The following is a 57,671-nucleotide window of genomic DNA, read 5'->3' on the forward strand; positions in this document are numbered from 1 at the left end:
CGTTTTCACGCTCGAAGGAGTAACGCGCACCGAGATCGACCCGCGTCCAGTCCGAGACCTTCTGCGTGTTCCTCTGGTCGTAGTAGGTGCTGCCGGTATAAACGAGGCGACCGGTGAGCGTCAGGTCCTCGACCCAGGGTGTGTCGTATTCACCATAGAGGCTGATCGCGGTCGTCGGGACGCCGGGCACACGGTTGCCATCGAACCGCTCTCCTGTTCTCGAGTTCTCTGCCTTATCGAGCTTGGCGTCCATGAAGGTGATGCCACCAAGCAAGCGAACGCCGTCAACCGGTTCGCCATAGGCTGAAAGCTCGATGCCACGGTTCACCTGCAGGCCGTCGACGGCGAAGACGCCGCCGGTTGTCAAACCGTTTGGCTGCCTGATCTCGAACAGCGCTGCGCCGAGCATTACTTCGCCGAGGTCGTATTTGAAGCCGATTTCCTTCTGCTTGCTGACAACAGGAGGGAAAATCTGGTCGCTGTTCAGAGCGTTGGACGGCGCTGACGGCCCTTCGGTCAGAGCTTCCACGTAGTTGCCGTAGACAGAGAAGCTGTCGGTGACGTTTACGAGTGCCGCGACGGCAGGGCTGAACCGGCCTTCCTCGTAATAGTAGGTCTGTTGACCGAGCGGCACGGCGCCGGGACGCGTATTGTACCCTCGTACACGCATTTCCTGATAGCGCCCGCCGACCGTCAGCTGGAAACGGTCTTCGGCAAAGGAAAGCGTATCGGAGATCGCGACGCTGGTCGCGAGCAGGTCCGAAAACGCATGCAGGTCGTTCGAGCGCGGAAGCCCGCCCGTATTGACCCAATCGCTCGGCACATAGATCGGATTGTAGATGTTGGTCATGTAGCTTCTGAAGCCGAGCCTGCCCGGATGGAAGTAGCCGCGGTTATTCTCGTTGAGCGCTCGGCTCACAGAAACGCTGAGCTGATGACTGACGGGTCCGGTATCGAACTCCGAGCGGAGACCAACCTCACCCGAGACCCCCTGGATCTCCTGCGGATTGTAGCCGAACTCGGCCAGCGCATCGCCATTGGGATTTTGAATGGTGTAGGACGTGCTCAGGAAGTCCTCGCGGTAGCGGCTGATGCCGCCGGCGGCGTAAACAGTGGTGTTCTCCAGCACGTCGAACTCGACGCGGCCAGCGACCATATTGTGTTCGCTGTCATGGTATTCGAACGGGTTGGACGTGTTGATCCGGCCGTCCGGCGCTTCCGGGATCTTGATGCCCGGCGCTGCCGCGTTGAACAGAGAGGCCGGCGCATTGATGTTCTGCTTGGAATGATTGAGGTCGAGCGAGGCACGCACCCGATCGCCGCGATAGTCGAGCCCGAGCGACAGCACGCCGATCTCGTTTTCGTTGTGGTCAAGCGCCGTGTCGCCGCCACGATAGGAACCGTTGAAACGGACGCCCCATTCGCCCTCGGGCCCGAAACGGCGACCGACATCGAGGTGCGACCACAATTGCGAGTCCGACATATAGGTGGTCGTCAGTCGCGTCAGCGGCTCGTCGGTGGCGCGCTTGGGCACCAGATTGATAGTCCCACCGACGCGGTCGACGCCGCCGTTGACCAGCGCGCTCGGGCCTTTCAGGACCTCGACGCGCTCGATACCCTCAAGGGGGCTGCGGCGCGGGTTGGTGATGTAGAAGAGGCCGTCATAGGCCGTATCCAGATTGGTGACCGAGAAGCCGCGAATGAAGAACGAATCACGCTCGCTGAACGCCGGCGCATCCATGCGTACCGAGGGATCGTTGAGGGTGACATCGGCGACCGTTCGCGCCTGCTGATCGCGGATCAGCTTATCCGTGTAGCTGGTGACGCTGAACGGGGTTTCCTTGACAGGACGGTTGCCGAGCGCGCCAAGCCGCGCACCGGTCGCCATCTGACCGCCCGCATAGGGAGCTGACGGCTGGCCGATGGTGCCGGTCTCAGGCGGCTGACCGCCCGCTTGCCCGACGGCCACGATGGGGGCCAGCTGCGTCGCGCCGCCCGAACTGCGTTCAGCCTGGGCCAGGCTTTCGACCCGGTTGGTCTTGCGTGCCTCCTGGGCCGACGCCGCCACGGCGGACATTGCCAGCAGCGACACGCCCGCCAGCACGACTTTGGCTCGCCGACGCGAAACCGAATTGAACCTGCCCCTTGCCATTCTCTTACCCCTGTAACTTCGATTAAGGTGAATTCCGTATCCGCCACTGTCGCCGGCCGAACCCAGCCGCTCAGAACGCGACGCACGCGCCTTGCCCGTTGAACAACGGTGCAGGGCGAGCCCCGGACATTGCGTTCAGTTGCGGCTATTTCGACCGACAGACGGGTCTCGTGCGCAGCAGCTCGCTTCGGCAAAGCGGGTGCGTAACCGGCCCTTCGGTCACGGCGCGTTCGGTTGCGCCCATGCAGACTGGCTGCCAGACAAAGTGTCGGCGATCGCGGGTCATCCCACGCTTGGGAGCACTCTCAAAACTGGACGAGATTGCGAACATCGACATTGAAACATCAACTATAACAATAGCATAAAACTTGAATTTCTAAGTCAAGTCTGCGCACGTATAGTCGGATTCGGTCGGGCGTCCACGCTTTTTGTGCGTGAATTCAGCGGTTAACGGTAAACCGGGCGTTGTTTGCCAGATGTGGAAAGACAGGCAAATCGGGGCGTAGCGGGCCGTCAGCCCGCGTCCGGCGCAGGACAGCCTCAGCCTGGCGCCTGCGCTACGATCGGTGGGCCGCGTCATGCAAAGATCGGCGGGAAAAGGATGTTTTAATCGAGCGACGCCCGCGTCACCGAAGGGCTTGCCCTGTCGGCCGCAGCGGCTCGTTCGCGTGTCAGGCCCGGAAGCGGTCGAAAGCGGTCAAGCGCTTGATCGGCGGATCGGCTTCCTTCCAGCGATAGATCTCCGAGCGGAGGTAGCCGAGTTCGTCTTCAAGTGCGGTTTCGGCGACTTCGACCCACCAGGATTTCGGACGGCCGTCACTTCCGTCAGACCAGCGGTAGCCGCGAGCTTTCAGATGATCCTTCATGTCGAAGGGGCTGTTTTCCGCAAAAATGCGGACGCGTGATCGCTGGCTCGCCTCGTAGAGTTCGGCAAAGGGCGTGCTGCCGGAGCCGCCATCCTTGGCAAGGACTTCGAGCAAAGCGAAACAGTCGTCGACCGCCCGGTGGCCGTCGTGGAAGTAACCGGCCTGCCCGATCAGGTAACCGAGCTTGGTGCCTTCGAAGCCGCGGGAAGACCAATCGATCTCGGAGACGGAACAGGCCCATGCCTTTCCTGCAAAAACGGGCGAGAAGGCCTCGCAGAAGGGACGGTCGAAGCCGGCATTGTGGGCGATGACAAGGTCGGCCTTTTCCATCAGCGCCCGCACTTCGTCGAGGTCGATCGTCTTTCCCGCGACCATCTCGTTGGTGATGCCGGTAAGACGAGTGATTTCCGCAGGGATCGGATTGGACGGCTGGCGCAAGCCGCCGAAAACGCCAGTCACGTCTCCCAGGTTTCCCTTCTCATCGAAGGTAAAGGCGATCAGGCCGATCTCGATGATCTCATCCTTGCGATGGTTGAGCCCTGTGGTTTCGGTATCGAGAATGACGCCATGCAGGGGGAAGCCGGGACGCGCAACAGGCACCACAGCGCGCGGCACAAGCCGCTGCAACAGGCGATAGCGACCCGTCGCCTGAAGGTGACGGACCATATCGTCCTCGGTCAGCGATGCCCGCTTGACCGCCGGTCCACCGCCCGCCTTTTTGGAAGTTGCCTCGTCCGAAACAAAGAGGTCGAACTGCTGCGTCATTCGGTTGTCCCGCAAATTAACGACTCACACGTCTGCGTTCCAGAATAGCGGCTAACAGGCATGCTTCCCAGCAAATCGGGAAGAAGGCGCAGGAGCGCCTGGATTTTCAGGCGCAAAAGATGGGGAAACGGTCTCGCGCTTCAATATGCTCGGCGGCACTGTTGTCCCCGTCCCCGTCAACACGGGGTGCAGAAACGACAGTGCCGCCGCAGCAAGAACTTCACTTGAAGTCGTGGCGATTACGCCGCTCGATCAGGCGGCGCGGCTCCAGCCTTCGCGGGCTGCAGCACCTTCCAGCTTGAACTTCGCCAGCATCGTGCGCAACTGACGGCTCTCTTCGGCGAGCGTGCCGCTGGCGGCTGTCGTCTCTTCCACCATCGCCGCGTTCTGCTGGGTCATCTGGTCCATGTGGTTGACGGAGGTGTTGATCTCCTGCAGTGCGGTCGCCTGCTCGCGCGCCGCCGTCGCGATCGTGTTGACGTGGCCGCTGACATTGTTGACCAGTGTCTCGATCTCCAGCAGCGCCTCGCCGGTCGAGCGCACCAGCGCCACGCCGTTTTCGACTTCCGACGCCGAGCTGTGGATCAGCGTCTTGATTTCCTTGGCCGCGTTGGCCGAGCGTTGCGCCAGCTCGCGCACTTCCTGGGCGACGACGGCAAAACCGCGGCCGGCTTCGCCCGCGCGTGCCGCTTCGACGCCGGCATTGAGCGCCAGCAGGTTCGTCTGGAAGGCGATTTCGTCGATGACCGAGATGATCTGGTTGATGCGGTTGGACGAACCCTCGATGCGGCCCATGGCATCGACGGCGCTGCGCACGATCGCGCCGGAACGGCCGGCGCTTTCCTTGGTGGCGCGCACCATCTCATGCGCCTCATTCGCCCGCTCCGAGGCGGTGCGCACGGTCGAGGTGATTTCGTCGAGCGCCGCTGCGGTTTCCTCAAGCGCTGCCGCCTGCTGTTCCGTGCGCTTCGACAGATCATTGGCAGCCGAGCTCAGTTCGGCGGAGTTGTCGTTGATGGTGCTGGCCGCGGTGCGCACGTTCTGCATGGTCGACCGCAGCGTCACCATCGTCTGGTTGACGTTCGTCTGCAGCTCGGCGAAGGCACCGTGGAATTCGCCGCGCATGTTCTGCGTCAGGTCGGCGTCGGCAAGCGCCGCAATCACGCGGCGGACTTCGGTGACGGTCTGGTCGACGCTGGAGACGAGCTCGTTGACGCTCCATGCGAAGCGGTTGAGGTCGTCGTTTTCATAGTCCTTGTTGATGCGGCCGGTGAAATCGCCGGCAACGGCAGAGGCGACGACGACGCTGATGTTGGACTGCAGGTCGCTGCTGCGCGCATGGAGGGCCGCTTCCTGCGCCTTCATCGCGCGCATGGCGATGCCGTTCTTGCGGAAGACTTCGACGGCACGGGCCATCTCGCCGATCTCGTCCTGGCGGGAAACGTCCGTCGCATCTCCATCCAGTTTTCCGTCGGCAAGTTCGCTCATGGTCGAGGTCAGGTCACGGACCGGCATGACGATGCCGCGGCGGGCAACGACGAGGCTGACGCCGACGCCGAAGAGCACGCAGGCCGCAGCGGCCGCGGCGAGGATTGTCATGGCGACGGACGAGGAATTCAGCGCCTCTTCACGAGCGGCGGAAAGCGCTTCGCCGGAATAGGTGCTGTAGGTCTTGACTGTTGCCGTCACGGTCTTTTGCGCTTCGAGCGCCTTGTCGAGTGCGGCCTTGACGGCACCGGCATCTCCGCCCTTCTCGGCGGCGACGGCGACCATGGCGCGGATCTCGTCGAAGTAGCTGTTGAGCGTCAGGCGGATGTCATTCAGCAGCTTGTCTTCGGCATCGTCGGCGACCGCCTCGATCTTGGTCAGGCGGCCGAGCATTTCGGTCGCACGCTTTTCGGTTTCCGCGCCGAAGTCGGCGGCGTTCTCCGGGGCGGCGGCGAGCTGATAGGTCATGCGGCTGATGGCGATGATGTCGACGCGCAGGTCCATTGCCTCGCGCGCTGCTTCCTCACGCGCGCCGACATCGACGATCGTCGCACCGAGCGAGGAAAGACCACGCGCACCGGCAAGCGCGATCAGAATGGAGGATATGCCCATGACCACGACCACAAGGCCGACCTTGGTCAAAATCGAAAGGTTCTTGAACGTCACTGCCGTGACTCCTGTGATGTCGCAATCGCGCTGATGGGAGGGGACATGGTCAGCCAAACCGGCGGGAGGAGGACCGGATGTTTGCGGCCCCGCAAGGGGAGGAACTGGGGCGCGCACTGACCAATAAGTACTTAGTAATTTCGAATTTAAATTCGGGTTAAAAAAGCGATCGCGTCTTTTCGCATATGCAGCAATAGTTGTTGTGCATATGCCGGAACGAAAAACGGGCGGACGATCGCTCGCCCGCCCGCAGACCACCGCAGCAGTCTTGGGAGATTTCAGTCTTTCCGGCCTATGACCGGCCGTATCCACCGCCGGTCGGCGTCACGACGGTAAAGGCTTCGCCAGCTTCGAGAACCGTATGGGCGCAGCCCGACAGTTCCTCCGTCCGGCCGTCATTGCGGCGCACGAGGTTGCGGCCGAGTTCACCCGGGCTGCCGCCCTTGATGCCGAAGGGTGCGACGCGGCGATGGCCGGAGAGGATCGCGAAGTCGAGCGTTTCCCGCGCCCGGATCGTGCGCTTCGTGCCGTTTCCGGCGTGCCACTGGCCGCGGCCACCGGAACCGACGCGAATGTGGAAGTCTTCGAGCACCACCGGGAAGCGGGTTTCGAGGATTTCCGGATCGGTGAGCCGCGAGTTGGTCATGTGCGTATGAACCGCATCGGCACCGTTGTAGCCGGGACCCGCCGGCGCGCCGGAGCAGATCGTCTCGTAATACTGATAATTGTCGTTGCCGAAGGTCAGGTTGTTCATCGTCCCTTGCGCGCCGGCCTGGCTCTGGACCGCGCCGAACAGGCAGTTCGTCACGGCCTGGCTGACCTCGACGTTGCCGGCAACGACGGCCGCCGGATAGCGCGGCGTCAGCATCGTACCCTCGGGGATGACGATGTGGATCGGCCGCAGGCACCCGGCATTCATCGGAATGTCGGCCTCGACCAGCACGCGGAAGACATAGAGTACGGCGGCGCGGGTGACAGGCGCCGGCGCATTGAAGTTGTCGCCGCGCTGCTCCGACGTGCCGGTGAAATCGACGGTCGCCTCGCGCTTGTCGCGGTCGACCGTGATCTTGACGACGATGCTGCAGCCCTGGTCCATCTCGTAGGAGAATTCGCCGTCTGGCAACTGGTCAAGCACACGGCGCACGCTCTCAGCAGCATTGTCCTGGACGTGGCCCATATAGGCCTCGACCACGTCTTCGCCGAACTGGGCGATCATCTTCTTGAGTTCGGCGACGCCCTTTTCGTTGGCCGCCACTTGAGCCTTCAGGTCGTTGACGTTCTGAAGGATGTTGCGCACCGGATAGCGCGCGCCATTCAGAAGCGCTTCAAGCTCGGCCTCGCAGAAGCGACCTGCATCGATGAGCTTGAAGTTGTCGATGTAGACGCCCTCCTCCTCGATGTTGGTGGCAAGCGGTGACATCGAGCCCGGCGAAATGCCGCCGATATCCGCATGGTGGCCGCGGCTGGCGACCCAGAAGCGGATCTCGCGTCCGGCGTCGTCGAAGACGGGCGTGCAGACGGTGAGGTCAGGCAGGTGCGTGCCGCCGTTATAGGGCGCGTTGATCAGGAACACGTCGCCGGGCTTGATCACCGGGTTCTCGCGGATCGCGGTTGCGACCGAGGCGTCCATGGAACCCAGATGCACCGGCATGTGCGGCGCATTGGCGACGAGGTTGCCGCGGTTGTCGAAGACGGCGCAGGAGAAGTCGAGCCGCTCCTTGATGTTGACCGAATAGGCGGTGTTCTGCAGCGTCACGCCCATCTGCTCGGCGATCGACATGAAGAGATTGTTGAAGATCTCCAGCATGACCGGATCGGCATGGGTACCGATCGCGCTCTGCTGCTGCAGCGCCTTCACGCGGCGCAGCACGATATGGTCTTTCGCCGTCAGTTCCGCCTGCCAGCCGTCCTCGACGACGACGGTCTGGTTCGGTTCGATGATGATCGCCGGACCGTCGAGCCGCTGGCCGGGGCTGAGTTCGGCGCGCAGCAGGACCGGCGCATCGTGGAACTGGCCTTGCGAATAGAACTGAGTGCGGCGTGAAACGTCGGGCGTGCCCGAGGTGACGGATGCGCCTTCGCGCTCCATCTGGGCAGCACCGCCGCCGACCGTCTCGACTTCGACGGCGTCGATCACCAGCGCCTTGTTGTCGGCGACGAAGCCGAAGCGGCGCTTGTGCAGCTCTTCGAACTCGGCGCGCAGGCGGGCGATGTCGTCATGCGCCGGGAAGGTCGCGTCGACCGCAAGCACCGTGTCGGTGCCGGCATAGCGGATATGGGCGCGCAGATGGGTGCGAATCTCGTCGCGGGCAATTCCTTGTGCTTCCAGTTCGCCGAGGCAATCGACTTCCAGCTCGGCGCCCAGCGTGCTGAGGGCTGCCGGCGCCTTGTCGTCGAGCGCGACGCCGAGCGCCTTCTGGCGAGTCGAGCGGATATCGGCAAGTCCCATGCCATAGGCCGAAAGCAGGCCGGACATCGGATGCACGAGAATGCTCTTCATGCCGAGCTGGTCGGCAACGAGGCACGCGTGCTGGCCGCCGGCGCCGCCGAAGCAGCTCAGCGCATAGCGCGTCACGTCATAACCGCGCTGCACGGAAATCTTCTTGATCGCCTCGACCATGTTGGCAACGGCGATGCGGATGAAGCCGTCGGCCACATCCTCGGGGCTGCGGCCATCGCCGATCTCGGTCGCCATGGCAACAAAACGGCCGCGCACGGTCTCGACGTCGAGACGTTCGTCCTGGTTCGGACCGAACAGCGCCGGGAAGAAATCCGGCATCAGCTTGCCGAGCATGACATTCGCATCGGTGACAGCAAGCGGACCGCCATTGCGGTAGCAGGCGGGGCCCGGGTTGGCGCCGGCCGAATCCGGGCCGACGCGGAAACGTTCGCCGTCGAAGTGCAGGATCGATCCGCCGCCGGCGGCAACCGTGTGGATCAGCATCATCGGTGCGCGCACGCGCACGCCTGCAACTTCGGTCTCGAACGCCCGCTCATATTCACCATCGAAATGGGCGACGTCGGTCGAGGTACCACCCATGTCAAAGCCGATGACGCGATCGAAGCCCGCGGCTTCGCCGGTCTTGGCGAGGCCGACGACACCGCCGGCCGGGCCGGAGAGGATCGCATCCTTGCCCTGGAACATTTCAGCCGCCGTCAGGCCGCCGGAGGACATCATGAACATGACGCGTGCGCCGGTACGGGCAATATCGAGTTCGCCGGAGACCTGGGCGACGTAGCGGCGCAGAACCGGGGAGAGATAGGCGTCGATGACGGTGGTATCACCGCGGCCGACATATTTGATCAGCGGCGAGACTTCGTGGCTGACGGAGACCTGCTCGAAGCCGAGTTCGCGGGCGATGCGGGCAACGGCCGCCTCGTGCTCCGGATACTTGTAGGCATGCATGAAGACGATGGCGACGGCCTTGTAGCCCTTGCCCTTCAGGTCTTCGAGGGCAAAGCGCGCCTTCGCCTCGTCGAGCGGCTGCTCGACAATACCGTCGGCCAGCACGCGCTCGTCGAGTTCGACGATATCCTGGTAGAGCGCTTCCGGCTTGATGATTTCGGTCGCGAAGATCTTCTTGCGTTCCTGGTAGCCGATCTTCAGCGCATCGCGAAAGCCCTTGGTCGTCACGAGAGCCAGGGGCTCGCCCTTGCGCTCGAGCAGCGCGTTGGTGGCGACCGTCGTGCCCATGCGCACTTCGCCGATGAGGCCGGTCGGGATCGGTGCACCGGTCGCAAGGCCGAGATGCAGGCGGATGCCTTGCACAGCGGCGTCGCGATAGGCTTCCGGATTTTCGGACAGCACCTTGCGGGCATGCAGGTTCCCGCGCGGGTCGCGACCGATGACATCGGTGAAGGTGCCGCCACGGTCGATCCAGAAGTCCCAGCTGCCGGTTTCGCGTGCGCTCATTGTCCATCCCTCTCATTCGCGAGCCGCTTCATTGTGCAAGCCCGGAAATTCATCAAAGCAGTTCGTTGACAAAATGTCGATAAAATGATGACATAAAATCGTCAAGATGAGGAAGAGCTGAATGACGAAGAAGTCGGAGGATAGCTTCGAAGGACGGGAATGGGCCGAAAATGCCCTGCCCGAACATCTAAAGCCGGTCGCGGCCATCGGCCCGATCGTTTCCTCCGCGCACCTTGCTGAAGGCGGCTCTCCCGGCCTCTCCGAGGTCGAATACGGGTTGATCCTCGCGTCGCATGCCTTTCACCGCTGGATGATGCGCTGCATGGCGGCCGCCGGCGTACCCGGTCTTTCCCCGATCGAGATCCTGATCCTGCACACGATCCGCCACCGCGATCGCGGCAAGAAACTCGCCGACATCTGTCTCGTGCTCGACATCGAGGACACCCATGTCGCGACCTATGCCATCCGCAAGCTCGAAGCCGCAGGCCTCGTGACGACGGGCAAGGAAGGCAAGGAAAAGACCATCCTCATCACCGACAAGGGGTCGGACGCCTGCACGCGCTACGCAAAAATTCGCGAGCGGCTGCTGGTCTCCTCCACCGCCAAAGCGCGTCCTTCCGAGGAGACGCTTTCCGAGATCGCCGCCGTCCTGCGTTTCATGTCGGGCGCCTATGAACAGTCCGCGCGCGCCGCGACCACATTGTAACAAGGAAGACCGCGTGACCGTCGATACGCCTGCGCCCCTGCTCGCCGTTGAGAAGCTTTCCGTCGCCTTCAACGGCAATCCTGTCGTCGAAGACCTGAGCTTCACGGTGACGCCCGGCCGGACGCTCGCAATCGTCGGCGAATCCGGCTCCGGCAAATCGGTGACGTCGCTGTCGATCATGCGGCTCTCGGACATGATGGGCGGCCAGTTTCCGACCGGCCGCATCCTGTTTCGCGGCAAGGACGGCGAAATCGATCTGACGAGCGCCCCGCAGAAGACCATGCGCGCGATCCGCGGCAAGGAGATCGCCATGATCTTCCAGGAGCCGATGACGTCCTTGAACCCGGTCTTTACCATCGGCGACCAGGTCGCCGAAGTGTTGATGCTGCACGAGAAGATGACCAAGGCCGAAGCGCTCGTCGAGACGCGCCGCCTGCTCGACATGGTGCGCCTTCCTGATTCTGCAGAACTGATCGGCCGCTATCCGCACCAGCTTTCCGGCGGCATGCGCCAGCGCGTCATGATCGCCATGGCGCTTGCCTGCCGGCCGAAACTGCTGATCGCCGACGAGCCGACGACGGCGCTCGACGTCACCATCCAGGCGCAGATCCTGACGATCATCCGCGACCTCCAGAAAGAACTCGGCATGGCGGTGATCTTCATCACCCATGACATGGGTGTCGTCGCCGAAATGGCCGACGACGTCGTCGTCATGTGGAAGGGCCGCAAGGTCGAGGAAGGTCCGGTCGGCGAGATCTTCGCAAGCCCCAAGCACCCCTATACCCAGACGCTGCTTTCCGCCGTGCCGAAACTCGGCAGCATGACCGGCGAGGAATTCCCGAAGCGCCTGCCTCTGACCATGATGATCGACGGCGAACCGAAGCGCGTCGGCGAAACCCATATCCAGCGCACCGCCCGCTACGACGCGGCACCGATCCTTTCGGTGCGTGATCTCGTCACCCGCTTCGACGTGCGCAAGAACCTTTTCGGCAAGGCGACGCACCGCGTGCACGCCATCGAAAACGTCAGCTTCGACATTTTCCCGGGTGAAACGCTGGCGCTGGTCGGCGAGAGCGGCTCGGGCAAGTCGACGATCGGTCGCACGATCCAGCAACTGCAGAACGCAACCTCGGGCGAGATCCTCTTTGGCGGTCGCCCGGTCTCGGCCATGAGCTATGCCGAGCGGCAGCGGCTGAAGCAGGAAATCCAGTACATCTTCCAGGATCCCTTCGCCTCGCTCGACCCGCGCAAGACCGTGGGCTTCTCGATCGCCGAACCTATCCGCACCCACGGCCTGATCCTCGGTGAAAAGGACATCGAAAAGCGCGTGCATGAATTGCTGGAGCGCGTCGGACTGACGCCCGCGCACGCCAAGCGTTACCCGCACGAATTCTCCGGCGGCCAGCGCCAGCGCGTCTGCATTGCGCGTGCGCTCGCCTCCCGTCCCAAGCTGATCATCGCCGACGAGGCGCTCTCGGCTCTCGACGTCTCGATCCAGGCGCAGATCATCAACCTGTTCATGGAGCTGCAGGAACAGGAGGGTCTCGCCTATCTCTTCATCAGCCATGACATGGCGGTGGTCGAACGCATGAGCCACCGCGTCGCCGTGCTCTATCTCGGCCAGGTCATGGAGTTCGGCAGCCGCCAGCAGGTCTTCGAGACGCCGTCCCATCCCTATACTCGCCGGCTGCTTTCCGCGGTGCCCGTCGCCGAGCCCGGCAAGGGTCGCGAGCGCGCCATGCTGGAGGGCGAGATCCCGAGCCCGATCCGCCGCGTCGGCGACGAACCCGCGGTGCTGCCGCGCAAAGAAATCGCCCCTGGCCATTACGTGGCCAAGGGTGCGTGAGCCGCTTTCTCTTCTCAGGAAGGCTGTCGAAACAGGAGTGAGTAAATGATCAACAAAAAGGGGATCCACGCCGCTTTCATCGCCCTTGCGATGGCGGGTAGTTTCATGACCGCAGCCCCGGCCTTTGCCGCCGGCACGCTGACGGTATCTTCGCCGCAGGATCCGGGAAGCTGGGACCCGGTCGACACCTTCCTCGTCAACTGGGCGTCGGTTGCCACCAACATCTATGACGGCCTGACCTATCGCGGTCCGGATCTGAAGCTCGTGCCCGGCCTTGCTACTGCTTGGGAAGAGCTCGACGGCGGCAAGCGCCTGCGCTTCACGCTGCGCGAGGGCGTCAAGTTCCACAACGGTGAGCCCTTCAATGCAGAAGCAGTGAAGTTCACCTTCGACCGCCTGCTCGGCGAAGAAGGCTCCAAGGGTCCGCAGAAGTCCAACTATGCCGTGATCGAAAAGGTCGAGATCGTCGACGAAAAGACAGTCGACCTCGTCCTGAAGACGCCGGATCCGGTGCTTCTCACCAAGCTCGCCGGCTATGGCGCGATGATCGTGCCGCCGAAGTACATCCAGGAAAAGGGTGAGGACTACTTCAACGCCCATCCTGTTGGCACCGGCCCGTTCAAGTTCGTCTCCTACGAGCCGAAGGTCGGCATCAAGCTCGAAGCCTTCGCAGATCATTGGGGCGGCGCGCCGAAGCTTTCCAACCTCAACTACCGCTTCATTTCGGAGCCGGCGACCGCCGTTGCCGAGCTGCAGGCCGGCCGCGTCGATCTCGTCATCCCGCCGACCATTCCGATCGGCATGATCCCGACGATCCAGGGCGATAGCAATCTGGAGATCGTCTCCAGCGCCGGCCCGACGGTCTACGCGCTGCGATTCAACACGCGCGACGGCATCACCAAGGATCCGAAGGTCCGCAAGGCGCTGATCCTCGGCGTCGACCGCGACACCATCATCCAGTCGATCCTCGCCGGCCAGGCGGATCCGATCGCCAGTTTCCAGGGCAAGCTCTCCTTCGGCTTCGACCCGGCGATGAAGCCGCTGCCGTACGATCCGGAACAGGCAAAAGCGCTTCTGAAGGAAGCCGGCGTTGCGCCGGGCGCTTCCGTGCAGATCGACGTTCGCGGTAACGACGCGACCTTCAACGAGGTCGTGCAGGCTATCGCAAGCTACCTGCAGCTGATCGGCATCAACGCGACGATCAAGCCCTATGAAACCAACGTTCTCTTGAACGACATCATCCCGGCCGGCAAGACCGGCGCGCTGTTCCAGCAGTCCTGGGGCGGCTGGACGCTCGACTACGACAACACCGCCTACTCGATGTACCACTCGGGCGAAAAGTGGAACCCGTACGACAAGGACGCGGAACTCGACAAGCTGCTCGAATCGCAGCGTTCGATCACCGACCAGGCAAAGCGCGAGGAGATCCTCAAGCAGATCGCCAACTACGCCGCAGACCGTTCGCTCGAAATGCCGCTCTATAACCTCAACGCCATCTTCGGCGTGAGCAAGCGCGTCAAGAACTTCACGCCGGTGCCGGATAGCCGCCTGCGGCTGACGGACGTGACGGTCGAGTAATACAGGCCGGTCCGTCGCCTCACGCTTGAGGCGGCGGACCATTTTTCCAAAAGGGCGGGTCACTTGGCCGGATTTCTGATCAAACGTTTTCTGCAGGCGGTCTTCGTCGTGTTCGTCGTGACACTGACCGTCTCCTATGCCATCCGGTTCACCGGTGACCCCGCGCTAATGCTGGCGCAGGGCGCTGGCAGCGTCACCGAGGCCGACCTCGTGCGCATCCGCGAGGGGCTCGGCCTCAACCAGCCGTTCCTGGCGCAATATGCCGATTTCATCACGGGCATGTTCAGGCTCGATTTCGGCCGCTCCTTCATGGGCGGTACGCCTGTTTCGCAGCTGATCGCCTCTGCGCTGCCGGCGACCATGCTGCTCGCCTTCGCCTCGCTGATGGTCTCGATCGCGATTTCCATTCCGCTCGGCATCCGCGCCGCCGTCGCCCGCGGCAAGTGGGCCGACCAGACAATCCGCATTCTGTCGCTCGTTGGGCTTTCCTTCCCGAACTTCTGGCTTGCGATCATGCTGGTCCTGTTGTTCTCGATCGTCCTCAAATGGCTGCCGCCAAGCGGCATGGACGGTTTTGCAAGCTTCATCATGCCGGCGCTGACCATGGGCATCATCCTGACGGCGACCAATGTGCGCCTGGTGCGCACCGCGATGCTGGAAACCTTGCAGTCGCAATACATCATGGTCGCGCGCGCCAAGGGCCTCAGCGAAAGCAAAGTGCTCTACAAGCACGCACTTCGTAACTGCGCGATCCCGCTGATCACCTATTTCGGCCTGCAGTTCGGCGGCCTGCTCGGCGGCATCGTCGTCGTCGAGCTGGTGTTCAACTGGCCGGGCATGGGCACGCTCGCCTTCGACGCGGTCGCCTCACGCGATTACCCCGTGCTTCAGGCGGTCATAACCGTGCTTTCGCTAATGATCGTGTTCGTCAATCTTCTGGTCGACATCGCCTATGGCCTCGTCGATCCGCGCATCCGGACGGAGTGAGCCGATGTCGTCAAAGGCTTCCAGCACCCGCTTCGCCCGCTTCCGCAACCTCGAATTCATCCTCGGAGCGCTGCTCACCGGGGGCATCTGCCTCGCCGTTCTCTTCTCTGGCGTGCTCTTTCCCGGCGGCGTCGACAAGATCGACCTGATGGCGCGGCTGACGCCGCCCTTCGTCAATTGGGCCCATCCGCTCGGCACCGACCCGCTTGGCCGCGACGTGCTGGCTCGCGTGGTTGCCGGCGGCAAGATCTCGCTGCTCGTCGGCCTGACGTCGGTTGCCGGCGCCGTCGTCGTCGGCGTGGTCATGGGGCTTGTCTCCGGCTACTATCGCGGCTTCTGGGACATGCTCGTCATGCGCTTTGCCGATGTGCAGCTGGCGCTCCCCTTCATCCTGCTGGCGATCACCTTCATCGCCATCGTCGGCGGCGGGCTCGGCAATACCATCATCCTGCTGATCGTCTCGCAGTGGGTGCAATATGCGCGTCTCGTGCGCGGCTCGGTCCTGTCTCTGCGCGAGCGCGAGTTCATCCAGTCGGCCCGAGCCATCGGCGTTCGCGATTACAGGATCCTGTTCCAGCACCTGTTGCCGAACCTGATCGGCCCGGTGATCGTGCTGATGACGCTCAACGTCGCCAACAACATCCTGCTCGAAAGCAGCCTCACCTTCCTCGGCCTCGGCGTCGATCCGCTGATCCCGAGCTGGGGCGGCATGCTGGCCGACGGCCGCACCTACCTGCAGAACGCCTGGTGGGTCAGCGTCTTCCCGGGCCTTGCGATCCTGCTCACCGTTCTCGGCCTCAATCTTCTCGGCGACTGGCTGCGTGACAGCCTCGACCCAACCGGTAGAACTTCACGATGACGACGATTTTCGAAGGCGCCTTCGAGCGCACCCTCGACACGCTTCTGACCACCTACGGCAAGGAGGCCGCCCGCGGAACCAAGCTCGAAGCCTGGCTGTTCGACGATGCCGCCAGCCGTAAGGCCGCCGAACAGAAACTGGCAAGCTTCGGCGTCAAGGCGGCGCTCAGGAGCGCCTACAAGCCGCTGCTGCATTTCTTCCTGGAAGAAGTGGATCGCGCAGCCCTCGCAAGCGTCGTCGTCCGCTATCCCCAGCATGAGGGCGCGCCTCAGAACCGTTTCCTGCTCGAAGCCTATCCGCTCGCAGCCCTCGTCGGCGATGCCGAGATCCGCTTCGAGGCCGGCAGCGCCAAGGCATTCACCTATGATGTCGCGCTGACCTTCCGTGACGGGCGCCAGGAAAACCACGCCGTATTCGCACCGAACCGCATCCACACCGATTTCATCGGCGAGACGCTTTTGTCGCCGACCGGCTGGATCCGCCTCGACGAGGGCTGCGACAAGCATCGCGAATGCCACCTCGATACCGACTATGAGCGGCTTTTTGCCGGCACGATGCAGGCGATCTCCGATCATGCCTGGGGTGACAGCGAGCCCTATTTCGAAGAGCTCAACATCCGCGTGACCCTGCCGATCACCGACTTCCGCCTGCCCGTCGGCGAGGAAGTCATCAGCCTTCGCGAAGCGCTGCACGAGGACTTCTATTTCTCGCTGCTCGAAGTCTTCCAGAAGAAGTCCGGTCGCCCGCTCGGCGACCGCGGCCTGAAGCCCGGCCAGATCGTGCCGGAGATCGTCTTCGGCGTCGGCAAGCCCACCGTCGTCGTCAAGGCGCGGCCGCTGCAGGCGACGGATGTCGAAGGCGAAACCCTGCCGCTCGACACCGCCGAGGCACCGCTGGCGGTGGCGCAGATCCATGCCGAACTCGCCGCGATCGACGGCCAGCCCTTCGAGGCCAGGTCGCGTGCCGGCCGGCCGGTGAAGGCCCGCTATCACAAGGGAAGCGATGCGCCGGTCATGATCAGCGGCGGACAGCATCCGAACGAGACGACCGGCATCGTCGGCGTGCTCCGCGCCGCCCAGGCGCTCGCCGCCCGCACCGGTAGCCACTTCACCATCTCGCCGCTCGAAAACCCCGACGGCTATGCCGTGCACCAGCGGCTGCGCGTCGACAACCCGCTGCACATGCACCATGCCGCCCGCTACACCGCCCTTGGCGACGATCTCGAATACCGCACCGGTGCAGCACTCAACGAGCGCGAGATCCGTAAGGAGGCCGAGCGGCTGACCGGCGCGCAGCTGCACGTCAACCTGCACGGCTATCCCTCGCATGAGTGGACGCGGCCGCTTTCGGGCTACGTGCCGCGCGGTTTTGCCATGTGGACCCTGCCCAAGGGCTTCTTCCTGATCATGCGCCACCACGCCGAATGGGAAGCGCGCGCCGAACAGCTGATCGCGGAAGTCACCGAGCGGCTTGCGGCCGTTCCGGGCCTGCTCGCCTACAACGACGCCCAGATCGCGCTTTACGAGACGCATGCCGGCGAGACCGGTTTCCGCATCATCAACGGCTTCCCCTGCATGATCTCCGTCGACGACCGCCACACGGCACCGCTGACGCTGATCACCGAGTACCCGGATGAGACAATCTACGGCGATGCCTTCATTGCCGGCCATGAGGCTCAGAAGGAAACGGTGCTTGCGGCCTATGATGCGTTCCAGCGGATCATGGCCGTCGCCTGACCTCCGTCATTTGGCCGGTCCGTGCCGCTGCGTACCCTTGCGCAGCGACACATCGTTTGACGGTCTGCGCCTTGCGCGGCAGCGCCCGCCCGGCGCTGCCGCGCAAGGCGATTTTTGAAGGCTCTTGTCCGATCGCTCGCCCCGCAAATGCGCGGCTATTCTCTCCGTCCCATCCGAATACGGTAAGCCCCGGCCGCTCTGCATTGCCGGGCTCCCGTTCTCGCCGCTAGAAAGGCAGCGAAAGGCCGCAACGTTGTTGCAATCCTCGTCCACCAGACGTGAACGAGACACGCCTATCGGATTCGGAGATATTCAATGCGCCTGCTCCTTGTCGAGGATGAGCTGGAAATGGCGGCAGCACTCAGTGCCGCACTCAGCCGCTATGACATGATCCTCGACCATGCACCGTCGATCGACCATGCGATGGCGGCGCTGGCCAACCAGGTTCACGACGGCATCATCCTCGACCGGCAACTGCCCGACGGCGATGGCCTGTCGCTGATCCCGCGGGTGCGTGCGCTACGATCGGGAATCCCGGTAATCGTGCTGACGGCGCGCAGCGCCATCGACGAACGGGTCAGGGGGCTCGACATGGGCGCCGACGACTATCTCGCCAAGCCGTTCGCCGTGGAGGAATTGCTGGCGCGCATCCGTGCCCTGATGCGACGTTCACCTGATATTGCGCCGATCACCGCCCGCATCGGCCAGCTGATCTTCGATTTCGAGGGCAGGCAGGCTCGTGTCGACGGCCGGGTGCTGGACCTGCCGCGGCGGGAGCTGCTGGTGCTGGAGGCTTTGGCGCGCCGGCAGGGGCGCACGGTGCAGCGTTCGACTCTGGAGGAATCCGTCTATGGCTATGACGACGAGATCCAGTCCAATTCTCTCGACGCGCATGTTTCGCGGTTGCGCCGCAAGCTCTCGGAAACCGGTGCCGGCGTTGAAATTCACAGCATCCGCGGCGTTGGCTACCTTCTGAGACCCTCTCCATGACGAACGCTTCCACCAACTCGCTGAAGAAGCGTCTGATCTGGCAGATCCTGACCTTTCAGGTGCTGCTGTTGATGGCGGTCATCGCCGGCTTCATGGCCTTGCTGACGCGCGCCGATCTCGGCGGCAAGTTCCTCGACGCCGACGCCGCGTCGATCGCGGCCGGGGCAATCCGGCCGGATCCCGCCGGTGGACTGACGCTGGTTGAGACGCCGCAACTGCTTGCCATGCGGGCCGAGTCCGCCGATTTCTGGTTCGTCGCACGCAACGAACGCGGTGACATGATCCGCAGCGGACCGGTGCCGGACGCCTATCGCAGCATTGGCGAGCACCTCGACCGCATCGCCTTTGGCGATATGCGTGACAGCGTCGAGCCCTATACTCTCTCGTCGATCGTGCGCTCGGTAACCACGGACAACGGCACCTATACGGTGCTTGCCGGCGGAGGGCGGCTCTGGAGCGCGTCCTTCGCGGTGTTCATCCTGGCAAACCTTCTGCTTTTGCCGATCGTCTTGATCGTGGTGCTGATCCCGGCCTTCGCGATCCCGATCATCGTAAGGCGCGCCTTTGCCGGTCTTGCCGAAGTTGTCGACCAGGCAAAGACGATCGATGTCGAGCGCCGCGGTGCCCGGCTGCCCGATCATCGCATCCCCGGCGAAGTGCGACCGCTCGTTGAGGCGTTCAACGGCGCACTGCAGCGGCTCGATGAGGGGTACGAGCGCCGCCAGCGCTTTATCCTCGACGCGGCACACGAGCTTCGAACCCCGGTTGCGATCCTGCACACGCGCCTGGAAAGCATGGAGGCCGGCCCGCTCAGGAACCGCCTGCTGATCGATTCCAATCGCATTGCCGGGCTTGCCGAACAGTTGCTCGACCTCGAACGCATCGATCGCGACGGCACGGATTTCGGGCAGCTCGACCTGGTTTCGCTCTGCCGCGACGTGACGGCCGACCTCGCCCCGCTTGCGCTTTCGGCCGGCTGCGACCTTTCCTTCGCTCCGGGCACGGAGCGCGTCGTCGTGCGCGGCGATACCGGCGCCATCGAGCGGGCGGTCACCAACCTCGTGCGCAACGCCATCGAACACGCCGGCGGCCTGATCACGATCCGGGTGGAGCGCGGTGGCGTGATCGAGGTTACCGACGAAGGTCCCGGCATACCGGAGCGGGAACGGGCCCGGATCTTCGAGCCCTTCCATCGCCTGCAGCCGCGGGACCATGGCGCCGGCCTCGGCTTGCATCTGGTCAGCGAGATCATCGGCCGCCACAAGGGTCACATCTCGGTGGTCGATGATCCCAAGGGCGGCGCCTGCTTCCGCATCACCTTACCTGCCGGCTAGGATTTTCCTCAGTCGGCGTATGGTTAACAGTTAACTAACAACAAAATCAGCAACTTAGATAAGTTGCGCAATGTTGATGCAATCCGTGGGGCCGACAAAGGCCGTGTACCGTCCAAACATCGCCATCCCACCCCAAAGGTGAAGCGCGCATGGGAGGACGCAAGCGCCATCAAGGCGCGTTTCCTATGCACGGAGCAAGAAAATGCGGCAGTCCAGCAAGTTTTCCATCTGGTCGGGTCTTACCCTTCTCGCCCTCTGCGGCGCACAGCCGTCCCAGGCGGCTGATTTCTCCGCCCCCACCTATCAGGACCCGCCGGCCTTCAGCTGGAGCGGCGCCTATGTCGGTGCCCATGGCGGCCTTGGCTTTACCGGCAGCCCCAACCCGTTCGCCGACCGCAACGGCGTCGCGCTCGGCGTCCAGGCCGGCTACAACATGCAGGCCGGCCCCGGCATCGTCGGGGCGGAAATCGAAGGCTCCTATCTCGGCGACACCGAGCACAAGGTCAACGGCGGCAAGCTCAAGGAGAAATGGCGCGGCGCCATCAAGGCGAAGGCGGGTCTCACCTTCGACCAGACGCTCGTCTACGGCACGGCCGGTTACGCCATGACCAGCTACAAGAAGGGCGGCGACGTGCGTAACGACGTCGGCTTCAAGGGCGGCTATCTGCTCGGCGCCGGCGTGGAACAGGCCTTTGCCGGCGGCCTCTCCGCCAAGCTCGAATACAACTACATCACGACGCCCGATGTCCGCACCCACACGAGCTCAGGCTCCAGCGAGAAAGACATCAACAGCCACGTCATCAAGGCCGGCATCAACATGCGTTTCTGACGGGTCCGACGGTTTGCGGCGGCGCGGCAACGTTCCTCCCAGCAGCGCCCCGACAGACCGATGCCCCTGCCCTGATCACTCCGCCGCTTCCCGCGCCGATCGCTAGGGCGTTGCAAGCCGGCGCCAGATCGGCGCCATGGCAGCGGCGATCTCGCCGTAAAGCGCAAAGCGCCTGTCATAATGCGCGGCAAGTGCAGGGTTTGGACGGTAGTGGCGCTCGGTCTTGACCATCGCCGCAGCACCGGCGGAGATATCGGCGAAAAGGCCGATGCCGGCGCCAGCCGTAATCGCGGCGCCGAGCGCGCCGGTCTCGCGTGAACGGGCGACCGTCACCGGCACGTCAAGCACGTCAGCGAAGATCTGCGGCCAGATCAGGCTGCGCGATCCGCCACCCGAAAGCACCGCCTCCTCGAAGCGAGCCCCAGCCGCGCGCAACGCCGCGATATGTTGGCGATGGCCGAAGGCGACGCCTTCAAGCACGGCGCGGACCAGATGGCCCTTGCCGTGCCAGCCGGCGACGCCGTAGAAGCCGGCGCGCGCGTTGCCGTCCTGCTGAGCGCCATAGAGAAACGGATGGTAGAGCGGGTCATCAGAGGCCGGCGTGACCTCGGCTGCCAGCTGGCAGCAGAGATCGAAGGGCGACCGGCCATCCTTGCCGTCGTGCGGGAAGAGCTCGCGCACCAGCCATTCCAGATTGGCCGCCGACGTGGCACTCGCCTCGATCGCCATGTAGCGCTTGCGATCGAAGGTCGAGGACATGAAGAGCGGGCGTGAGAGATCAGGCTGGTCGATGATCACCTGGTTGATGCTCCAGGTGCCGGCGATGATCGAGGCAGCACCGGTGCGGGTGACGCCCGAGCCGATTGCCGAAGCGACCACGTCGAAGAGCCCACCGACAACGGGTGTGCCGGCAGCCAGACCCGTCTGCGCCGCCGCTTCCTCGGTAACGCGTCCGACGATATCGGCGCTTTCGGCGAGATCGGGCAGCAGGTCCATGTCTTCGCCGAGGCCATAGGCCTTCATTAATGCCGCATCGTAACGCCTACCGGCGACATCGAGCAGGCCCGCGCCGCTCATGTCCGAGACGTCGCTGACGCGCGCGCCGGTCAGGCGATTGATCACGAAGTCCTTGCAGAGAAACACCGTGCCGACTTTTTCAAACTGCTCAGGCCGATGGCGCTTCAGCCAGGCAAGCAGGGTCGGCGTTTGTGATGGCCAGGGCTTCTGCCCGGCGATCGGATAGGTTCGCTCGCCGACGCCTGCGGCCTGCCACTCCTCGACGAGGCCGGCGGCGCGAGTGTCGAGCGACTGTATGCCGACAAGCGGTTCTCCGTCTCGATCGAGCGCGTAGAGACCGTTGCCGTGCCCGGCGCAACCGATCGCCGCGATCTCGCTGGCATCGATGCCGGCGCGCTCGATGCAGGCGCGGATCACCACCTTGGCATGGCTCCACAGTTCGCCAAGCCCACGCTCGACATGGCCGGGCATCGGCACATGGCTGTGCCCTTCTTCCGCGGCCATCGCGATCTCGTTGCCGTCACGATCGAAAAGTACCGTCTTGATCACGGTGTTCCCGGCGTCGATCCCGAGCAGATACTTACCCATTGCCGAACCCCTCCCCAAGGTCCTTAATCCATTTGCCGGAACGCCGCCGGTGTCCTCACAGCGGCAGCGTTCCTCTTGCGCCGGAGCATCGCTGGTGAAGCGGTTCCGGCTGAGCGATTTCAACCGCGCTGGTAGAGCGCGTATGCTTCTTCGCCGCTTACATCCTCATGGATGATCGCCATCAGGCCGCGCACAACGGCGCTCGGATTGGCGTGCTGGTAGATGTTGCGCCCATAGACCATGCCCATTGCGCCCTGACGCATCAAGGCCGCCGACTTGTCGAAGACGTTGCGCAAGTCCTCCTTGCCGCCGCCACGCACGAGAACCGGGCAGCGCGCAGCCTCGACGACCCGGTGGAAATCCTCGGCATTGGTGGTCGGGTCCGCCTTGACGATGTCAGCGCCCATCTCGCGCGCAAGCCGGGTCAGCGTCACGATCTTCTCGGCATCGCCATCGACCATGTAGCCGCCATGCTCGGTCACCGGCTGCATCACCAAGGGCTCGATCATCAACGGCATGCCGTACTTGTCGCAATCGGCCCGCACGCGCGAGATGTTGGCGACGCATTGGCGGAAGAGATCGGGCTCGTCCGGCAGCATGAAGAGGTTGACGACGACGCAGGCCGCGTCCATCGCCAGCGCGCCGATCAACGGTTCGGCCTCGTTCTGCAACACGGCCCACATGTGCCGGTGGCGGATGCGGTTATAGGGGTTGCCCATGTCGAGACGCATGACCAACGCCGGCTTGTCCTTGCCCGGCACCTCCTGCAACAGATCCGCCTGGCCAAAATTCATCTGGATCGCATCCGGTGCGGCCGCGACCAGCGCCTTGACCACGGCTGACATGTCTTCAAGACCATTGAGGAAGGAGGGTTCGTTGCAGACGCCATGATCGATCGCGACGTCGAGGCAACGTCCACCGCCGAACAGACGGTTCATCCGGACCTTGCTGTTGTTTCGCATAATGCACTCCTTTGTTCGTTCCGTACGGATAGGGTTTCCTCGTCGACGCCATGGCGCTCGACGAGAAGGGCAAGAAATCGCTTACGCTCGACCGCGACACGCGGCGGCAACCATTGCTTTTCGATGGCAAGCACGGCGAGCACCGCATCCACCATGTCGAGCGAGAGCTCGCCGGTGATTGCAAGCGTCGTGCGGCGCAGCAGCAGGTCCTCGAGATGTTCGACGGCTTCGCTGCGGATCAGGTATTGCAGCTCGCGCGCGGAGTAATCCGGATGCGGCAAGGCATGGTCAGCGCCGGCGGCGATGAGATCGGCAACGTCTCGCGCGCCCGTTCCATAGCGGACGAAAAGCACTTGCATGCGCTCCCGCGAAAGCCCGGTGGCTGCCGCAACATCATCGACCCATCGGTCGCGATCGGAGGGATAGTCTTGCCCGCCACCGATGGCACGTTCTCCGGTGCTGACATGGCGCTGTTTTGCGAGCCGTTCCAGGGTGAGGTCGGCCGCCATTTCGCCGAAGGAGCGGAACGTCGTCCATTTGCCGCCGATCATGCAGAGCACCGGCGGACCGCCCTCAACACCCTCCACGAAGGTGCAGAAATGGTCGCGCGGGATGCGACCGGTGAAGCTGTCCTGGCTCGCCGGCAGCGGCCGTACGCCCGAGAACTGGAACACCACCTCTTCCGGCCTGATCCGGATGTCTGGCAGGACGAAGGCGAGCGACTGCAGGATGTAGTCGCGCTCGTCGGCTTCGCAGCGCACGGTTTCGGGATCATCGACACGAATGTCCGTCGAGCCCACCAGCACCTTGCCGAGATATGGAAAGAGGATGCAGATGCGGCCATCCTCGTTCTCGTAATAGATCATGTGGCCGTTAAGCGCTTCCATGAGTTGGGCATTGTCGATGATCAGATGCGAGCCCTTGGTGCCGCCCATCAACGGGGCCGGTTTCGACGTTGCGGGAAACAGTGCGCCGTTGGCGATATCGATCCAGCCGCCGGTGGCGTTGATGATGAGGCCGGGCTCGATCGCAGCGACCGCGCCGGTGACATCGTCCTTCAGTTCGTAGCGTCCGGGTGCGGCCAGCGTCAGTTCGGCGTAGTTCAGCGCCTGCGCGTGAGAACCGGCGGCAAGCCCATCCTTCAACAGCTCGATTCCGAGACGTTCCGGCTGGCTGACCCAGGCGTCGTAATAGGTCGCGGAACTCTTGATGTCGGGATTGAGCGCCGGCCAGCGTGCAAGCGTCGTGCGCCGCCCGCGGAAGGCATGCTTCGGCATCAGCGCCCGCTTGCGCGTCAGGAAATCATAGATGCCAAGGCCCATCTTGACGGCGACGGCGCCACGGCGGCTTGGCCGCCGCGTCAATCCCAGGAAGCGAACCGCGCCATTGGCAAGGCCCGAGAAGATGTCGAAGATCGGCACGGTCGTGGGCAGCGGCGCCACGTAATGCGGCGCGTTCTTCAGCAGCCGATCGCGTTCGACCAGCGATTCCCTGACCAGGCTGAACTCGCCATTTTCGAGATAGCGAAGACCGCCATGCACCATGCGTGACAGCGCCGCACTCGCGCCCGAACAGTAGTCGTGCTTCTCGACGAGCAGCACGTTCACCCCCTGCAGCGCCAGTTCACGAAAGACGCTGAGGCCGTTGATGCCGCCGCCGAGGACGCACACGTCCACCTTCGGGCTCTTGGGGAGCCCGTTGAAAATCTCTTCCCGGTTCATGATGGCAGTCCGTTAGCTGTCCATGTTGACGAGCGTCGCCGCGATGGCCGCGTCGATCCCCGCGAGATCATCGTGATCGAGCCGGATCGTCCCGGCCCTTGCATTGTCGAGCGCTTGCGCCGGATTGCGTGCGCCGCAGAGCGCGAAAGTCACGCCCTCCTGGCAGAGCGTCCAGGCAATGACGATCTGGGCGATTGTCGCGCCATGCTTTTCTGCGACCGGCTGGATGGCCTTGGCAAAGGCCGCGACCTTTTCGCGGTTGCCGACCGAGAAGCGCGGATTGTCGCGCCGCTGGTCGTCGCCTGAAAACACCCGCTCCGGTCCGATGCCGCCGGAGAGAAGGCCGAGCGCCAACGAAGAGTAGCTGAGCGTGGCGACGCCGTTGCGCCGCGTCAGCGGCAGAAGCTCCGACTCGATCTCGCGATCGATCATGCTGAAGCGTTCCTGGATCGCGTCGAGCCCCCCGATCGCGATGTACTGTTCCAGTTCGCTACGGCCGACATTGCTGGCGCCGATCGCCCGGATCTTGCCCGCCTGGCGCAACTCTTCGAGCGCGGCCATGGTCTCCTCGATTGGCGTCGTCGGGTCCTGCCAATGGGTGATGTAGAGGTCGATGTAATCGGTGTCGAGCCGCTTCAGGCTCTGCTCGACCTCGTGATGGATCGCATCTCGGCCGAGGTAGCGGTGCACCGGCTTGCCGTCCTGGTCGAAGAAGTGCTTGCCCTTGTCCGTATGCCACACGAGCCCGCACTTGGTGGCGATGATTGCCTTGTCGCGGCGTCCGGCCAATGCCCTGCCGACGATCTCTTCCGAGCGGCCGAGGCCATAGGCCGGCGCCGTATCGATCAGCGTCACACCGGCGTCGAGCGAAGCCTGGATCGCGGCAATCGACTCCCGCTCGTCCGTGCCGCCCCACATCCAGCCGCCGATCGCCCAGGTGCCGAGCCCGACGGCCGAAGCCTTCACGCCCGATCGGCCGATCTCCCGCATCAATTGATCCCCGCTCATGCCAGAAGTCCCTTTTCGCTTGCCATGGCGAGCACGCGCTCGCCGGTCGCCTCGTCCGTCACCAGCGTGTCGAGGTGGTGTCCCCGCATGACGCTGAGGATCGGTCCGGCCTTGTTCGGTCCACTTGCCACGCCGATCTTCGTCGGGATCGAGGCGAACTCCTCGAGCGTCAGTGACACCAGCGACCGGTTGAGGCTGTAGTCACAGACACGTCCCTCATCATCGAGCAGATGGGCGAGAAGTTCGCAGCTTGCGCCAGAGCGCTCGATTGCCGCTCGGTCGGTGCTCGAAGACGGATGCAGGTCGTAGTAGCTCGAATCGTCCGAAAGGATCGAACCGATGCCGACCACCGCCACCTTCGCTTCGCGCGCCCTCCCGAAGACATCCGCCACCGAGCGCATGTTGATCAGCATCGCCCGCTCGGCGGCACTGTCGGCAAAGAGCGGCGCGTGGATCTGGAAAGACCGCCCGCCGAGCCGGTCGGCCATCATCGTCGAGACGTGGTTCACATCCGTATAGTGCTTGCCCTGGACGCAGCCGGTGCCGGGGATAACCTCGACATCGAAGCGGCGCGGCGCCTGCAGCCCCGCGACGACGGCACTGACACCCTTGCCGCCGGTGATGCAGATCGTGTCGCCATCGCCGATCTCCTCGAGCAGCAGCCGGGCTGCCGCCTCGCCGACCGCCTGGAGTGCGGTCTGCTGATTGTCGGAAACGGTCGGCACGACGATCGCCCGGCGGATGCCGCCGATCGCAAGCAACTGCTCTTCCATGTCGACCAAGGGCTCGATCGGCGACTTGATCTTGATCTCTACCAGGCCAAGCTGACGGCCGCGCTTGATCAGCCGGTTAACGGTCGGCTGCGAGATGCCGAGCCGATCGGCGATCTGCGACTGGGTCAGTCCTTCGAGGAAATGCAGGACGAGCGCCTGGTGCATCTGCCGCGCGACGACGAGTTCTTCTCGCGCACTTGAGGCCTGGGACAAAATGGGTTTGGCAATCGGCATGGTCAGGCTGCCTTCCGCTTGTGCAGCAGGTGGTCGATGGAAACGGCAGCCAAGAGAATGCACCCCTTGATCATGTCCTGCCAATAGACGGAGACGTCGAGCAGGATCAACGAGCTGGTGACGACCGAGAGAAGAGCGATACCGAGGATGGCGCCGAGGATGGTGCCCGAGCCACCGTTGAGCGAGGCGCCGCCGATGACCGCCGCAGCGATGATGTTGAGCTCCATACCGACCCCGAAGGTGGGCGTCGCGGCGCCGAAGCGCGACATGTAGATGACGCCGGCGACACCTGCGAGCGTCGAGCAAAGCACCGTAACCCAGAACTTCACCTGCTTGGTCTTGATGCCCGAATAGAGCGCCGCCTTCTCGTTGCTGCCGGTATAGAAGACCTTGCGGAAGGCGGTCGCCCGGCGCAGCAGGAAGTCGAAGAGCACGACGACGGCGACGAAGATCAGGATGACATAGGGCACGCCGTGGAACGTGCCCTGCCCGACCGCCTTGAACGACGCCGGCAGCGTGAAGAGCGACAGCGGCGTGCCCTTGGTGATGACGAGGCAGAGGCCGCGCACGATCACCATCGCCGCCAGCGACGTGATGAAATGATTGAGCCCGACGACGGTGACGAAGAAGCCCATGATCATGCCGATCATGCTGCTGGCGAGGATGCCGACCAGCGAGGCCGTCCAGGGATCGACACCGGCGAGAAACAGCGAACCGGCCAGCACCATGGCAAAGCAGACGACCGAGCCGACGGCGAGGTCGATGCCGCCGACAATGAGCAGGATCGTCATGCCGACGACGACGATGCCTTCGACCGAAAAGCTCATCAGCATGGCGCGCATGTTGCCGAAGGTGAGAAAATGCGGCGAGGCAAAGCTCATGATGATACCGAGCGCCAGGATGATCGCGATCAGCCCCGCCTCACGCATCGTGCCGATGCGTTTCCAGGCGGGCGCCTGCGCATGCGTTGCAACCATCGTATCAACAGCCATTTCCGCCTCCCCGGCTCTATCAGTTCTTTCAGGCGACATGATCCACCATCCGGCCAGCCTCGGCCGTTTGCGTCACCCCTGAGGCCAGGCGGATCACCGCCTCCTCGCTCATTTCTCTGTCATCAAGCTCGCCGGCGATCGCGCCTTCGCGCACGACCAGAACCCGGTCGCAAAGCCCGAGCAGCTCCGGCAGTTCCGACGAGATCACGACAATGCCGATGCCGGTTTCTGCAAGCTCGCGCAGCAGCCGGTGGATTTCGGATTTGGCGCCGACATCGATGCCGCGCGTCGGCTCGTCCATCAGGATCACTTGCGGGCGAACGGCGAGCTGCTTGGCAATCGCCACCTTCTGCTGGTTGCCGCCCGAGAGCGACGAGACCGGCATATCGATGCCGCCCATGCGCACGCCGAGCCGGCGGACGAAATCGCGGGCGAGATCGGCCTCGGCCCTGGAATTCAGCAATCCGAGCGGCCCGGTCAGCGTCTTCAGATCAAGCACCGAAATATTCTGCGCGATCGACAGGTCGACGAAGACGCCGGAGCCCTTGCGATCCTCCGAGAGATAGACGATGCCGGCATCGACCGCGTCGCGGTAGTTGCCGATGCGCTGCGGCTTTCCGCGCAGCGTAATGTCGCCCTTCGACTTGGCCCTCAGACCGCAGATCGCTTCGGCGATCTCGGTACGACCGGAGCCGATCAGACCGCCGATGCCAAGAATTTCGCCCCGCTTCAGATCGAAGGAAACGGTGTCGATGCGGTCGTCATCGCTCAAGCCACGCACAGAGAGAATGGTCTCGTCCGTCCGCGCCTCCGGCGCCTGCTTTTGCGGATAGAGCTGGCTGATCTCGCGGCCGACCATGCGGCGCACGACATCGTCAGCAGTCACGTCGGCGATCTTCTCGGTGACCACATGGCGGCCATCACGAAACACGGTGACGCGGTCGCAGAGCGAAAAAATCTCGGCCATGCGGTGGCTGATATAGATGATCGATATGCCCGCGGCCTTCAGGTCGCGGATGATGGCGAACAGCGCCTGCGCTTCTGCTTCCGTCAGCGCCGCGGTCGGCTCATCGAGGATCAGTACGCGGCAGTCGAGCGTCAGCGCCTTGGCAATCTCGACCAGCTGCTGGCTGGAAATGGCGAGGTCGGCGACCTTGCGGCGGACGTCGATCGGCGCCAGCCGGTTCATCACTACCTGGGCTTCGCGTTCGAGCGCGCCGTAATTCATCAGCGGCGAGCGCCGGCGGTTGGTGGCCGCCATGAACATGTTTTCCGCCACCGTCGCATCCGGGCAGAGCGCGATTTCCTGGTGGACGAGGCCGATGCCGAGCGTCTGGGCGGTCGCCGGCGAGGCGATTTTCACGGGCGCTCCATCCACCAGCACCTCGCCGTCATTCGGCTGCAGCACACCGGCAATGATGTTCATCAGCGTGGATTTGCCTGCGCCGTTTTCGCCGCAGAGTGCGTGGATCTCTCCCCGCTCGAGGCGAAAATCCACCTCCGTCAGCGCCTTCACCGCACCGAAATGCTTGGTGACGCGCCGGACCTCCAGAACCGGTTGTGCTGTCATGCTGTCCTCCACCCGCAGTCCTGGCTGCCCGGAAACGACCGGGCAGCCAATTCACAATCTTACTCGTCGATGCCCTTGGTGCCACGACGCTTCAGGTACTTGTCCCAGTAGAAGTCATCGGCATTTTCGGCGGTAACGATCGAAAGGCCGTTGTCGACGAAGGGGATGCTCATCGGGTTGAAGCCGGAACGCTTGGCGTCGTTCATCGGGTCGATCAGTTCCGGGTGCTTGGCCATCCACAGGAGCATGAAGCCCATATAGCCCTGCATGCCCTGGTTCGGGTTGATCGAACCGAAGACTTCGCCGGCCTTGATCATGTCGAGGATGTTGGCGTTCACGTCGGCGCACATGACGAGGACCTTGCCGCCGCTTTCCTTGCTGGCCTGGGCCGCACCGATCGCGGAGTTGGCTTCCGGCATGAACACGGCGCCGAGGTTCGGATTGGCCTGGATGAGGCTCATCAGACCCTGATAGGCCTTGTTCGGATCCTGGTTCGAGGCGGCGCGACCGACGAGTTTCATGTCGGGCCACTTCTCGGCCATGCGATTGACGAAGGCGGTAATGCGCTTGTCGTGGTTGTCCTGGCCGGGGTTTTCAAGAACGGCATATTCGCCCTTGCCGCCCATCTTCTCGGCGATCGCGTCGGCGGCATAGATGCCTTCGCGGGTGTTGTCCGAGGTGATGAAGGAGACGCGCTTCGACAGCGGCGAGTCCGCAGCGAAGGTGACGACTGCCGTGCCCTGATCGATCGCCCGGTTGATCGGCTCGATGAACGGATCGGAGTTCATCGGGTGCACCAGAATGCCGGCCGGGTTCTGGGCAAGCGCCTGGTCGAAAGTGGCGATCTGCTTGTTGACGTCATATTCCGGCGTGCCGGTATATTCGGTCTCGCAGCCGAACTGCTGGCCGGCCTGCTTGAACATTTCATAGACCGGGAACCAGTATTCGACGCCGGATACCATGACGTTCATGACGTATTTTTCGCCGGGCTGGCAGCGAAACGGGTTCGCCGTTTCGGCGCTTGCCGAACCTGCCCAAAACGAAGCTGCAATGACCGCCAGAGCGGTCGTGCTGAGAAATTTGCGCACGCGTCCTCCTCGAGGCCGAAGCCCCTCCCAAAAACCGATAGGGCCGTTTGTTTGCGGCCGCTGAATGTATGAGTTCGCCGGAACTCCTCCTCGACTTCCGACGATTGCGATTTAAGCCGCGGACTCGGCTTATGTCAATATAATTCACAGCATGAATAATAATTCACGCGCGACGTGGAAAACCTCGGGTCCGGTCCTTCAATCAGCTGTCACGCAGACCCGTTAGAGCGCGATCATGGTTACCCTGCAACAGATCGCCTTTCATGCCGGCTGCTCGCTGGCAACCGTATCGCGGGCGCTCAAGGGCGAAGGTCCCGTCAGCGACGAGATGGTGCGTCGCGTGCGCCGGGCGGCGGCCGAACTCGGCTACCGGCCGTCGCCGGCCACGGGACGCGCCACCAACCGCAGCCAGCCCGTCGTCGGCGTGCTGGTGCCAAGCGTCACCAACCCGGTGTTTGCCGCCTCGCTCGGCGGCATCCAGCACCGTTTGCAGGCGGCGAACCATGGCGTGCTGATCGCCCAATCCAATTATGATCCCGCACTCGAGGCGCGCGCCGTGCGCTCGCTGCTCGAACAGCGGCCGACCGGTCTGATCCTGACGCTCTGCGACGCCAAGACCAGCGAGGCGCTTTCGGCGGCGCTGCCGCCGACGGTGCTTCTCAACAACCGGCCGGTCGCACGCTTCGCTGCCGCCGTCACCGTCGACAATTACCGGGCCGGTTTCGATCTCACCCGCCACATCCTCGACCACGGTCACCGCCGCATCCTCGTCGTCTCCGGCCACTTCCGTTCATCCGACCGGGCGCGCCTGCGCTATGACGGCTATTTGGCCGCTATGCAGGAAGCCGGCGCCCGGCCGATGGAGGCGGTCGAGATCCCCTTCGTCGACGGCTATGAAAACCTCGACCTCGCGACGGTTCTTGCGCAGCACCGCCCGACCGCAATCATTGCTTCCAACGATCTGCTGGCGCTCGGCGTGATAGCAGCGCTGCGGCGTGAAGGCCTTTCCGTGCCTGACGATGTCTCCGTCGCCGGCTTCGACGGCATCGCGCTTGGCCGGCTGATGACGCCAACACTCACCACCATCTCGATGCCCGACGGCGACATGGGGCTCGCAGCGGCGGCGCTGCTGCTCGATATGGCCGAGAATGCGTCGGGCTGCCGCCATCTCAATCTCGACTGCCGACTCTACGCAGGCGGGACTGTTCGCCACCTCGCGTGAGCAAACACGAAAACACCGCCTCGAAGTTTCCTTCGGGGCGGCGTCGATCGATTTGGTTACAGGATCAGCTGCGCGGCAGCAGGCTTTCGACTTCGGCCGCGGCCTCGTCCAGCGCTTCCTTCGGCGAGGCCTGCTGCTCGACGATGCGCGACAGGTTCTCGACGATCGTCTGCGTCACCTTCACCCCGTTGCTACCGGGGAAGGCATACCAGGGGCGCATCAGCGCCATCTGCTCGAGACCAGCGCGGAACAGCGGGTTTTCCTTGTAGAAGTTGGCGAGATACTCAGGCGACTTGGCGGCCAGCTCGTTGTTCGGCACATAGCCGGTGCCGGGAACGACAACCGAGGCGCCATAGGGGCCGGCTGCGAACTTCGCGAACTTCCAGGCGGCTTCCTGCTTTTCGGCGTCGCGCGTCAGGATAACGACGGCGTTGCCGCCGGTCGGCAGCTTGCCCTTTGCCGGGTCGATGAGCGGGATATGGGCAGTGCGCAGGTCGAACTTGTCGCCGACATTCTTGATGGTGTTGCGCAGCGCACCCGTCGTCTGGAAGGCGAAACCGACCTTGCCGGCAACGAAGGCCTGCTCGCCGGCCTGCTTGGTCAAAACCGGCAGACCGCCTTCCTTGACCATGCGGTCGAGCACTTCGACGGCCTTCTCACCTTCGGGACCGTTGAAGGCAACCTTGCTTTCGTCTTCGCTCAGCATCTCGCCGCCGGCGCCGAAGAGCAGCGCGGAGAACATCCAGTCATCGCCCTGCCAGCGGAAATCGATGCCCTCGTTGCCGTCGCCAAGCGCCTTGATCTTGCCGCCGAGCGCAATGACCTCGTCCCAGGTCTTCGGCGGGTTTTCCGGGTCGCCGCCGGCTTTGCGCACGAGATCGGCGTTGTAATACATGATCGGGTTGGAGGTGGCGAAGGCAAGGCCCACCTGCTTGCCGCCCACCTGGGCGAGCTTCAGGATGTTTTCGGAAAAGCCCTGCTCGGCCATGTTGCCGTCCTTGGCGATGAACGGGCCGAGATCAACGGGGACGTCGCGCTCGTTGACCATGCGCAGGCGGTTGAGGCCGATGAAGGTGAGATCGGGCATCTCGGCCGTTCCGGCCTGACGCATGATCGTCTGGATGCCTTCCTCATAAGTCGCCGACGGATTGGCGAAGGTGATCTTGATATCCGGGTTTTCTTCCATGAACTTCTTCGAGATCGTATCCATCACGTCCTTGAAGAAGCCGGGCATCGGATAATGCACCGTCAGCTGGGTCTCGGCGTCGGCGGGGGCTGCGAGCATCAGCGATGCGGCAGCCGCGGTGAAAAGCTGTCTCAGATGTGTCATGGGTTGCGCTCCAGGTTGGACCGTTCAGCCTTTGAGACCGGTCATGGTGATGCCCTCGACAAAACGCTTCTGCGCCAGCAAAAACGCGGTCACGAGGGGAAGGGTGATGATGAGGGTCGCGGCCATCAGCGCGCCGTAGTCGTCGCCGGCTTCCGCGGCGCGGAAGTAGAGAAGGCCGAGTGGCGGGGTCGCATAGTCCTGGTTGGTGACGACGATCAGCGGCCAGAAGAGATCGTTCCAGTGGGCGACGACGGAGAAGATTGCAAAGGCGGTGATCGCCGGCCAGGCGTTTGGCACGATGACGCGCGCGACGATGCCGGCTTCAGACATACCGTCGAGGCGTGCCGCATGGATCAGATCGTCGGGCATGGCGCGGAAAAACTGCAGGAAGAGGAAGATCGCGAATACCGAGATCGAGAACGGCGCCACTAGCGCTGCGTAGCTGTTCAGCACCGACAACCTGTCGAAGGCCACGTAAATGGGCAGCGCGGTTGCGTGGATCGGTACCAGGAGGCCGAGCATGACCAGCACCATCATGGTGCGGGCCGCCCGAAACTTCAGCTTCGCCATGGCATAGGCGCAAGGGATGGCGACGACGATCTGGATGACGAAGATCAGCGCGCAGACGACAACGCCGTTGAAGAGCAGGGTCGTCATCGAGACGCGCGACAGCGCCTTGGAAAAGTTCTCGACATAGGACCACTGCTCAGGGATCAGCGACAGCGACGAGGAGAAGATCTCGCTCTGAGCCTTGCCGGCGGTCGAGACCATGAAGATGTAGGGCGCGAGGAAGATGAGCGCGCCAAACGAGAGAACGGCGAGGCGAATGAGGCGGGTGACGGAGATGGTGTTGGTCATGCGTAGTGCACCTTCCGGTCGAGCACGCGGTACTGCAGGAACATCAGGACGACGAGGATGGCGAGGAAGACGACGGTCATGGCCGAGGCATAGCCGACGCGCAGATAGACGAAGCCCTCCTGGTAGATGGTGAAGAGCAGCACCTCCGACGCCTTGTTCGGACCGCCCTCGGTCAGCGTCTTCACCGTCTCGAACACCTTAACCGAGTTGATGATGCTGATGGTGGTGACGAACAGCGTCGTCGGCCCGAGCATCGGCCAGGTCACCAGCCGGAAACGATCGAACCAGGTCTTGGCGCCGTCGACTTCGGCTGCGGCATAGAGCTCGCGCGGGATGGCGGTGAGACCGGCGAGGAACAGCACCATGTTGAAGCCGACCGACTGCCAGATGCCGATGATCGACAGGCCGTAGAGCACCGTGCCGGAGGCGCCGAGCCAGTTGGGGCCGGCAATGCCGAAAACGGCCAAGAAGGTGTTGATCGGGCCGATGGTTGGGTGAAACAGGAATTGCCAGACCGTCGCCATGGCGACGAGCAGCGAGGCCACCGGCAGGAAATAGACCGTGCGGAAGAACGCCCGGCCCTTGGTTTCCGCCTCGATCAGCATGGCGATCGCCAGCGCCAGCACGATCGAAACCGGCGTGACGATCGCGGTGTAGATGGTGGTATTCCAGAGCGAGCGCCGGAAGGTGCGGTCGCTGAAGAGTTCGGCATAGTTCTCGAAGCCGACAAAGCGGAAGCTGCCGTAGCCGAGCTCGAAATCGGTGAAACCGAGAACGATCACCGCCGCGGTCGGTAAAAGGATGAAGAGGACGAGCAGCGTGATGGCCGGCAGCGCTAACAGCCAGGCAATGCGGGCCTCGCGGCGATCGGGATCGGTGGCCGCGGCACCGATCGCCGTCTGGGTCCGCAGCCGCTGCGCCGGCTGGGCACCGTCTCGCAGAGATGAATGCTGAGGCATTGCCTCCAGCCGATCTCCCCCCTTGTGGGGGAGATGCCCGGCAGGGCAGAGGGCGGTATCCACGCAATCCGCCGCCCCTGCCGCCGTATCCCGATTGGAACCCGCCTTAGCCATGGATCTTCTCCAGCGTCGCGGCGATAGCGACCCGCTCGGCCGGCAGCCGGGTGCCCTCGCCGTCGAACAGCATCGCCCGTTCCGGCATGAACTCGACGTCAACGGGCTGACCGATCGCGAGCGCCGCGGCCTCGGCAGGTGCTGACTTGGCAGTGACCACCTCGCCGATCGCATCGAGGCGGGCATGGACGATCACCTCAGAGCCGAGGAACTCCATACGCTCGACCCGCGCGCTCAATCGGCCGGCGCTTGCCGCATGGAAGCGCACGAATTCCGGGCGGATTGCGAGCTTCACTGAAGCATCCGGCGCCTGTCCGCGGCTTGCCAGAAGCACCAGATCGCCGAAGCGCACGATGCTCGCCGTATCCGTGCGGGTCTCCAGCACGTTGATCTTCGGCTGGCCGAGGAAGCGTGCGACCTCGATATGGGAGGGGTTGTCGTAGATCTCCTTCGGGGTCGCCAGTTGCAAGAGATTGCCGCCGATCATCACTGCCACTCGATCCGCCATCGACAGCGCTTCCGACTGGTCGTGGGTGACATAGAGCGTCGGCACGCCGGCGCGGCGGTGGAGATCGACGATCTCGCCGCGGGCGTGGACGCGCAGGTTGGCATCAAGATTGGAGAGCGGCTCGTCCATCAGGAAGACGGCCGGGCGGCGCACCATGGCGCGGGCGAGCGCCACGCGCTGGCGCTGGCCGCCGGACATCTGGCCGGGCTTGCGGTCGAGCAGGTGATCGATCTTCAGCGCCAGCGCCATTTCCTTGACCTGGCGCTGGATATCGCTGCGGATCTGCTTCTGCCCCGGCATCAGATTGCCGATCACAGGCAGGCGCTGCGCCGCTGTCAGCCGCCGCATCGCAAGCGGCACGGCGATGTTCTCGCCCGCCGTCAGGTGCGGATAGAGGGCATAGGACTGGAAGACCATCGCGACATTGCGATCGGCCGCGGCCATGCGCGCGACACTGCGGCCGCCGATGACGATCTCGCCGCCGTCGCCATGATCGAGACCGGCGACGATGCGCAACAGCGTGCTCTTGCCGCAGCCGGAAGGACCAACGAGCGCGATGAACTCACCCGCCTCCGCCTGCAGGCTAACCCCCTTCAGGATCGCGTTGCCGCCATAGGACTTGGTGATACCCTCTAGCGAAAGCACGCTCATTGCGCGGCCTCCACACGGACCGTCTTCTTGGCCGCCAGCGGGTAGACCTCTTCGACGATCGGATCGAGCAGGTGGCTGGTCAGTCCCGGCACCGCGATGATCTCGCTTTTGACGTTGACGTCGCTAAACTCGTGTACGACGGCGCCGACCAGCCGCTCGCCCGGCATCGGCCGTTCCAGCGTATCAATGATGAAGGAGGTCGGCGGCGCCCAGACGAGCGACGTCCCGGCGTGCTTGCCCGTCCAGGCCCAGTGCAGGTGGCCGCTTGCATGCAGCGCCACCTCGGCTTCGGCGAAAAGATCAAACAGGCGTTGGCGCTGGCGCGGACGGATGCCCCAGTAGCCGGTGTCGCCTTCGCCCGGATCGTCGACGAAGAGCGGCTTGTGGGCAAAGACGGCCACCCGGCGGCCGTCGCGGCTGAGCAACTGTTCCTCCAGCCAATTAAACTGCCTGTCTTCTTCTTCGTCCTCGAAGCCGATCAGCAGGCTGTTGAGGCCGAGCAGCCGCCAGTCGCCATGGTCGCGGCCCCAGTAGTCCGGACCGGCGAGCCGGCGCCAGCGGGCAAGCCGAACCGGATCCACCGGCTGGTGCGAACCCGGCAGATGGCCGACATCGTGATTGCCGGGAACGATCAGCACCGGCATCGAGAGCTGGCCGATCAGATCGAGCGAGAAGGTGATGTCGTCCTCGTGGTCGGCACCATCGATGGTGACGTCGCCGGTGTGGATGACGAGATCGGGTTTTACCGCCTCGATCCAGGCGCGAACCGGTTCCCAATTGCCATTGAAGTGGCTTTTGGCGGGGCTGAGATGGGTGTCGCTGATCTGGACGATTTTCATGGAAACGGGCCTCCGACGATGGCTTGCGGTATCCGCGTCGGAGGGCTGATACTTTCCTTCTCTGCGGTTGGCCGCAGTCTTTAGGGAGCCGCCATGTCAGTTTGGTAACAGCCGTTCTCAGCTGATTTTCAGTTTCTCCATGAAAGCGTCATCTTCAGAAGACCGACGGGCCGAGTAGGCCCCGTTGTGTCTCTACATTGCGCCGCGGTCGGTCCGACGCGACGCCGGACAGGATTGCTCCATCACGGTCGAAAGCATGGCGTTCGACGCATCGGCCTCGGCGACGACCCAGTCGCGAAAGGCCTGGATCTTCTTCTGCCGCCTGGTGCTTTGCGGATAGACGAGCCAATAGGCGCGGCCGTCGCGCACCACATGCTCGAACGGCCGGATGAGCCTGCCGCTCTTCAGTTCATCCATCAGGAAGGTCGAGACGGCAATCGCAATGCCGTGATCCGCAAGGATTGTGGCGACATCCATCGCCTGCACGTCGAAGATCAATTCGGTGCCATTGCTTGCCGGCGGCTCGACGCCGGTTTCGATCATCCACCGCCGCCACCAGCTGGCGTTGCCGAAACGCCGGACTCTCAGAACGTCCGCGGGCTCCTTGAGCTGGTACTTTTCCAGGAAGGATGGCGTGCAGACAGGCACGTAATCGAGCGGAAACAAGGGAAAGACATCGTTGCCCGGCCAGTCGCCGGCGCCGCTGCGCACCGCGAGATCGATGGCGTCACGTTTGAAATCGACCAACTCGGTCGACATGTGCACCCTGATGCTGATGTTGGGATGCGCGGTCTGAAACGACGCGAGGCGCTGACCGAGCCAGCTCGACACGACGGTTGGCAGCACCGAGATGTGCAGGTGATGTTCGGTCTTGTCGGCGATCTCCGAGAAAGCCGCCCCTAAGAGATCGATCGCTTCGGTCACCTTCGGCGCTAGCTGCCGCCCGGCGCCGGTCAATCGCACCTCGCGCGGAAGCCGAACGAACAGCGGCGCGCCGATGCGATCTTCCAACAGCCGGATCTGATAGCTGACGGCCGCCTGCGTCATGCCGAGCTCTTCGGCGGCGCGGGTGAAACTCAGGTGCCTGGCGGCGGCCTCAAAGGCGCGCACCGCACTCATGGGAGGAATCTTGCTCATGGAACTGAGATAAGCATTCTTTATGCCAGCATGCGAGAAATCGCTTTGCGCGAAACGGCAAAAACCCTCACTTTTTTTCGCGAACACACGCCCTTGAAAGAAGTGAGGATAGCAATGCTTAGCGCAGTGCGATCAACGATTTACCATGTCCTGAACTGGGCCGATAAGACCCTCAACCCTCCGGTTGCCATCGACACGTTCAACGAGTTCCAACTCCGGGATATCGGCCTGACGCGAGATCAAGAGCATATCCGCGCGCGCGTTGGCGACGCGGCGGATCCGTGGCAGTGGCCGGAGGAGGACGCTTCGACCAAACCGCAACCGTCCCGTGAGCGGAAAGCAATGGAAAGACCTCGTCCTGCCATTGTCTCGCCGCGGGCGGCGGCGGGAGAGAATAAAGACATAAGCATTTCTTTATGCGATTGACGAAAAGCTCGGGACAGGGCATTGTCGCCCCATCGTGGTTCTTCGCCCGCCTTTGGAGGGACGGAGCTAAGAGGGAATTCGGTGCGGCGCCAGACAAGCGCCCATGCCGGAGCTGCCCCCGCAACTGTAAGCGGAGAGCGGCCGTTCGAAGATGTCACTGAGGGAGACGCCTCGGGAAGACGGAACGGTCCGCGACGACCCGCAAGCCAGGAGACCTGCCGCGATGAACAACGTCCACGGGCGGGGTGTCCGATGAGGCGCGTTGAGGACGCGGGATCGCTCTCGCGCCGCGGCTGCGTCGCATTCAAGCCTTGCCCATAACCTTCGGGGTAAGGAAATGACCATCAAGACTGCCAATCTCGGTTTCCCGCGCATCGGCCGCCGTCGCGAATTGAAATTCGCGCTCGAACGCTATTGGGCCGGAAAGGCCAGCCGCGGCGAACTTCTCGATACCGGAGCCAAGCTCCGCGCTGAAAACTGGGCCGCGCAGAAAACGCGCGGCATCGACATCATCCCCTCCAACGACTTCTCCTTCTACGACCACGTGCTCGATGCCGCCGTGCTTGTCGGCGCAATCCCGCCGGCCTATGGCCGGACGGGCGGCCCGGTCGATCTCGACACCTATTTTGCCATGGCGCGCGGCTCGGCCGGAACGCCCTGCGCCGCCGGCTGCACCCATTCGGGAAGCAGCAGCGGCACTCCCGCGCTCGAAATGACAAAGTGGTTCGACACCAACTATCACTACATGGTGCCCGAGTTCGACAGGGATCAGCGCTTCGAGCTCACCCACAATCGGCCGCTGGAAGCCTTCCAGGAAGCTCAAGCCCTCGGCTATCGCACACGCCCGGTGCTCATCGGCCCGGTGACACTGCTGAAGCTCGGCAAATCGAAGGGCGGCGACTTCGATCCGGTCGATCTGATCGAACGGCTCCTGCCCGTTTACGTGAGGGTCCTGGCGGAGCTTGCTGACGCCGGCGCCGATTGGGTACAGATCGACGAGCCTTGCCTGGCGCTCGATCTCGCGGACAAGGTTCGTCGCGCCCTCGACCTCGCCTATCGCACGTTCGACACCGACGTGCCCGGACTCAAGATCATGCTGGCGACCTATTTCGGCTCGATCGGCGACAACACGGCAACGGCGTTGGCGCTGCCGGTCGATGGACTGCATGTCGATCTCGTGCGCGCGCCGCAGCAGATCGACACGCTCATCCAATCGGCTCCGGCGGACCGGGTCCTATCGCTCGGGGTCATCGACGGCCGCAACATCTGGCGGACCGATCTGGCCAGCCTGTTCCGCCGGCTGCAGCCTCTGACTTCGGCCCACGGCCGCGACCGCATCGAGCTCGCACCTTCATGCTCACTCCTGCACGTGCCGATCGATCTCGAGCTGGAGCGTGCGCTTGATCCGGAACTTTCCTCCTGGCTCGCCTTCGGTACGCAGAAACTCGACGAACTCAGCCTGCTTGCCAGCGCCTTCGAGCCGGGGCTTGCCATTTCCGAGCACGTTTTCGCCGCCTCGATCGCGTCCGCCCAGGCGAGGCTCACCTCACTCAGGATCCATGATCCTCTGGTCGCCGGGCGCTTGAAAGCGCTGACGGATGCGGACAGCGAGCGGCAGTCCCCGTTCGCGGGCCGCCGGGCACTGCAGGCGAAGAAGCTGTCATTGCCGCTCTTCCCGACAACGACGATCGGATCCTTCCCACAGACATCGGAGGTTCGGCAGGCCCGTTCACTGCATGCGAAAGGCGAACTCAGCTATGTCGACTACACCGCCTATCTTCGCCGAGAGACCGAAGTGGCGGTGCGCTGGCAGGAAGAGGTCGGCATCGACGTACTCGTTCACGGCGAGTTCGAGCGCAACGACATGGTGCAGTATTTTGGCGAGCAGCTCTCGGGCTACGCCTTCACCCAGAGCGGCTGGGTGCAGAGCTACGGATCGCGCTGCGTGCGTCCGCCTGTTATCTTCGGCGACGTTTCGCGACCAAACCCGATGACGGTCGAGTGGGCGACCTTCGCGCAGTCGCTGACCGATCGCCCGGTCAAGGGCATGCTGACGGGTCCGGTCACCATGCTGCTGTGGTCCTTCGTTCGTGACGACCTGCCACGTTCCGTGGTGTGCCGGCAGATCGCGCTAGCACTGCGCGATGAAGTGTCGGATCTCGAGGCGGCCGGCATCGCCATCATCCAGATCGACGAACCGGCACTGCGCGAAGGCCTGCCGCTGCGAAATGCCGATCGCAAGGCCTATCTCGACTGGGCGGTGGAGTGCTTCCGTCTCAGTGCAGCCGGGGTGGGCGATGCGACCCAGATCCACACCCATATGTGCTACTCCGAGTTCAACGACATCATGGCCGCAATCGCGGCGATGGACGCCGACGTCATGTCGATCGAGACGTCGCGATCGAAGATGGAACTGCTCGGCGCCTTCACCGACGAGGCCTATCCGAACGAGATCGGCCCGGGCGTCTACGACATCCATTCACCACGCGTGCCCGGCGTCGAGGAAATGGTGCATCTCATCGAAAAAGCGACCGAGGGCCTCACGCCGGACCAGATCTGGGTCAATCCCGATTGCGGACTGAAGACCAGGCGCTGGGAAGAGACGCGGCCGGCGCTCGTTAACATGGTCGCCGCCGCCCGCTCGCTTCGAGCGGCTTTTGCCGCCGATACGCGCGAAGCCGTCAAAGCATGACGGGGCAACACGAAGTCACGATGGCGCCGGGGGAAACCCCGGCGCCACAAACCCTGATCGACATCGTTTTTCCAGGCGATACCAATCACCATGGCACGCTCTTTGGTGGCGCCGCCCTCGCGTCGATGGACCGGATCGCTTTCATCGTCGCCACCCGCCACGCGCGCGTTCCCTTCGTCACCGCATCCTGCGACCGCATCGATTTTCGTGCGCCTGCGCGCATAGGTCAGATCGTCTGCTTCAGCGGCCGTCCGGTTCGTGTCGGGCGCCGCTCGATGGTGGTCGAGGTCGAGATGATCGCGGAAGACATCGCCACCGGCAGCCGCGCCCTTTGCAGCAGGGGCACCTTCACCATGGTCGCGATGCCCCGTGCCGATGAAACGGATTGGATGCTGCCGCCGCTCGATGTGGCAACGGACACGCCCGAAGAGGCGGGCACCCTACGCATGGTCGACATCGTCTTTCCCGGCCAGGCCAACAGCTTCGGCGCCATATGCGGTGGCAACGCCCTCGCGCATATGACGAAGGCCGCATTCGTCGTCGCGACGCGCCGGAGCCGCCGGGCGACCGTCCTTGCCTCCTGCACCGGTATGGACTTCAAGCACCGGATCATGATCGGTTCGATCATCGAACCCATCGCCCGCATTGTGCGGACGGGTCGCAGTTCAGCCGCCGTCGAGGTCGAACTCTGGTCGGAAGAGCTCCTCACCGGTCTGCGACAGCGGACTGTTACCGGAACGTTCGCTATGGTCGCCGTCGACGAGGACAACCGGCCCGTGGCCGCTTTCGCTGCTTGATGGAATGGGGCGTCCGCACCAGGGGCGCCCTATCCACAACCTTGGTGCCAACCGGCTGTTTACTCCCCGTTATCCACACTGCAAAAGAAACCACCCTCCTACCCCCGCCTTCCACATACGGAACCTATTGACGCAGATTTGCGATGAACTACTATATCTAGTGTTCGAGGTTCTTCCGATTCGCAAGGATTGGGAGCTAAGACGGGAATACGGTGCGCCGGCGAGTTTCCGCTGAGGCTATGCCGTAGCTGCCCCCGCAACTGTAGACGGCGAGCGACTGTCCGGATTTGGACCACTGAGGCATGAGGCCTCGGGAAGGTCGGGATGGAAGCTTTGACCCGTAAGCCAGGAGACCTGCCTCGATCACCAAACGTCCACGGGCGGGGTGTCCGGAGGGGTTGAGTGCGTGGCAGGATGAGCCTGCCCGATCGTCTCGACGTCTCCCCGGCAGCCCGTCGAAAGCTTCGGGGTGAAGTCATGCCAGTTTCTTCCAGTTCAGATCCACCTTCTGCGGACGGGTGCGCGTTGTTGCGCGCCTGATCGAAAGGCCGCGCCTTGAAAACCCGCATCCGCGGAATTCCTGAGCGCCCGACCAAAACGAGCCGGCCCGGTTGCGTAACCGACCTTGGGCCAGCTTGACGACGTCAACTCCGGTCGAGTCGACCGGGGAGCGATGTTTCGTGTCCAATCGCCAACACCACGGTTCGCGTTCGCGCGATCCGACGATTTTTTGCGCCCATTTGCCAGACCCTCACGAGGAACCCATGTCGATCACCGTCTACAGCAAACCAGCCTGCGTCCAATGCACCGCCACAACCCGTGCGCTCGACCGCCAAGGCATCGATTATCGCATCGTCGATATCTCCGAGGATTCCGATGCATTCGCGCTGGTGCAGGGTCTTGGCTATCGGCAGGTCCCGGTCGTCGTCGCCGGCGAGCGGCATTGGGCGGGTTTCCGCCCGGACATGATCAGCGCGCTTTCCTGAAGGACGCGGGCGATGGGCCTGATCGTCTATTTTTCCAGTCGCTCGGAAAACACCCATCGCTTCGTCGAAAAGCTCGGCCTTCGCGCCGCCCGCATACCGCTCAGGGAAGGTATGGACGCACTTACGGTCGCAGAGCCCTATGTGCTGATCGTGCCGACCTATTGCGGCGACGATGGCCGCGGGGCGGTGCCGAAGCAGGTCATCCGCTTCTTGAACGACGCGGGCAACCGCTCTCACATCCGCGGCGTGATCGCAGCGGGCAACAGCAATTTCGGCGCGACCTACGGGATCGCCGGCGACGTGATTTCGGCCAAGTGCCGGGTACCCTATCTCTACCGGTTCGAGCTGCTCGGGACCGACGAGGACGTCGCCAATGTCAAAAACGGGATGGAACGATTTTGGACGTCACGACACTCGAACGCCCCTTGAAGGCGACGGAAGCAGCGCTCGACTATCATGCGCTGAACGCAATGCTGAACCTCTATGACGAAGAGGGACGGATCCAGCTCGACAAGGACCGGCAGGCGGCGAAACAGTACTTCCTCCAGCACGTCAATCAGAACACGGTGTTCTTCCATAACCTCCGGGAAAAACTCGATTATCTGGTGACCGAGGGCTATTACGAGCAGGAAGTGCTGGACCAGTATTCCTTCAACTTCGTGCGCGATCTCTACGATCATGCCTATTCAAAGAAGTTCCGCTTTCCGACCTTCCTCGGGGCGTTCAAATACTACACGTCCTATACGCTGAAGACCTTCGACGGAAAGCGCTACCTGGAACGCTACGAAGACCGTGTCTGCATGGTGGCGATGGCCTTGGCGCGCGGCAACGAGGGGCTTGCCCGCGATCTCGTCGACGAGATCATCTCCGGCCGCTTCCAGCCGGCAACGCCGACTTTCCTCAACGCCGGCAAGAAGAGCCGCGGCGAGCTCGTCTCCTGCTTTCTGCTCCGGATCGAGGACAACATGGAGAGTATCGGCCGCGCCATCAATTCGGCGCTGCAGCTTTCCAAGCGCGGTGGCGGCGTGGCGCTGTCGCTCACCAACATCCGCGAGATGGGCGCGCCGATCAAGCAGATCGAGAACCAGTCATCCGGCGTCATCCCGGTCATGAAGCTGCTCGAAGACAGTTTCTCTTACGCCAACCAACTCGGCGCGCGCCAGGGAGCCGGTGCTGTCTACCTGCACGCCCACCACCCCGACATCATGCGCTTCCTCGATACCAAGCGCGAAAACGCCGACGAGAAGATCCGCATCAAGACGCTGTCGCTCGGCGTCGTCATCCCCGACATCACCTTCGAGCTCGCCCGCAACAACGAGGACATGTATCTGTTCTCACCCTATGACGTGGAGCAGGTCTATGGCGTGCCCCTCACCGAGATTTCGGTGACCGAGAAGTACCGCGAGATGGTCGAGGATGCCCGCATCCGCAAGCGCAAGATCAAGGCGCGCGACTTCTTCCAGATCATCGCCGAGATCCAGTTCGAGAGCGGTTATCCCTACATCATGTTCGAGGACACGGTGAACCGGGCAAACCCGATCGCCGGGCGCATCACCATGAGCAATCTCTGCTCGGAAATCCTGCAGGTGAGCGAAGCGAGCGCGTTCAACGACGACCTCTCCTACAAGCACATGGGCAAGGACATCTCCTGCAATCTCGGTTCGCTGAACATTGCGGCTGCGATGGACAGCCCGGATTTCGGCCAGACGATCGAGACCTCGATCCGCGCCCTCACCGCCGTCTCCGAAATGAGCCACATCTCGTCCGTGCCCTCGATCGAAAAGGGCAACGACGACAGCCACGCGATCGGCCTCGGGCAGATGAACCTGCACGGCTATCTCGCCCGCGAGCGCATCTACTACGGCTCCGAGGAAGGCATCGATTTCACCAACATCTATTTCTACACGGTGACCTATCACGCCATCCGCGCGTCGAACCGGCTGGCGGTCGAGAAGGGCAAGAACTTTGCCGGCTTCGAAAACTCGAAATACGCGTCGGGTGATTATTTCGACAAATACACCGAAGCCGAATGGCTGCCGGCGACCGAAAAGGTGAAGGGCCTGTTCGAGGAAGCCGGCATCTCGATCCCGACTCAGGAAGACTGGCTGGAGTTGAAACGGGCGGTGATAGCTGGCGGCCTTTACAACCAGAACCTCCAGGCCGTGCCGCCGACCGGTTCGATCTCCTACATCAACCACTCCACTTCCTCGATCCATCCGATCGTCTCGAAGATCGAGATCCGCAAGGAAGGCAAGATCGGCCGCGTCTACTATCCGGCCGCCTTCATGACCAACGACAATCTCGAATATTACCAGGACGCCTACGAGATCGGGCCGGAGAAGATCATCGACACCTATGCGGCCGCCACCCAGCACGTCGACCAGGGCCTGTCGCTGACCCTGTTCTTCCGCGACACGGCAACGACCCGCGACATCAACCGTGCTCAGATCCATGCCTGGAAGAAGGGCATCAAGACCATCTACTACATCCGCCTTCGGCAGATGGCGCTCGAGGGTACGCAGGTCCAGGGCTGCGTTTCCTGCGCGCTGTAACCTCGCATTCCAGTAACGGCCCCTCATCCTAGCCCTCTCCCCGCAAGCGGGGAGAAGGTGCCGGCAGGCGGATGAGGGGCACCCCCTCACCGCGCGATGAGGCATACACGATCACAAAGGTTCAACGACATGAACATGCACACCAAACCCGCAAGCCGCATCCGCGCCATCAACTGGAACCGCATCGAAGACGACAAGGACCTGGAGGTCTGGAACCGTCTGACCGGCAATTTCTGGCTGCCGGAGAAGGTGCCGCTTTCCAACGACATTCCCTCCTGGGCAACGCTGAAGCCGGAGGAGCAGACACTCACCATCCGCGTCTTCACCGGCCTCACCTTGCTCGACACGATCCAGAACGGCGTCGGCGCCGTCCGACTGATGGAAGATGCGGCCACCCCACATGAGGAGGCGGTGCTTTCCAACATCTCCTTCATGGAGGCGGTGCATGCCCGCTCCTATTCCTCGATCTTCTCGACGCTCTGCCTGACACCCGATGTCGATGACGCCTATCGCTGGTCGGAAGAGAACGAGTTCCTGCAGAAGAAGTCGGCGCTGATCATGGCGGAGTATGCCTCCGGCGATCCCTTGAAGAAGAAGGTCGCGAGCGTCTTTCTCGAAAGCTTCCTGTTCTATTCCGGCTTCTATCTGCCGATGTACTGGTCGAGCCGCGCCAAGCTCACCAACACCGCCGACATGATCCGGCTGATCATTCGCGACGAGGCGGTGCACGGCTATTACATCGGCTACAAGTTCCAGCGCGCGCTGGAGCGCTTGAGCGAGGAACGCCGCCAGGAGATCAAGGTTTTCGCCTTCGACTTGCTGCTCGAACTCTACGACAACGAAGCGAAATACACCGAGGCGCTCTATGACGGCGTCGGCCTGACCGAAGACGTGAAGAAGTTCCTGCACTACAACGCCAACAAGGCGCTGATGAACCTCGGCTACGAGGCGCTGTTTCCGGCGGAAGCCTGCAAGGTCAACCCGGCCATTCTCTCGGCGCTTTCGCCGAATGCCGACGAGAACCACGACTTCTTCTCCGGTTCCGGTTCGTCCTACGTTATCGGCAAGGCTGTGGCGACCGAGGACGAGGACTGGAATTTTTAAGGACGGTCCATTCGGTCATACCTGACAACAAAGGCCGGCGAGGACGCCCTCGCCGGCCTTTGTTCAGCAATAGCAGCGCCTACTCTGCCGCGACCACCCGGCTGCGGCCGATCGTTGCTTGCGTCAGCAGGAAGGCGGCAAGGGCGCAAGCGGCGATCGCGCCGGCCATCGGTAGGGCCGTTCCGTCGAAGAAGATAGTCGCAACCACCATGGCGACGGCGGCGGTGACGAAGTGCAGCGTACCCATCAGTGCCGAGGCCGTGCCGGCGATCTCGCCGTGGTCTTCAAGCGCCAGCACCGCCGAGGTCGGGATAACCAGGCCGAGCACGCCATAGCCGACGAAGAGGAACGCGGCCATGACAGGCAACTGGTTGAAACCGAGGCTCATGACGATGAACATCGTGAGCGTGGTCAGCGCGAACGCGCCGACGGCAAGATGCATGACCCGCACCAGGCCGAAGCGCTCGCCGAGCCAGCCGGTCGCCTGCGACACAGCGAAGAACGACACGGCATTGATCGAAAAGGCAATGCTGTACTCAGTCGGCGTCAGCCCATAATGGTCGATCAGCACGAAGGGCGAATTGGCGAGATAGACCAGGAACCCGGAAATGCCGAGGCCGCCGATGAAGGTGAGCGTCAGGAAATTGCGGTCGGAGAGAAGCAGGCGATAGGCGGCAAGCGCACTTGCGATACTGCTGTCGGCACGATCCTTCTTCGGCCGGGTTTCCTGCAATTGCGTCGAGAGCAGGATCAGGCCGATGAAGGCGGCGATGGTCACCGCATAGAACACGCCGCGCCAACCGTAGAAGCCGATGACGGCGCTGCCGGCAAGCGGCGCCAGGATCGGCGAAACGCTGAAGACCAGCATCAGCATCGACATCAGCCGCGCAGCCTGGACGCCCGTGTGCATGTCGCGCACCACGGCGCGCGGAATGACCATGCCGGCGGCACCGCCGATCCCTTGCAGGAAGCGGAAGGCGATCAGGGTTTCGATGTCGGTCGAAAGCGCGCAGCCGATGCTGGCGACGGTGAAGAGGCCGATGCCGAGATAGAGCGGCGCCTTGCGGCCCCAGATATCGGAGAGGGGCCCATAGACAAGCTGCGAGATGGCAAAGGAGATGAAGAACGCCAGCAGGCTGAACTGCACCACGCCGTTTTCGGCCGTCAGGTCCTTGCCGATCGACGGCAGGGCCGGCAGGTACATGTCGATTGCAAAGGGGCCGATCGCCGAGATCAGGCCGAGCACGATCGCCGTGCGGAGGAAGGACGTTGTCATGGCAATGAACTTTCAGAAATCGCGGCGCCGAAATCGCTGCCGCCCGGATTGAAACTCAAAGACATCGTCGTGCCAGGATCGAACGTTGGGGATACGCATACTGCGCTGACTATTCCGTCCATTAATTTGGACACACATGTCAAATTAGACAGCATTGTCTAAATCGTCAATGGCGCCTATCTTCGGTCCATGAAGAAATTTGATTTGGCCTCGGCTGACGCTCGCCCCCAGAAAGGGCAATTCGCGAAACGCCTCTCGATCCTGGAGGCCGCGGCCGATGTTTTCTGTCGGGAAGGCTTTTCCGGCGCCAGCATCGACGAGATCGCCGTCGCGGCGGGTGTCTCGCGTCAGACCATCTACAATCACTACCGCGAGAAAGAGACGCTGTTCATGGCGGTGATCCAAGACATCATGGATCGCGTGAACGGCGTGCTTTTCTCCATCCTCGCGACCTTTCCCGAGAACGCCGATAACCTCGAGGAAGACCTGGCCGAATTTGCCGTGCGCCTCAACAAGAACTGCAATTGCAACCAGGACGCCAAGTTCATCCAGAAGCTGATCTCGACCGAGGGCAACCGCTATCCGCATCTCTTCCAGTTCTGGCGGGAGCAGGGACCGGGCAAGACCGATCGGGCGCTGGCGGCGCTGTTTGCGCGCCTTGCCCACATCGCACCGCTCGACATCGACGATTTCGACCTCGCGGCGCGCCAGTTCATCGCACTGATCAAGGCCGACCTGCAGATGGGTGGGCTCTTCGGTGAAACGCCGAGCGAAGCAGAGTTGGAGATCAGCGCCCGCAGGGCGGTGAAGACGTTCCTGCGCGCCTATGGCCGGCCGTCAGCGGTTACGGCAGGCTAACGCCGACCGGCGCCAAAAACCAATCCCGGCCTATTTGGTGATGCGAAAGTCACCGACGTGCTCAGGCGGCTCGACAAATTCGGCAACCACCTTTGAAACCCATGCCGCCGGCGGCCCGTCATGCAGGCGCTCGAGCATAAGGGTGACCGCGTCCTCCGGGCCGCTGATCAAGGCGGCTACCGACCCGTCCGCCTCGTTTCGAACCCATCCCACCAGACCGAGCTTGCGCGCCTCGTCACGCGTCCAGACCCTGAAGCTGACGCCTTGCACCCGCCCGAGAATGCGGACCAACGCCGTCTTGCCGGTCTCAGCCATGGCTCGTCTCCTTTGCCGTTTGTCATGAAATCTGGGGCAAGGCTGCGGAAAGACAAGCCACCCGCAAAAGGACTGAAAGGACGACCGCCGCAACCTAAAAACTTCCACACTGCGCTCCAAATATTTTGTTCGTGTATTTTTAAAAGTTGACGCGCGAAAACTTTTATGATTTTTACGGCCCCACCAAGACGGCGGTGGGAGGGCCTCGCCAGCTTGGCTGAGACACAAGAAGGCCCGCGCCGTTTCCAGGGAGGAAACCATGAACATGTCCCGCATTCTGAAATCTCTCGTCGCCGGCACGGCGCTGTCGCTCCTTGCCTCCTCGGCTTTTGCCGACGGCATCGGCGCGTCGCTTCTGACCCAGCAGCACCCGTTCTACATCGAGCTCGCCGACGCCATGAAAGCCGAGGCTGAAGCCAAGAACGTCAAGCTCGAGGTCTCGATCGCCAACCAGGATCTGAACAAGCAGCTCGCCGATGTCGAAGACTTCATCGTCAAGGGCGTCGACGTCATCGTCATCTCGCCGGTCGACAGCCAGGGCGTGCGCGCTGCGATCGAAAAGGCCGAGAAGGCCGGCATCAAGGTGATCACTGTCGACGTTCCGGCCAATGGCGCGACCGTCACCTCGCATATCGGCACCGACAACTTCACCGGCGGCGTCAAGGCCGGCGAGCTGATGGCCAAGGTTCTCGACAACAAGGGCAAAGTCGCCGTCATCGACTATCCGACGGTCCAGTCGGTGGTAAACCGTGTCAACGGCTTCAAGGAAGCGATCGCCAAGCATCCGGACATGGAAATCGTCGCGATCCAGACCGGCATCACCCGCGCCGAAGCATTGGCCGCCGCCCAGAACATGCTGCAGGCCAATCCTGATATCACCGGCATCTTCGGCTTCGGCGACGATGCCGCCCTTGCCGCTGCCGTTGCGGTCAAGGCTGCGGGTCTCGAATCCCAGGTCAAGGTCATCGGCTTCGACGGCATGAAGGAAGCGCGCGACGCCGTCGACACGAACCCTGTCATGGTCGGCGTTATCCAACAGTTCCCGGACCAGATGGGCAAGCAGGCGGTCGACACCGCCGTCAAGGTTGCCGCCGGCGAGACCGTGCCGGCCGAACAGCCGATCGTCCCCGGCGTCTACACCGCGAAGTAAGTCCTCCCAGGACAGCCGCCGCCTCACCTCAGGGGCGGCGGCAACCCATCAGGGTCCGTTTCCGTCCTCTGGCCGGAGGCGCTGCTCTCGGCTGACCTGAAGGAGGCCGCCATGTTTGGTTCGACCAGCGATACCATTCTCGAAATCGACAACGTCACCAAATCCTTCGGCCAGGTCGCGGCGCTGAAAGGCATGCGGCTCAAGGTTCGGCGCGGCCGGGTGCACACGCTGCTCGGCGAAAACGGCGCCGGCAAATCGACGCTGATGAAGATTCTCGCAGGGGTTCACGAGGCGACCTCGGGGGAAATCGTCCTCGATGGGCGCCCCTACCAGCCGCGCAATCCGCAGGATGCCGCCGCACTCGGTCTTGCCATCGTCTTCCAGGAACTCAGCCTCTGCAGCAATCTGACGGTGGCCGAAAACATTCTCGCCACCCGCGAGCCACGCCGCTTCGGCTTCATCAACGACAAGGAACTGGTCGTCAGGGCCCGCGCGATCGTCGCCGATCTCGGCCTGCCGATCGACGTCAGCGAGAAGGTCGGCAATCTCTCGATCGCCCAGCGCCAGCTGGTCGAGATCGCCAAGGGCTTAAGCCACGAGGCCAAAGTCGTCATTCTCGACGAGCCGACGTCGTCGCTCAGCGACAGCGAAGCCGAGATCCTCTTCGACATCATCGCGCGGCTGAAGAGCCGTGGCGTCGCGGTCATCTACATCTCGCACCGCATGGAAGAGATCATGCGGCTCAGCGACGACATCACGGTCATCCGCGACGGTGAATATGTCTCCACTTATGATCGCGACGACGTCACCATCGAGGCGCTGATCGCGCTGATGGTCGGCCGCCGCATGGACGAAATTTATCCGCCAGCGGCACACGAGCAGAAGCCGGATGCCACGCCGGTTCTCTCCGTCGACGACCTCACCCGCGACGGCGAGTTCGAGAACATCTCCTTTGACATCCGGCCCGGTGAAATCCTCGGCTTCTTCGGCCTCGTCGGCTCCGGCCGCTCCGAGGTGATGAACGCGCTCTTTGGCATGAAGGCTGCGACCGGAACTGTGCACTTCGAGGGGAAACCGGTCCGCTTCCGCTCGCCGGCAGAGGCAATCGCCCGCGGCATCGGCTTCGTCACCGAAAACCGCAAGGAAGAGGGCCTGGTCCTCAGCCACAGCGTCGGCTGGAACATCTCGATGGCGGCGCTCTCCGATTTCACCGGCCCGCTCGGCTTCACCCGCAGCCGCGCCGAACGCACGGCGGCAGCCCAGGAAGTCGGCCGGCTGGCGATCAAGACCCATTCGCTCGACACGCCCTCGGGTTCGCTCAGCGGCGGCAACCAGCAGAAGATCGTGCTCGCCAAGTGGCTGCTGACCCGACCCAAGGTGCTGATCCTCGACGAGCCCACTCGCGGCGTCGATGTCGGCGCCAAGTTCGAAATCTACAAGATCATCCGCCAGCTGGCGGCCGAGGGAACGGCGATCCTGCTGATCTCCTCCGAGCTGCCGGAAGTGCTGGGAATGAGCGACCGCGTCGTCGTCATGCACGAGGGCGTCATCGGCGCAACGCTTTCCGGCGCCGAACTCAACCCGGAAACGATCATGGCGCACGCAACGGGATTTAAATCATGACGCAGCAATCGGAACTCCAGGCCACCTTCCTGCGCGCCCTGAAACAGTATGGCGGCATCCTTTTGTCGTTGGTGATGCTCTGCGTCATCTTCTCCTTCCTCAACCCGCGCTTCATGTCGGTCGTCAACTTCATGAACATCCTGCAGCAGGTGGCCGTGGTGGCGATCGCCGCCTTCGGCATGACCTGGGTGATCCTGCTTGGTGAAATCGACCTTTCGGTCGGCTCGATCATTGCGGTTGCGGGCATGGTCGGCGCGCAATGTTTCGCCTTCGGCCTCGGCTTCGCGCCGGCGCTCGCCATCACGCTTCTTGCCGGCGCCCTGATGGGCATGCTGAACGGCGTACTGACGGCAAAGCTGCTGCTGCCATCCTTCATCGTCACCGTCGCGACCATGGGCATCTACCGCGGCATGGTCAGCCTGCCGACCAACGGCGCGCCGGCGATGATCGAGAACTCGACCTGGACCGCCATCGGTACCGAAAGCTTCCTCGGCCTGCCGATCATCATCTGGGTCGTCGCCGTGCTTTTCCTCGTCAACCACATCCTTTTGAGCAAGACGAGCTTCGGCCGCCGCGCCTATCTGACGGGCGGCAATCGCGAGGCAGCGGTCTACTCCGGCATCAAGGTCGACCGGCTGAAGATCACCATCTTCATGATCTCGGGCGTGATGGCGGCGATCAGCGGCGTGCTTCTCTCCTCCCGCCTGTTCTCTGCCCAGACCAATGCCGGCATGAGCTACGAGCTCGACGCAATCGCGGCGGCAGTCCTCGGCGGCACCTCGCTTGCCGGCGGCGTCGGCACCATGGTCGGCACGCTGATCGGCGCGCTCATCATCGGCGTCATGAACAACGGCATGAACATGCTGTCGGTCCCCTACTTCTACCAGCTCATCGTCAAGGGCCTGGTGATCCTGATCGCCGTCTGGCTCGACGTACGCGCCAAGCAGGCAAAGCGCTGATCTTTCCGAAGAGAACATACCCATGCACAAGATACTTACGATCGGCGAAATTCTCGTGGAGATCATCGCCACCGAAAAGGGCGACGGCTTTCGCCAGGCGACCTCTTTGATCGGCCCCTACCCCTCGGGTGCGCCGGCAATCTTCATCGACCAGGTCGGCAAGCTCGGCCAGCCAGCGGCAATGATCTCGCGCGTCGGCAACGACGATTTCGGCCACGTCAACCTTGATCGGCTCAAGGCCGATGGCGTCGACATCTCGGGTATCGCGGTCGATCCGCTCGGCACCACCGGCAGCGCCTTCGTGCGCTACCGCGCCGACGGCAGCCGCGCCTTCGTCTTCAACATCCGCCACAGTGCCTGCGGCACGATCCGGCTCGACGAGGCGACCCGGGCGCTGGTCGGAACCTGCAGCCACCTGCACGTGATGGGATCGTCGCTCTACGCCCCGAGCGTGGTCGAGAGCATCATCGCCGCGATCGAGATCGTCAAATCGGCCGGCGGCACCGTCTCCTTCGACCCGAACCTGCGGCCGGAAATCCTCGACAGCCCGGGCATGCGCGAGGCGCTGCAGGCGGTGCTCGCCAAGACCGACGTCTTCCTGCCGAGCGGACAGGAACTCTTCCTGTTCACGCAAGCAAAGACCGAAGCGGAAGCCGTTGCCGAACTGCTCGCCACCGGCATCAAGGTCGTCGTCGTCAAGCGCGGCGCCGAAGGCGCCAGCTATTTCGATCGTGAAACGACGCTCTCGCATCCGGGTTTTGCGGTCGAGGAGATCGACCCGACCGGCGCCGGCGACTGCTTCGGCGCGACCTTCGTCACCTTCTGGCTGAACGGAGCCAAGCCCGCTGAAGCACTGGAATTCGCCAATGCCTCGGGCGCGCGCGCCGTCATGATTTCCGGCCCTATGGAAGGCGCATCGACGCGCGCCGATCTCGAAACCTTCATCACCGCGAAAAAGGGCTGACCGCCATGCAACAGAACCTTCTGATCGACATCGCCCGCTGGTCCGAACGCCCCGGCCCGCGCGGCATACCCTCCGTCTGCTCGGCCCACCCGCTGGTAATCGAAGCCGCCATGCTGCGGGCGCTGAAGGAAGATGCCGCGCTTTTGATCGAGGCGACCTGCAACCAGGTCAACCAGGACGGCGGCTATACCGGCATGACGCCCGCCGATTTCACCCGCTTCGTCGCCGGGATCGCCGATCGTGTCGCCTTCCCGAAGGAAAAGATCATTCTTGGCGGCGACCATCTCGGCCCCAACCCGTGGAAACACCTTGCGGCCGAAGAGGCCATGGCCAAGGCCGAGACGATGATCGAAGCCTATGCCAAGGCCGGCTTCACCAAGCTGCATCTCGATACCAGCATGGGCTGCGCCGGCGAGCCGGTGGCTCTGCCCGACGCGGTGACGGCGGAGCGCGCCGCGCGGCTGGCGGCTGCCGCCGAAGCCGCCATTCGCGGCGAAAACCACACCACTCCCGTCTACATCATCGGCACCGAAGTGCCGGTTCCGGGCGGCGCACTGGAAGAACTCGACACGCTGGAAGTCACCGCACCCGAGGCGGCGGTCGAGACCGTCTCCATTCATCGCCAGGCGTTTGAAAGGGCCGGCGCTGCCGACGCCTTCGGACGTGTCGTCGGCGCGGTGGTCCAGCCGGGCGTCGAGTTCGGCAACGAGAACGTGATCGCCTATGACCGGGCGAAGGCGGCGAAGCTTAGCGCCACCCTGAAACAGCTCGACGGCGTCGTCTTCGAAGCGCATTCGACCGACTACCAGACACCAGAGGCGCTGCGCGATCTCGTTTCCGACGGCTTTGCCATTCTCAAGGTCGGCCCGGGCCTGACCTTCGCTTTGCGCGAGGCACTCTACGGCCTCGACCAGATCGCCGCCTTCCTTTTCCCCGAGGCGCGCAAGCAGACGCTGGCGGCCGTCACCGAGGAAGTGATGCGCGAGGAGCCGGCCAACTGGGGCAAGTATTACCACGGCTCGGCGGAGGCCCAGCGGCTGCAGCGGCATTTCTCCTATAGCGACCGCATCCGCTATTACTGGCCGCATCCGAAGGTCGCGGCAGCCGTCGAAGAACTTCTGGCACTGCTTGACGGCGTCGTCATCGCGGAAACGCTGATCAGCCAGTATCTCCCCGGCAATTACGAGCGCGTGCGCGACGGTGAAGTCGTGGCTCAAGCAAAACCGCTGGCACTTGCTGCCGTCGATCGGGTTCTCGAGGATTACTTCAGGGCCTGCCGCGCTTAGCGTCAGGCCGGATGTTCGGTGAATATTTGCGAGCCGGTACTGCCTATCCCCTCGAAATGAACCTATAAACGAAATCAAAACAATATGGGGCACAGCGACCGTGGACAGACAGATCAAGACCATGGAGGATTTTTCGGAGTTCGTCGGCTTGTCGCGCCCGACGGTCTCGAAATACTTCAATGATCCAGGCTCGGTCCGCAAGAAGACCCGCGATGCCATAGAGGCTGCGATCAAGCAGTCGGGTTTTCGCCCGAACATCTTCGCCGTCAACCTGAACCGCCGCCGCACCAACATCCTCGGCGTCATCGTCCCGAACTCGACCGATCCCTTTTACATGGCGCTGACGCGCCGGATCGAACACATCGCCAACCAGGCAGGTTTTCTCGCCTTCGTGCTTTCCTCCGACGGGCGGCCGGAGATGGAAGAGCGGGCGATCGAAACCTTCAAGTCGATGAACGTCGCCGGCGCCATCATCGCGCCGCTCGGCGTGCAGTCGCACCACCGGACGCTGACGGCGCTCGGCGCCAGCATTCCGCTGATCTATGTGGACTCGCCGCTCGATGACAGCTCCTCCTTCGTCGGCACCGACAACCGCCAGAGCTTCCGGCTGATGGTCGATTATCTTTGCCGCTCCGGCAGCCCGCCCTGCTACTTCGGCATGCCGCCGGTCAACAACAACGCGATGGCCCGGCGCGACGCCTATCTGGAAGCGATGCAGCAGCTGAAGATGGAGCCGGCACTGGTCGAAACCACGCCGAATGCCGCCTGGGATTTCGAAAAATTCGGCTTCGACGAGACGCTGCGCATCCTCGGCTCCGGCGGCTTTCCAACCAGGACGGTGCTTTGCGCCAACGACCGCGTCGCCTTCGGCGTCATTGCCGCCGCCTTCCAGTCGGGTCTCAAGGTCGGACGCGACGCCGATGCGGATCTGCGCGTCGCCGGCCACGACGACCATCCGCTGTCGCGCTACACCTGCCCGCCGCTGACGACGGTGGCGCAGAACTACAACGAGATCGGTCGTCTGGCGATCGAACTGCTTTTGTTCAAGCTCGGGGAAACCACCAACGACGGCGGCGCCTTCCCCGAGGACGAGCGCATTCTCTTGAGCGCCGAGATCATGCTGCGCGGTTCGGCCTAGCAAGGTCGGGCGACCCGTTCTGTCCGAATGCGACCTCTCAGAAGAGCGCGCTCCAGACAGGCCCGGTTGCGCTGATCAATCAGGACCGGCGCGCCAGCGCCAGCACCTGATCGGTCGTCAGGATATCGCCGAAGGTGTCATCGATCGTCGCCAACGATGCGCGATGCAGCAGCGCATGCGGAACGACGTCACCTTCCCCCGTATCGAGATCGCGTGTGGCGCAGGCATCCGAAGCGACGATGACGTTGAAGCCGAGCGGCACGGCATCACGCGCTGCACCGGCAACGCAGGCATGGGTCATCAGCCCTGACATGACGAGCGTATCGACGCCAGCCTGCCTCAACTGGGTGCCGAGATCCGTGCTGGCAAAGACGCTGACGGAGGATTTGCGCACCACCGAATGGTTGGCGGCGGGCTGAATGTCCCGGTGAAACGCCGAAGTCTCGCTGTCCTCGGCAAACACCGGGCTGCCAGCCGGCGTGACATGCTTGACGTGATAGACCTTCATGCCCTCCGCATCAGCGCGCGCAATCAGCCGCTTGGCATTGGCGAGCGCCCTCTCACCGTCCGGGATCGGCATGCGGCCGGCAAAATATTCGTTCTGGAAGTCGATCGCCAGCAGCGCCGTCTTCCTGGGATCGAGGCTGGCGGGGGCAGCGGCACCGGCAATCGTACGGATGGTCGGGTGTTGTGTCATGGGAGGTTCCTTTCGCGTTTCGACGCCCGCGAAGATCGTCAAAGCGGCCTCATCACGAAAGTGGCCTGAATGACAATATGTGATAGGTTCCGGCCAACTTCATTGCTTGAGTATCGGCCAGCACATGCACACCGTCGCCATCGTCGCCTTCGAGGGCATCAGCCCCTTTCACCTCTCGGTGCCCTGCATCGTCTTCGGCGACGACCTGTTGAAGCTCGGCGCGCCACGTTACCGGCTTGTGATTGCCGGAGAAAAGACCGGTACCGTTCGCACCATGTCCGGTTTCAGCATCGAGGTGGAGCACGATCTCGCAAGCCTGACGGAAGCGGACACGATCATCGTGCCGGCCTGGAACGATGCGGGCAACCGTCCGTCGGAAAGCCTGCTTGAGGCGCTGCGCGACGCCCACGCCCGTGGCGCCCGGCTCGTCGGCCTCTGCCTCGGCACCTTCGTGCTCGCCGAAGCCGGGCTGCTCGACGGCCGGGCGGCCTCGACGCACTGGGCCTGGGCGGACGAATTCGAGCGCGCCTACCCGCAGGTTGCGCTGAACCGGAACGCGCTC

The 57,671-nt window shown here is 63.2% G+C and carries 46 protein-coding genes and 2 riboswitches (2 of these 48 running past the window's edge); of the genes, 25 read left to right on the top strand and 21 right to left on the bottom strand.

All coding sequences use genetic code 11. The features are described 5' to 3' along the window. The 4 genes from AC3WVQ_RS27235 to AC3WVQ_RS27250 all read right to left on the bottom strand — a co-directional run. Positions 1-2,152, bottom strand: the 5' portion of a protein-coding gene (locus AC3WVQ_RS27235) for a TonB-dependent receptor (RefSeq protein WP_492383260.1). It extends 131 nt beyond the left edge of the window; the window shows 2,152 of its 2,283 coding nt (coding positions 1-2,152); the start codon lies at positions 2,150-2,152; its stop codon lies beyond the left edge, outside the window. Between the two features lie 671 nt (positions 2,153-2,823). Further along, the gene (locus AC3WVQ_RS27240) at positions 2,824-3,783 is read right to left on the bottom strand and encodes a 3'-5' exonuclease (protein ID WP_034805639.1); all 960 of its coding nucleotides are present in this window, start codon (positions 3,781-3,783) and stop codon (positions 2,824-2,826) included. Positions 3,784-4,035: 252 nt separating this feature from the next. Then, the gene (locus AC3WVQ_RS27245) at positions 4,036-5,937 is read right to left on the bottom strand and encodes a methyl-accepting chemotaxis protein (protein ID WP_060644639.1); all 1,902 of its coding nucleotides are present in this window, start codon (positions 5,935-5,937) and stop codon (positions 4,036-4,038) included. Positions 5,938-6,229: 292 nt separating this feature from the next. Next, positions 6,230-9,850, bottom strand: coding sequence for a hydantoinase B/oxoprolinase family protein (locus AC3WVQ_RS27250; protein ID WP_492383261.1), 3,621 nt, complete (start codon positions 9,848-9,850; stop codon positions 6,230-6,232). Positions 9,851-9,971: 121 nt separating this feature from the next. Here AC3WVQ_RS27250 and AC3WVQ_RS27255 point away from each other — a divergent pair, with 121 nt between their 5' ends. The 9 genes from AC3WVQ_RS27255 to AC3WVQ_RS27295 all read left to right on the top strand — a co-directional run bounded on the left by AC3WVQ_RS27255 (position 9,972) and on the right by AC3WVQ_RS27295 (position 20,715). Continuing rightward, on the top strand, positions 9,972-10,556 hold the full coding sequence (locus AC3WVQ_RS27255) for a winged helix DNA-binding protein (RefSeq protein ID WP_043622645.1): 585 nt from the start codon (positions 9,972-9,974) through the stop codon (positions 10,554-10,556). A gap of 13 nt (positions 10,557-10,569) precedes the next feature. Next, on the top strand, positions 10,570-12,402 hold the full coding sequence (locus tag AC3WVQ_RS27260; RefSeq protein ID WP_034805626.1) for an ABC transporter ATP-binding protein: 1,833 nt from the start codon (positions 10,570-10,572) through the stop codon (positions 12,400-12,402). A gap of 90 nt (positions 12,403-12,492) precedes the next feature. Beyond that, positions 12,493-13,980, top strand: a complete 1,488-nt coding sequence (locus AC3WVQ_RS27265) for an ABC transporter substrate-binding protein (protein ID WP_370689612.1) — start codon at positions 12,493-12,495, stop codon at positions 13,978-13,980. Between the two features lie 63 nt (positions 13,981-14,043). Further along, positions 14,044-14,967: an ABC transporter permease gene (locus AC3WVQ_RS27270; protein WP_060581038.1), complete on the top strand. Its 924-nt coding sequence runs from the start codon at positions 14,044-14,046 to the stop codon at positions 14,965-14,967. Between the two features lie 4 nt (positions 14,968-14,971). Next, on the top strand, positions 14,972-15,826 hold the full coding sequence (locus tag AC3WVQ_RS27275) for an ABC transporter permease (protein WP_060644790.1): 855 nt from the start codon (positions 14,972-14,974) through the stop codon (positions 15,824-15,826). After that, positions 15,823-17,562: a M14 family metallopeptidase gene (locus AC3WVQ_RS27280; RefSeq protein WP_060581040.1), complete on the top strand. Its 1,740-nt coding sequence runs from the start codon at positions 15,823-15,825 to the stop codon at positions 17,560-17,562. The genes AC3WVQ_RS27275 and AC3WVQ_RS27280 overlap by 4 nt, the downstream gene beginning before the upstream one ends. Before the next feature lie 315 nt (positions 17,563-17,877). Further along, positions 17,878-18,552 (top strand): response regulator transcription factor, encoded by a 675-nt coding sequence (locus AC3WVQ_RS27285; protein ID WP_060521968.1) that lies wholly within the window; start codon positions 17,878-17,880, stop codon positions 18,550-18,552. Continuing rightward, complete coding sequence (locus tag AC3WVQ_RS27290) at positions 18,549-19,886, top strand: sensor histidine kinase (RefSeq protein WP_060581041.1); 1,338 nt, start codon at positions 18,549-18,551, stop codon at positions 19,884-19,886. The genes AC3WVQ_RS27285 and AC3WVQ_RS27290 overlap by 4 nt, the downstream gene beginning before the upstream one ends. A 202-nt stretch (positions 19,887-20,088) precedes the next feature. Next, positions 20,089-20,715, top strand: a complete 627-nt coding sequence (locus tag AC3WVQ_RS27295; protein WP_051659706.1) for an outer membrane protein — start codon at positions 20,089-20,091, stop codon at positions 20,713-20,715. A gap of 102 nt (positions 20,716-20,817) precedes the next feature. Here AC3WVQ_RS27295 and AC3WVQ_RS27300 read toward each other — a convergent pair whose 3' ends face one another. The 8 genes from AC3WVQ_RS27300 to AC3WVQ_RS27335 form a co-directional block, all read right to left on the bottom strand. Then, a complete protein-coding gene (locus tag AC3WVQ_RS27300) occupies positions 20,818-22,320 on the bottom strand; it encodes an FGGY-family carbohydrate kinase (RefSeq protein ID WP_492383262.1) in 1,503 nt (500 codons plus the stop codon). Between the two features lie 119 nt (positions 22,321-22,439). Then, a complete protein-coding gene (locus tag AC3WVQ_RS27305) occupies positions 22,440-23,282 on the bottom strand; it encodes a class I fructose-bisphosphate aldolase (protein WP_034805605.1) in 843 nt (280 codons plus the stop codon). Then, positions 23,255-25,003 carry a glycerol-3-phosphate dehydrogenase/oxidase gene (locus tag AC3WVQ_RS27310; protein ID WP_060581044.1) on the bottom strand — a complete coding sequence of 583 codons (1,749 nt, stop codon included), beginning with the start codon at positions 25,001-25,003 and terminating at the stop codon, positions 23,255-23,257. The genes AC3WVQ_RS27305 and AC3WVQ_RS27310 overlap by 28 nt, the downstream gene beginning before the upstream one ends. A gap of 12 nt (positions 25,004-25,015) precedes the next feature. Further along, positions 25,016-26,011, bottom strand: coding sequence for an aldo/keto reductase (locus AC3WVQ_RS27315; RefSeq protein WP_492383263.1), 996 nt, complete (start codon positions 26,009-26,011; stop codon positions 25,016-25,018). Beyond that, positions 26,008-27,018 carry a sugar-binding transcriptional regulator gene (locus tag AC3WVQ_RS27320; protein ID WP_034805596.1) on the bottom strand — a complete coding sequence of 337 codons (1,011 nt, stop codon included), beginning with the start codon at positions 27,016-27,018 and terminating at the stop codon, positions 26,008-26,010. Before AC3WVQ_RS27320 ends, AC3WVQ_RS27315 begins: the two co-directional genes overlap by 4 nt. A gap of 2 nt (positions 27,019-27,020) precedes the next feature. Continuing rightward, a complete protein-coding gene (locus tag AC3WVQ_RS27325) occupies positions 27,021-28,010 on the bottom strand; it encodes an ABC transporter permease (protein WP_060521961.1) in 990 nt (329 codons plus the stop codon). Between the two features lie 28 nt (positions 28,011-28,038). Beyond that, positions 28,039-29,580, bottom strand: a complete 1,542-nt coding sequence (locus tag AC3WVQ_RS27330; protein ID WP_060581047.1) for a sugar ABC transporter ATP-binding protein — start codon at positions 29,578-29,580, stop codon at positions 28,039-28,041. 59 nt (positions 29,581-29,639) lie between these two features. Then, positions 29,640-30,668, bottom strand: a complete 1,029-nt coding sequence (locus AC3WVQ_RS27335; RefSeq protein ID WP_034805587.1) for a substrate-binding domain-containing protein — start codon at positions 30,666-30,668, stop codon at positions 29,640-29,642. A gap of 235 nt (positions 30,669-30,903) precedes the next feature. Between AC3WVQ_RS27335 and AC3WVQ_RS27340 the strand changes: the two genes are divergently transcribed. Next, entirely contained in the window at positions 30,904-31,890 is a 987-nt protein-coding gene (locus AC3WVQ_RS27340) for a LacI family DNA-binding transcriptional regulator (RefSeq protein ID WP_060521959.1), read from the top strand. 64 nt (positions 31,891-31,954) lie between these two features. Here the strand turns inward: AC3WVQ_RS27340 and AC3WVQ_RS27345 are convergent, their stop codons facing one another. The 6 genes from AC3WVQ_RS27345 to AC3WVQ_RS27370 all read right to left on the bottom strand — a co-directional run bounded on the left by AC3WVQ_RS27345 (position 31,955) and on the right by AC3WVQ_RS27370 (position 38,268). Further along, on the bottom strand, positions 31,955-33,220 hold the full coding sequence (locus AC3WVQ_RS27345; RefSeq protein WP_089042854.1) for an ABC transporter substrate-binding protein: 1,266 nt from the start codon (positions 33,218-33,220) through the stop codon (positions 31,955-31,957). Positions 33,221-33,244: 24 nt separating this feature from the next. Beyond that, complete coding sequence (locus AC3WVQ_RS27350) at positions 33,245-34,078, bottom strand: carbohydrate ABC transporter permease (protein WP_060581050.1); 834 nt, start codon at positions 34,076-34,078, stop codon at positions 33,245-33,247. Further along, a complete protein-coding gene (locus AC3WVQ_RS27355; protein ID WP_083523550.1) occupies positions 34,075-35,037 on the bottom strand; it encodes a carbohydrate ABC transporter permease in 963 nt (320 codons plus the stop codon). Before AC3WVQ_RS27355 ends, AC3WVQ_RS27350 begins: the two co-directional genes overlap by 4 nt. A 106-nt stretch (positions 35,038-35,143) precedes the next feature. Next, the gene (locus AC3WVQ_RS27360) at positions 35,144-36,310 is read right to left on the bottom strand and encodes an ABC transporter ATP-binding protein (protein WP_060581051.1); all 1,167 of its coding nucleotides are present in this window, start codon (positions 36,308-36,310) and stop codon (positions 35,144-35,146) included. After that, on the bottom strand, positions 36,307-37,149 hold the full coding sequence (locus AC3WVQ_RS27365; protein ID WP_060581052.1) for a metallophosphoesterase family protein: 843 nt from the start codon (positions 37,147-37,149) through the stop codon (positions 36,307-36,309). The genes AC3WVQ_RS27360 and AC3WVQ_RS27365 overlap by 4 nt, the downstream gene beginning before the upstream one ends. 192 nt (positions 37,150-37,341) lie before the next feature. Continuing rightward, entirely contained in the window at positions 37,342-38,268 is a 927-nt protein-coding gene (locus AC3WVQ_RS27370; protein ID WP_060581053.1) for a LysR substrate-binding domain-containing protein, read from the bottom strand. A 63-nt stretch (positions 38,269-38,331) separates the two neighbouring features. On the opposite strand from AC3WVQ_RS27370, the gene AC3WVQ_RS27375 reads away from it, so the two are divergent. The 7 genes from AC3WVQ_RS27375 to nrdF all read left to right on the top strand — a co-directional run bounded on the left by AC3WVQ_RS27375 (position 38,332) and on the right by nrdF (position 46,843). Beyond that, on the top strand, positions 38,332-38,712 hold the full coding sequence (locus tag AC3WVQ_RS27375) for a hypothetical protein (protein WP_162731770.1): 381 nt from the start codon (positions 38,332-38,334) through the stop codon (positions 38,710-38,712). An 18-nt stretch (positions 38,713-38,730) separates the two neighbouring features. Next, positions 38,731-38,949: riboswitch (cobalamin riboswitch) on the top strand. A 100-nt stretch (positions 38,950-39,049) separates the two neighbouring features. After that, positions 39,050-41,404, top strand: a complete 2,355-nt coding sequence (gene metE / locus AC3WVQ_RS27380) for a 5-methyltetrahydropteroyltriglutamate--homocysteine S-methyltransferase (RefSeq protein ID WP_492383264.1) — start codon at positions 39,050-39,052, stop codon at positions 41,402-41,404. Then, complete coding sequence (locus tag AC3WVQ_RS27385) at positions 41,401-42,201, top strand: acyl-CoA thioesterase (RefSeq protein ID WP_060581054.1); 801 nt, start codon at positions 41,401-41,403, stop codon at positions 42,199-42,201. The genes metE and AC3WVQ_RS27385 overlap by 4 nt, the downstream gene beginning before the upstream one ends. A 150-nt stretch (positions 42,202-42,351) precedes the next feature. Next, positions 42,352-42,577: riboswitch (cobalamin riboswitch) on the top strand. 388 nt (positions 42,578-42,965) lie between these two features. After that, the gene (gene nrdH, locus AC3WVQ_RS27390) at positions 42,966-43,187 is read left to right on the top strand and encodes a glutaredoxin-like protein NrdH (RefSeq protein WP_034805557.1); all 222 of its coding nucleotides are present in this window, start codon (positions 42,966-42,968) and stop codon (positions 43,185-43,187) included. Positions 43,188-43,199: 12 nt separating this feature from the next. Beyond that, complete coding sequence (nrdI, locus tag AC3WVQ_RS27395; RefSeq protein WP_060521950.1) at positions 43,200-43,616, top strand: class Ib ribonucleoside-diphosphate reductase assembly flavoprotein NrdI; 417 nt, start codon at positions 43,200-43,202, stop codon at positions 43,614-43,616. Beyond that, positions 43,586-45,739, top strand: a complete 2,154-nt coding sequence (gene nrdE, locus AC3WVQ_RS27400; protein WP_060601750.1) for a class 1b ribonucleoside-diphosphate reductase subunit alpha — start codon at positions 43,586-43,588, stop codon at positions 45,737-45,739. The genes nrdI and nrdE overlap by 31 nt, the downstream gene beginning before the upstream one ends. A 129-nt stretch (positions 45,740-45,868) precedes the next feature. Further along, complete coding sequence (gene nrdF, locus AC3WVQ_RS27405) at positions 45,869-46,843, top strand: class 1b ribonucleoside-diphosphate reductase subunit beta (RefSeq protein WP_060601753.1); 975 nt, start codon at positions 45,869-45,871, stop codon at positions 46,841-46,843. 79 nt (positions 46,844-46,922) lie between these two features. On the opposite strand, the gene AC3WVQ_RS27410 is transcribed toward nrdF, so the two are convergent. Then, positions 46,923-48,119, bottom strand: coding sequence for a multidrug effflux MFS transporter (locus AC3WVQ_RS27410; RefSeq protein ID WP_492383265.1), 1,197 nt, complete (start codon positions 48,117-48,119; stop codon positions 46,923-46,925). A 189-nt stretch (positions 48,120-48,308) separates the two neighbouring features. Between AC3WVQ_RS27410 and AC3WVQ_RS27415 the strand changes: the two genes are divergently transcribed. Further along, complete coding sequence (locus tag AC3WVQ_RS27415) at positions 48,309-48,977, top strand: TetR/AcrR family transcriptional regulator C-terminal domain-containing protein (protein WP_492383266.1); 669 nt, start codon at positions 48,309-48,311, stop codon at positions 48,975-48,977. A gap of 30 nt (positions 48,978-49,007) precedes the next feature. On the opposite strand, the gene AC3WVQ_RS27420 is transcribed toward AC3WVQ_RS27415, so the two are convergent. Next, complete coding sequence (locus AC3WVQ_RS27420; protein WP_034805532.1) at positions 49,008-49,292, bottom strand: acylphosphatase; 285 nt, start codon at positions 49,290-49,292, stop codon at positions 49,008-49,010. 259 nt (positions 49,293-49,551) lie between these two features. On the opposite strand from AC3WVQ_RS27420, the gene AC3WVQ_RS27425 reads away from it, so the two are divergent. The 6 genes from AC3WVQ_RS27425 (at position 49,552) to AC3WVQ_RS27450 (ending at position 56,412) form a co-directional block, all read left to right on the top strand. Continuing rightward, a complete protein-coding gene (locus AC3WVQ_RS27425) occupies positions 49,552-50,442 on the top strand; it encodes a substrate-binding domain-containing protein (RefSeq protein ID WP_034805529.1) in 891 nt (296 codons plus the stop codon). Between the two features lie 111 nt (positions 50,443-50,553). Beyond that, positions 50,554-52,065 carry a sugar ABC transporter ATP-binding protein gene (locus tag AC3WVQ_RS27430; protein WP_492383267.1) on the top strand — a complete coding sequence of 504 codons (1,512 nt, stop codon included), beginning with the start codon at positions 50,554-50,556 and terminating at the stop codon, positions 52,063-52,065. Further along, on the top strand, positions 52,062-53,024 hold the full coding sequence (locus AC3WVQ_RS27435; protein ID WP_060521942.1) for an ABC transporter permease: 963 nt from the start codon (positions 52,062-52,064) through the stop codon (positions 53,022-53,024). The genes AC3WVQ_RS27430 and AC3WVQ_RS27435 overlap by 4 nt, the downstream gene beginning before the upstream one ends. Positions 53,025-53,046: 22 nt before the next feature. Further along, the gene (locus tag AC3WVQ_RS27440; RefSeq protein ID WP_412472729.1) at positions 53,047-53,988 is read left to right on the top strand and encodes a tagatose kinase; all 942 of its coding nucleotides are present in this window, start codon (positions 53,047-53,049) and stop codon (positions 53,986-53,988) included. Between the two features lie 5 nt (positions 53,989-53,993). After that, positions 53,994-55,274: a D-tagatose-bisphosphate aldolase, class II, non-catalytic subunit gene (locus AC3WVQ_RS27445; protein ID WP_457578498.1), complete on the top strand. Its 1,281-nt coding sequence runs from the start codon at positions 53,994-53,996 to the stop codon at positions 55,272-55,274. 121 nt (positions 55,275-55,395) lie between these two features. Beyond that, complete coding sequence (locus tag AC3WVQ_RS27450) at positions 55,396-56,412, top strand: LacI family DNA-binding transcriptional regulator (protein WP_060521939.1); 1,017 nt, start codon at positions 55,396-55,398, stop codon at positions 56,410-56,412. A 79-nt stretch (positions 56,413-56,491) separates the two neighbouring features. Here the strand turns inward: AC3WVQ_RS27450 and AC3WVQ_RS27455 are convergent, their stop codons facing one another. Further along, complete coding sequence (locus AC3WVQ_RS27455) at positions 56,492-57,109, bottom strand: isochorismatase family protein (protein ID WP_159415767.1); 618 nt, start codon at positions 57,107-57,109, stop codon at positions 56,492-56,494. A gap of 124 nt (positions 57,110-57,233) precedes the next feature. Between AC3WVQ_RS27455 and AC3WVQ_RS27460 the strand changes: the two genes are divergently transcribed. Further along, positions 57,234-57,671, top strand: partial view of a GlxA family transcriptional regulator gene (locus AC3WVQ_RS27460; RefSeq protein ID WP_457578499.1) — the 5' end (the start) only. The gene runs 534 nt beyond the window's last position; the window shows 438 of its 972 coding nt (coding positions 1-438); the start codon lies at positions 57,234-57,236; the stop codon falls past the right edge of the window.

This window comes from Ensifer sp. EB106-05-01-XG146, from assembly GCF_058791875.1.

Bases quoted from the DNA above. Each gene is read 5' to 3' on its own strand.
- AC3WVQ_RS27300 (WP_492383262.1), bottom strand. From the start codon at position 22,320: ATGGGTAAGTATCTGCTCGGGATCGACGCCGGGAACACCGTGATCAAG.
- AC3WVQ_RS27360 (WP_060581051.1), bottom strand. From the start codon at position 36,310: ATGAGCGTGCTTTCGCTAGAGGGTATCACCAAGTCCTATGGCGGCAAC.
- nrdH (WP_034805557.1), top strand. From the start codon at position 42,966: ATGTCGATCACCGTCTACAGCAAACCAGCCTGCGTCCAATGCACCGCC.
- AC3WVQ_RS27420 (WP_034805532.1), bottom strand. From the start codon at position 49,292: ATGGCTGAGACCGGCAAGACGGCGTTGGTCCGCATTCTCGGGCGGGTG.
- AC3WVQ_RS27315 (WP_492383263.1), bottom strand. From the start codon at position 26,011: ATGAGCGGGGATCAATTGATGCGGGAGATCGGCCGATCGGGCGTGAAG.
- AC3WVQ_RS27355 (WP_083523550.1), bottom strand. From the start codon at position 35,037: ATGCCTCAGCATTCATCTCTGCGAGACGGTGCCCAGCCGGCGCAGCGG.
- AC3WVQ_RS27330 (WP_060581047.1), bottom strand. From the start codon at position 29,580: ATGACAGCACAACCGGTTCTGGAGGTCCGGCGCGTCACCAAGCATTTC.
- AC3WVQ_RS27425 (WP_034805529.1), top strand. From the start codon at position 49,552: ATGAACATGTCCCGCATTCTGAAATCTCTCGTCGCCGGCACGGCGCTG.
- AC3WVQ_RS27415 (WP_492383266.1), top strand. From the start codon at position 48,309: ATGAAGAAATTTGATTTGGCCTCGGCTGACGCTCGCCCCCAGAAAGGG.
- AC3WVQ_RS27450 (WP_060521939.1), top strand. From the start codon at position 55,396: ATGGAGGATTTTTCGGAGTTCGTCGGCTTGTCGCGCCCGACGGTCTCG.
- AC3WVQ_RS27385 (WP_060581054.1), top strand. From the start codon at position 41,401: ATGACGGGGCAACACGAAGTCACGATGGCGCCGGGGGAAACCCCGGCG.
- AC3WVQ_RS27280 (WP_060581040.1), top strand. From the start codon at position 15,823: ATGACGACGATTTTCGAAGGCGCCTTCGAGCGCACCCTCGACACGCTT.
- AC3WVQ_RS27440 (WP_412472729.1), top strand. From the start codon at position 53,047: ATGCACAAGATACTTACGATCGGCGAAATTCTCGTGGAGATCATCGCC.
- AC3WVQ_RS27250 (WP_492383261.1), bottom strand. From the start codon at position 9,850: ATGAGCGCACGCGAAACCGGCAGCTGGGACTTCTGGATCGACCGTGGC.
- nrdI (WP_060521950.1), top strand. From the start codon at position 43,200: ATGGGCCTGATCGTCTATTTTTCCAGTCGCTCGGAAAACACCCATCGC.
- AC3WVQ_RS27240 (WP_034805639.1), bottom strand. From the start codon at position 3,783: ATGACGCAGCAGTTCGACCTCTTTGTTTCGGACGAGGCAACTTCCAAA.
- AC3WVQ_RS27255 (WP_043622645.1), top strand. From the start codon at position 9,972: ATGACGAAGAAGTCGGAGGATAGCTTCGAAGGACGGGAATGGGCCGAA.
- AC3WVQ_RS27350 (WP_060581050.1), bottom strand. From the start codon at position 34,078: ATGACCAACACCATCTCCGTCACCCGCCTCATTCGCCTCGCCGTTCTC.
- AC3WVQ_RS27325 (WP_060521961.1), bottom strand. From the start codon at position 28,010: ATGGCTGTTGATACGATGGTTGCAACGCATGCGCAGGCGCCCGCCTGG.
- AC3WVQ_RS27435 (WP_060521942.1), top strand. From the start codon at position 52,062: ATGACGCAGCAATCGGAACTCCAGGCCACCTTCCTGCGCGCCCTGAAA.
- metE (WP_492383264.1), top strand. From the start codon at position 39,050: ATGACCATCAAGACTGCCAATCTCGGTTTCCCGCGCATCGGCCGCCGT.
- AC3WVQ_RS27305 (WP_034805605.1), bottom strand. From the start codon at position 23,282: ATGCGAAACAACAGCAAGGTCCGGATGAACCGTCTGTTCGGCGGTGGA.
- AC3WVQ_RS27285 (WP_060521968.1), top strand. From the start codon at position 17,878: ATGCGCCTGCTCCTTGTCGAGGATGAGCTGGAAATGGCGGCAGCACTC.
- AC3WVQ_RS27445 (WP_457578498.1), top strand. From the start codon at position 53,994: ATGCAACAGAACCTTCTGATCGACATCGCCCGCTGGTCCGAACGCCCC.
- AC3WVQ_RS27295 (WP_051659706.1), top strand. From the start codon at position 20,089: ATGCGGCAGTCCAGCAAGTTTTCCATCTGGTCGGGTCTTACCCTTCTC.
- AC3WVQ_RS27290 (WP_060581041.1), top strand. From the start codon at position 18,549: ATGACGAACGCTTCCACCAACTCGCTGAAGAAGCGTCTGATCTGGCAG.
- AC3WVQ_RS27265 (WP_370689612.1), top strand. From the start codon at position 12,493: ATGGCGGGTAGTTTCATGACCGCAGCCCCGGCCTTTGCCGCCGGCACG.
- AC3WVQ_RS27455 (WP_159415767.1), bottom strand. From the start codon at position 57,109: ATGACACAACACCCGACCATCCGTACGATTGCCGGTGCCGCTGCCCCC.
- AC3WVQ_RS27430 (WP_492383267.1), top strand. From the start codon at position 50,554: ATGTTTGGTTCGACCAGCGATACCATTCTCGAAATCGACAACGTCACC.
- nrdF (WP_060601753.1), top strand. From the start codon at position 45,869: ATGAACATGCACACCAAACCCGCAAGCCGCATCCGCGCCATCAACTGG.
- AC3WVQ_RS27410 (WP_492383265.1), bottom strand. From the start codon at position 48,119: ATGACAACGTCCTTCCTCCGCACGGCGATCGTGCTCGGCCTGATCTCG.
- AC3WVQ_RS27370 (WP_060581053.1), bottom strand. From the start codon at position 38,268: ATGAGTGCGGTGCGCGCCTTTGAGGCCGCCGCCAGGCACCTGAGTTTC.
- AC3WVQ_RS27320 (WP_034805596.1), bottom strand. From the start codon at position 27,018: ATGCCGATTGCCAAACCCATTTTGTCCCAGGCCTCAAGTGCGCGAGAA.
- AC3WVQ_RS27275 (WP_060644790.1), top strand. From the start codon at position 14,972: ATGTCGTCAAAGGCTTCCAGCACCCGCTTCGCCCGCTTCCGCAACCTC.
- AC3WVQ_RS27310 (WP_060581044.1), bottom strand. From the start codon at position 25,003: ATGAACCGGGAAGAGATTTTCAACGGGCTCCCCAAGAGCCCGAAGGTG.
- AC3WVQ_RS27345 (WP_089042854.1), bottom strand. From the start codon at position 33,220: ATGACACATCTGAGACAGCTTTTCACCGCGGCTGCCGCATCGCTGATG.
- AC3WVQ_RS27340 (WP_060521959.1), top strand. From the start codon at position 30,904: ATGGTTACCCTGCAACAGATCGCCTTTCATGCCGGCTGCTCGCTGGCA.
- AC3WVQ_RS27365 (WP_060581052.1), bottom strand. From the start codon at position 37,149: ATGAAAATCGTCCAGATCAGCGACACCCATCTCAGCCCCGCCAAAAGC.